Raw genomic sequence first — 54,218 nt, 5'->3', positions numbered from 1 at the left:
GGGGGCCCGCGCGCCCCCCCCGCCGGGGGGGGGTCTGTCTCCCCCCGCCCCCCCCCCCCCCCCCCCCCCACCCTTGCGTGGGGTCACGTCGCGGGTGGGTTGTGGGTTGCTCGCCGCTGGGTGCCTGGGTTGGCTTGGTGGTCACCTTGCGGTTTGTGGTCTGGCTGCCGCGCTGTGGTTGCTCGGGGTTGGTCTGTCGGGCAGGCCCGGGTGGGTGGGGGTCAGGCGGACGTACCGCGCCGGTTGCGGTCGGGCGTCTTTGCCACATTGCGGATCATGGCGGCGACTGCGTCCGGGTCGACGAGTTGGTGCAGGTGGGAGCCGCTCATGTGGTCGACTCGCCAGCCGCGCTCCCGTGCGTCCGTTGCCTTGTCGTCGTCTGCTTCTGCTCCGAACATCAGGTAGCTGCAGGGGCGGTCGTCCCAGCCGGGCGCTACCGGGATCTGCTGCTCGAAGAAGGAGAGCGGTAGGCGTGGCTGCTCGTCGCAGACCGCTCGCATAGTGGCAGGGTTCGGGAAGAGTTTGGCGACTTCGGCCTCGTCCCACCATTGCCACCAGGGCGGGAGTCGGCCGGCCTCCGCCTTTCGGCGAACCAGCTCGAGCAGTGCGGGTTTGACTGCCTCTGTGGGTCCTTGGCGGGCGGGTAGGGAGGCGTCGATGAAGACGCAGGCGTGTACCGGGCGGTTGACTGCGTCCACGACGACCGGCATGAAGCGGCCGGCGTTGCTGTGGGCGACCAGTACCAGGTTGGTGTCGGGCGGTAGGGGGGCGATTGCGGCGGCCACGGTGTCGGCGATCAGCGGCCAGAACGGTGGGTTCGCGTCGGCGAGGTGCAGGAACGACGGGACCAGCGCGTTCGGGAGGCGTTGAGCTACCGGTGCCCAGGTTGACGGCCCCACCAGGGGGCTGTGCATGAGGACATAGGCGATCGTCACCGCCCCATCCTCTCAGCGTCTGGAGGGGGCTGCGAAGATCGGGATCGGGACAGTAGCCTGACGCGGTTTGTTACCCCCCAGCACCGAGGTGAGTTTCGTCGTGTCCTACCCCCAGCAGCCCGGTCCGCCGCCCGCGGAGCTTCCCTACGGGGCGCCGTCGTCGTTCGGCGCGCCGCCGCAGGCCGAGGCGTCCTATGGTGCGCCGGCTCAGTCGCCGTCCGCAGCGCCCTATTCCGTTCCGGCGCAGCCGTTCCACGCCGCGGGGGGTCAGGCCGGGCAGTTCGCGGTGGTGTCGTGCCGGATGTGTGGGAGTGTTCCCGCCGCTGCGGCGACGTTTCGGGGGCATCAGGGGTTTGTGATCGTCATGCGGTTCCTCAGCGTGCCGGGGCCGTTCTGCCGCGACTGCGGGCTGGGCACGTTCCGTGCCATGACCTCTCGCACCCTTGTGCAGGGGTGGTACGGGTGGGCGTCGTTCCTCATCACGCCGATCACGGTGCTGCTGAACCTGTTCCGGCGGGGGAAGGTCGCGAACCTGTCCACGCCGCAGCCCAACCCGTTCGGGCCGAGCCGGCCGCCGATGGATCCGGGGCCGCGGCTGCTTCAGCGGCCCATGACGATCATCGGGCTGGCGATTCCCCTCGCCCTGATCGTCCTGATCGTGTTCCTGGCCGGCCAGGGCTCCTGAGCCGGCAGCGGGGCGGCGGTTCACGTCCGCCGCCCCGGCCCGGCAGGGTCAGGCGCCGATCAGCGTGCGAATGCGGTCCGCGCCCACCGCCAGCAGCAGCGTGGGCAGGCGCGGGCCGGTCTCCTTGCCGATCAGCAGCCGGTACAGCAGGACGAAGAACGAGCGCTGCGCGACCTTCAGCTCCGCCGTCGGCTTGGTGTCCGGCGGGAGGCCGGCCATGACCTTGGGTACGCCGTACACGAGCGTCGTCAGCCCGTCCAGCGACCAGTTCTCGTCCAGGCCCGCCGCCAGCAGGCGCAGGGACTCGCGCTGGTCGTCGTCGAGGGACGCCAGGAGTTCCTTGTCCGGTTCGGTGAGGACCTGGGTGCGGGCCTCGGCGGACAGTTGCGTGGTGACCCAGGCCTGCGCCCGGTCCAGGCGGGGGCGTACCTGGGCCAGGTCGGTGACCGGGCGCCGCGGATCGAGGTCGCGCAGGATGCGCAGGGTCTGCTCGTCGTGGCCGGTGGTGATGTCGACGATCGAGGCGAGCGTGCGGTACGCGACCGGCACCGGTGTGCGGGGCAGCGTGACCGAGGCCGTCCGCACCGCGCGGTCGTGGGCGGAGTCGTCGGCGGGTGCCGCCGTACCGGCCTCGATCTTGGCCTCGAGCGCGTCCCACTCGTCGTAGAGGCGCTGGATCTCGGCGTCGAAGGCGACCTTGAACGACTGGTTCGGGCGGCGACGGGCGTACATCCAGCGCAGCAGCGGCGCCTCCATGATGGCGAGGGCGTCCGCCGGGGTCGGGACCGCGCCGCGGGAGCTGGACATCTTGGCCATGCCGCTGATGCCGACGAATGCGTACATGGGGCCGATCGGCTGCTCGCCGCCGAAGACCTCCTGGACGATCTGGCCGCCGACCACGAACGAGGAGCCGGGCGAGGAGTGGTCCACGCCCGAGGGCTCGAAGTGCACGCCCTCGTACGCCCACCGCATCGGCCAGTCGACCTTCCACACGAGCTTGCCGCGGTTGAACTCGCTCAGCAGCACGGTCTCGGTGAACCCGCAGGCGCACTCGTACGTCATCGCGGTCGTCGCGTCGTCGTACCCGGTGACCGTCGTGGTGTCCTTGCCGCACCCGCCGCAGTAAGGCTTGTACGGGTAGTAGCCGGTGCTCGCCGTGCCGTCGTCCTCGTCGGCGGCCCCGGATCCCTGGACCGCCTCGGCGGCCGCGGCGGCGTCGGCCTCGTCGAGCTTGGCGTTCGCCTTCGGCGCGGCGGTGCGGCCCTTGGTGCGGTAGCGGTCGAGGATCGCGTCGATCCGGCCGCGCTCGCGCATGGCCAGCAGGATCTGCTCCCTGTACGCCCCCGAGGTGTACATCTCGGTCTGGGAGATGCCCCGGTACTCGACGCCCAGCTCGGCCAGCGAGTCGATCATGGCGGCCTTGAAGTGCTCCGCCCAGTTGGGGAAGCGGCTGCCGGGCGGGGCGGGCACGGCCGTCAGCGGCTTGCCGATGTGGTCGGCCCACGACGCGTCGACGCCGGCCGGGACCTTGCGGAACCGGTCGTAGTCGTCCCACGAGATGACGTGCCGCACCTCGTGCCCCCGCCGCCGGATCTCGTCCGCCACCAGGTGCGGGGTCATCACCTCGCGCAGGTTGCCGAGGTGGATCGGCCCGGACGGGCTGAGCCCGGACGCGCACACCACGGGCTGCCCCGGCGAGCGGCGCTGCGCCTCGGCGATCACCTCGTCGGCGAACCGGCTCACCCAGTCGACGGCTCCTGCTGCTTCTGCCACGATCCCCAACTTCCGTCTTCGTACGATCGCACCCATTTTCGCGGATCGGCTCGGCGCCCCTGAGCCCGGGTCAGCGCACTCCGCTCATGAGCCGGCCGATCGGCTTGGCCGCCAGCCACAGCGCGACGCCGGCGACGATGGCGACCAGGCCGAGGATGCCGAAGTAGGCCGTCTCGTGCGCCTCGCTGTAGTAGTTCGCCAGCGTGCCCGACGCGGCGGTGCCCAGGGCGACCGAGAGGAAGAAGAGCGCGACCATCTGGGTGTGGAAGGCCGTGGGGGCCAGCTTGGTGGCCAGCGACAGGCCGACCGGCGACAGCAGCAGCTCGGCGACGGTGAAGACCAGCAGGATGCCGGCGAGGGCGAGCAACGGCGTGCTGTTCGGGCCGCCGCCGGCCAGGGGCAGGAAGAGCAGGAAGGCCACGCCCATGATCACAGTGCCGAGGGCGAACTTGACGGGGGTGGCCGGCTGGCGCGGGCCCAGCCGGGTCCAGAGGGCGGCGAACACCCCGGACAGGATGATGATGAAGACGGGGTTGATCGACTGTACCCACGAGACCGGCATCTCCCAGCCGAACAGGTCGCGGTCCAGGCGCTGGTCCGAGTAGATCGTGACGACCGTGAACTGCTGCTGGTACAGCGACCAGAACACGGCGCTGGTGATGAACAGGGGGATGAACGCGTACACCCGGCGGCGCTCCACCGGCGTGATCTTGCGGCTGCTCAGGATCACCACGAAGTAGGCGACGGCCGCGAGGGCGCTCAGCACGATCACCACCGTCGACAGGGACTCGGCGCGCAGCACACCCGTCACGGCCAGGACGACCACCAGCAGGATCGCCGCGGCGACGATCAGGCCGACCGGCAGCAGGCGCCGCCGGGGGAGCGGGTTCGGCACGACGCGGGCCTCCCCGGTGAGCCGTTTGCGGCCCAGCGCGTACTGGACGAGGCCGGCGGCCATGCCGAGGGCGGCCAGGCCGAAGCCCCAGTGGAAGCCCCAGTTCTTCTGCAGCAGGCCGGTGAGCAGGGGTCCGACCAGCGCGCCCAGGTTGATGCCCAGGTAGAACAGCGAGAAGCCGGCGTCGCGGCGCTCGTCGTGCTCGTCGTAGAGGGAGCCGACCAGCGACGTCGCGTTGGCCTTGACGCCGCCGCTGCCGACCGCGATGAGGATCAGGCCCACCGTGACCCCGGTCAGGCCCGGCAGCACCGCGAGGCTGACGTGCCCGGCCATCACCAGGATCGCGCTGAGGAACAGCACCCGTTCGGGGCCGAGCAGCCGGTCCGCCACCCAGGCGCCGAGGATGGTCGAGAGGTAGACCGCTCCGCCGTACGCGCCGACGATGCTGGTCGCGGTCGCTTCGGGCAGCCCGAGGCCGCCCTGGTCGGCGCCGTAGTAGAGGTAGATCAGCAGGATGCCCTGCATGCCGTAGAAGGAGAACCGCTCCCACAGTTCGACACCGAAGAGGTTGGCCAGGACCGGCGGCTGGCCGAAGAACGTCTTCTCCCGGTATGGGGCCTGCTGCGTCGTCATGCCCCGGGACTACCGCAACGCCGGAATCGATAAACGACTATTTTCTTAAGCGACCTGCGTCACGGTCGATGGTCCTGCGTGATGAACAGGCGTGAGCTCGGGGACCGGGTGGCCGACGCGGCCGTCGCCGGCAGCGGGGTGCTGCTGGCGGCGTTCCTCGTGTGGTACGTCGGCGGCTGGGGCGGCGAAACGCTCCGGGCGTACGTCACCGACGGCATCTATCCGCCGCTCGCGCTCCTCTTCACGGCGCTGGGCGTGCGGGTCGTCCGCCGCGGCGGGCTCGACGCCCGGACACGGCGGGCCTGGCGCTTCATCACCGCCGCGTTCTTCTGCCAGTTCGTCGCGCACACCTCGTGGTTCGTCGAGGATGCGGTACTGCACTCCGACACGTACCCGTCCTTCGCCGACTATTGGTTCCTGGCCTTCGTGCCCTTCCTGTTCATCGGCCTGCTGCTGCTCCCCGGCGTGCACCGGCACCGGCGCGACAAGATCAAGCTGGCGCTCGACTCGCTGATCGTGGGGGCCAGCACCTTCATGGTGCTGTGGTACCTGGTGCTCGGCCCGATGGTGTGCCACGAGGGTGCCTCGTTCGAGGAGGTCTTCTACTCGGCCGCCCTGCCGGTCGGGGACCTGGTGCTGATCGTGGCCCTGGCGACGGTCCTGCTCCGCCGGTCGGCGGCGACGCGCGCGCCGATCCGGCTGCTGGCCGGCGGGGTCGCCGTCTACGTCGTCGCGGACCTCTACTACAGCTGGACCCAGCTGCACGCGGGCTTCGTCGGCGGCACCTGGCCCGACCTGTTCTGGCTGGCCGGCTGCTACCTCTTCACGCTTTCCGCCCACCGGCAGTCCCGCACCGCGCGGCCCGCCGGCGCCCGGGATGCCCGGCCGCGGACGACGATCAACTGGCTGCCGTACGGTGCCATCGGGCTGGCCTACGGCCTGTTCGGCATCCTCGCCCGGGAGCAGGGGATGTACCCGTTCGGCGGCATGATCGCCGGCGCCGTGCTGCTCACCACGCTGGTCGTCGCCCGGCAGATGTACGTGCTGCGGGAGAACCGGCAGCTCGCGGTCACCGACCCGCTCACCGGGCTGGCCAACCGGACCCTGGTCGCCGAGCGCCTGGCGGAACTCTCCGCCCAGCCGCTGCACGAGGGCCGGCACGCCGCCGTGATGGTCATCGACCTGGACCGCTTCAAGCCGATCAACGACCGGTACGGCCACAACGCCGGCGACGCGGTGCTCTCCGCCGTGGCCGCCGCCCTGCGCACGGTGCTGCGCGCCGGGGACACCGCCGGGCGCCTCGGCGGCGACGAGTTCGCCGTCATCCTGCACAACCTGCCCGACCGCGCCGCGGCCGCCCGGATCGCCGAGCGCCTCGTCGACGCCCTGCACACTCCGGTGATCTTCGGCGATTACCTGCTCGAGACCGGTGCGAGCATCGGCGTCGCCGTCCGCGACGAGCTCACGCCCGAGGGCGAACTGCTCATGCAGCACGCCGACGCCGCCATGTACGCGGCCAAGCGCGCCGGCCGCGACCGCTACGAGCTGTTCACCCCGGAGCTCGACACCCGTGCCCGCGACACCGAGCTGCGCCAGGCGATCGACGACGGCGACCTGGTCGTCCTCTTCCAGCCCGCCGTCGACCTGGCCACCGGCGCCGTCGTCGCCGTGGAGGCGCTGGTCCGCTGGCGTCACGCGCAGCGGGGCCTGCTCATGCCCGCGGACTTCATCGACCTCGCGGAGGAGACCGGCGCGATCGTGCCGCTCGGCGAGTGGGTGCTGCGGGAAGCCTGCCACGAGGCCGCCCGCTGGCGTGCCACCGTGCCGGGCAGCGAGCACATGCGCCTCAGCGTCAACCTGTCGCCGGCGCAGGTGCACCAGCCCGCCCTGGTCGACACGATCCGCAACATCCTCACGGAGACCGGCTTCCCGGCGAACCGCCTGGTCCTCGAGCTCACCGAGGGCGTCATCCTCGAACCTGACTCGCAGGTCGTCGCCCGCCTCGAGAGCCTGCGCCGGCTGGGCATCAGCATCGCCGTCGACGACTTCGGTACCGGCTACTCGGCGCTGAGCTACCTGCGCCGCCTCCCGGTGGACATCCTGAAGATCGACCGCTCGTTCGTCACCGGCATCGCGGACGACCCGCAAGCCCGTACGGTCGCGGAGGCCGTCGTGCGGCTGGGCATGGCGTTCCGGATGAGCGTCGTGGCCGAGGGCATCGAGACCGCCGACCAGGCCCGCATCCTGGCCGCCATGGGCTGTGGTTTCGGGCAGGGCTTCCACTTCTGCAAGCCGCTGCACGGCAAGACCGCGGCCCAGGTGCTGCGCCGGACGTACCGGGACGTCGGAGCCGCCGAGTAGTGACCGCCCGCTCGCTGGCGGCCGCGGAGAACGACGTCACCCTGCCGCAGTTCCGGGCGCTCGTGGTGCTGGCCGCGCGGGGGCGCAGCGCAGCATCGACATCGCCGAGGAGCTGGGGGTGAACCCGTCCACCGGCACGCGGATGCTGGACCGCCTGATCCGCAAGGGGCCGGTCCGCCGGATGCGGTCGGCGTCCGATCGCCGGGTGGTCCGGGTACGGCGGTCATCGAGGCGTTGAGCGCGTTCGCCGACGCCGCCGGCGAGGCCTCCGAGCCGGACTGGTGGCTGGGCTGGGCGGCGCACCGGGAGGAAGACTCCGGCGACCCGGGCTCCGGCGAGCCGGTCCCGGCCTGACGGCCCCGCCCGGGTGGGAAAGGGCGACCATAGGGTGGGCGGACATGAGCCTGTCCGCCCTCAGCCACCTCGAGTGCTCCCGCACCGGCGAGCGGTACGACGCCGACGCCGTGCAGGGCGTCAGCGCGGCGGGAATGCCGCTGCTGGCCCGCTACGACATCGAACGCGCCGCCCGCACGCTGACCCGGGAGGCACTCGTCGCCCGGCCCGCGACCCTCTGGCGCTATCGGGAGATGCTGCCCGTACGCGACCCCACGGCCGTCGTCTCGCTCGGTGAGGGGATGACGCCGCTGCTGCCGTTGCCGCGGTACGGCGCGCGTATCGGCGTACCCGATCTGCTCATGAAGGACGAGGGCCTGACGCCGACCGGGACGTTCAAGGCGCGCGGCGCCGCCGTCGGCGTCTCCCGGGCGGCGGAGCTGGGGGTCGAGGGCGTCGCGATGCCGACCAACGGCAACGCCGGCGCGGCCTGGGCGGTCTATGCGGCCCGCGCCGGGCTGACGTGCCTCATCGCCATGCCGGTCGCGGCACCCGCTATCACGCGCACCGAGTGCGTCGCGGCCGGCGCTGAGCTGTACCTGGTGGACGGCCTGATCGGCGACGCGGGCCGGCTGATCGCCGCGGCGGTGCGGGAGCGGACCGGCTACCAGGAGGTGTCGACGCTCCGGGAGCCGTACCGGCTCGAGGGCAAGAAGACGATGGGGTACGAGATCGTCGAACAGCTCGGATGGCAGGTGCCGGACGTCATCCTGTACCCGGCCGGCGGCGGCGTCGGGCTCATCGGCATCCACAAGGCGCTGCGGGAGATGCAGGAGCTGGGCTGGATCGGCGAGCGCCTGCCCCGCCTGGTGGCCGTGCAGGCGGCCGGCTGCGCGCCGATCGTGCGGGCCTTCGAGGCCGGCGCCGAGGTCAGCGAGCCCTTCCCGGACCCGGCCACCGCGGCGTTCGGCATCACCGTGCCCAAGGCGCTGGGCGACTTCCTGGTGCTGCGCGCGGTCCGCGAGACCGGCGGCACGGCCGTCGCCGTCACCGACGAGGCCCTGCTCGCCGAGCAGCGCACACTGGCCCGCGACGAGGGGACGTTCATCTGCCCGGAGGGCGCGGCCTGCCTGGCCGCGGCCCGCGACCTGCGCGAGTCGGGGTTCATCGGCGCCGGTGAGCGGGTGGTCGTGCTCAACACGGGTACGGGCCTGAAGTACCCGGAGACGATCCCGGTCGACGTGCCGACCCTGGCGCCCGGTCAGAACGTGCGCTGGTAGAGAGAGCACCCGCGGCAGACCTCCGGCGGGTCGTCGCCCGCGAGACGGCGCCGGAAGTCCCGGTACGCCGGCCCGTGCCAGATCTCCGGGAACGTCTGCTCGGCGAGGTCGCCCAGCGACACGCGGTCGTCGCCCATGACCATGCAGCACGGCTGGACCACGCCGGCGCTCGTCACGTACGCGGCCTCCCAGGGCCAGGAGCAGCCGCGCCGGTCCGGTCCGGGGCCGTCGGCGGGGGCGCCGGGGGTGGGCAGCCGCACCTTCAGCCCACGTTCCCGGGCCGCCTCGGAGGCGGCCGCGAAGACCTGCCGGGCCCGCTCCTCGTCGGCTCCGGTCCAGAGGGCCTGGTCCGCGGTGAACCGGCGGATGTCCTCGTACCGCCCGGCAGGGTCGGTGTCGGAGAAGCTGTGAGAGAGGTTCTGCACGTGCAGCTCGTCGACACCGATGTCACCGAGGAGCCGGACGAGGGCGGGCAGCTCGCCGACGGTGTCGCGCATCGCCACGAAGACGACCCGGATCCACGGCGTCGCGCTGCCCGCGGCGCGCTTCGCCGCCACGAGCCCGGCCAGGTTCGCCACCACGGTCTCGAAGTCGGCGCCGTCCCGGACCTTCTCGTACGCCGAAGCCTGCGCGCCGTCGAGGGAGACGTGCAACCAGTCCACCCGGCTCGCGACCAGCTCGGCGGCGCGGCGCGGCGTGAGCAGGGTGGCGTTGGTGTTGAAGCCGACCGTGATCCGCCGCTCGACGGCCGTCCGGATCATCTCCGGCAGGTACGGCGACAGCAACGGCTCGCCGAGCCCCTGCAGGGTCAGCCGCCGCAGCCCGGGCACCTCGGCGACCAACCGGTGGAACAACTCCGGCCGCATCGCCCCGGCCAGCTTGTTGACCGGTGGGCGGTAGCGCACCAGGCGCATCAGGCAGCGCAGGTTGCACGCCGAGGTGATCTCGAGCTGCAGGTGCCCGGGGAGCGGCGGGTCATCGAGAACGGTGGACATGGGCCGGGAGTGCCCCGCCCTGCCGGTCACAAACGGGGGCCGTTTCGACCGGCCCGGTACGGGAAGATACAGAAACATGTTCCCCGCTGAGAACCTGCGCGACTGGCGTGGCGAGAAGGTTATCGACCCGGCCGGCGACAAGATCGGCGAGCTCGAGGCCGTCTACGTCGACACCGCCACCGACGAGCCCGCCTTCGTGACCGTCAAGGTGGGCTTCATCGGGCGGCACAAGCTGGTATTCGTGCCGGTGGGCGGCGCGACCGTCAGCCCCTCCGCGGTCCGGGTCCGCTTCGACAAGAAGCTGGCCTCCGAGGCCCCCTCGATCGACCTCGACGGCGAGCTCACCGCCGCCGACGAGCCGGCCCTGTACGCCCACTACGGCCTCGGCTACCAGCCGGGCGCGTCGGGTGAGCGCCGGCTCGGACGCCGCTGAGGCAGCGGTCATGGCGCGCCCGATCTGGACCGGCTCCATCAGCTTCGGCCTGGTCTCCGTGCCGGTCGGGCTCTACTCGGCCACCCACGAGCACGAGGTGTCCTTCCACCAGTTCGCGAAGGGCACCGCGGACCGGATCCGGTACAAGCGGGTCAACGAGCGCACCGGCAGAGAGGTCGAGTTCGACGACATCGTCAAGGGCACCGACGTCGGCGGCGGCAAGCTGGTGATGCTCGACCAGGACGAGCTCGACTCGGTGGCGCCCGGCCGGTCCCGCAGCCTCGAGATCCACCGGTTCGTCGCTCTGGACGAGATCGACCCGATCTTCTACCAGAAGACCTACTACCTGGCCCCCGGCAGCGACGAGACCATGAAGACGTACGCGCTGCTGCGGGACGCGATGAGCGACGCCGGCCGCGCGGCGATCGGCACGCTGGTGATGCGGGGCAAGGAGTACCTGGCGGCGATCCGGCCGGACGGCGACCTGCTCGTGCTGCAGACGATGTACTTCGCCGACGAGGTGCGAGACACAGCGGAGCTCGACGGGATCCCCGGCAAGTCGAAGGCCAAGCCCGCCGAGCTGAGCATGGCGGGCCAGCTGATCGACTCGATGTCGGGCCCGTGGAAGCCGGCGGAGTACCGCGACACCTACACCGACCGGGTCAACGAGCTGATCAACGCCAAGAAGAAGGGCAAGGAGATCACCGTCGCGGCCGAGGCGCCGGAGCCGACCAACGTGACGGACCTGCTCGAGGTGCTGCGTCGCAGCGTTGAGGCCGCCCAGAAGTCCACCAAGGCCCCCGCCAAGGCCGCGAAGAAGGCCGCCCCCAAGAAGAAGGCGACGGCGAAGAAGACGACCGCGAAGAAGACGACCGCGAAGAAGACCACCGCGAAGAAGACCACCGCGAAGAAGACCACCGCGAGGAAGCGCGCTTCCTGACCATGGACCGGCGGTTCGTGGTGCAGCGGCACCGGGCCACGCGGCTGCACTACGACTTCCGGCTGGAGATCGACGGCGTACTGGTCAGCTGGGCGGTGCCCAAGGGGCCCACGCTCGATCCGGCGGTCCGCCGGGCCGCGTTCCACGTCGAGGACCATCCGCTGGAGTACTTCGACTTCGAGGGCGTCATCCCGGCCGGCCAGTACGGCGGCGGCGACGTCATCGTCTGGGACGCGGGCACGTGGGAACCGCACGCCCGCCGGGCCGGCCGGACCGTGGACGCGGCCGGCGAGGTGGCCGCCGGTGAGCTGCACTTCGACCTCGACGGCGAGAAGCTGCACGGCCGGTTCGTCCTGGTCCGCACCCGGACCGCGGCGTCGGGCAAGGAGGAGTGGCTGCTGTTGCACAAGCGCGACGCGTACGCGGTCAGCGGCTGGGACGCCGAGGACCACCCCTGCTCGGTGCTCAGCGGCCGGACGAGCGACGAGGTCAAGGCGGATCCCGACCGGCTGTGGCGCTCGGGGGAGCCGGCCGCGCGCGCCTCCGTGACCCTGAAGGCGGCACCCGTCACGGACGACGAGCTGGCCGAACTGGACGGGTTCCGCTCGGCCGGCACCTGGACGGTGTTCGGCCGCCGGCTGCGGGTGACCAACCTGGACAAGGTCCTGTTCCCCGCCCGGCCCGGCGAGGAGCCGGTCACCAAGCGGGAGTTCCTGCGCTACACGGCCACGATCGCGCCGACACTGCTGCCGTACCTGCGGCGGCGCGCCCTCAACCTGCACCGCTACCCGGACGGCGCGGGCACCAAGGGCTTCTGGCAGAAGGAGGTGCCGGGCCACGCGCCGGACTGGTTGCCGCGCTGGGACAACCCCGACGCCGACCCCGGCGAGACCCGTACCTATCTGGTGGTCGACGAGCCCGCGGCCCTCGTGTGGGCGGCGAACTTCGGCGCGCTGGAGTGGCACCCCTGGACCTCGCGCACGGAGGCGCCGCGGCTGCCGACGTACGCGCTGATCGATCTTGATCCGGGCGACACGACCGGATGGGACGAGCTGCTGGCGCTGGCCCGCCTGCACCGCACGGCGTTCGAGCACCTCGGCGTCGCCGCCCGGCCGAAGGTCACCGGGCGCCGGGGCATCCAGATCTGGGTGCCGATCGCCCCGGGGCCGGGCTTCGACGAGACCCGGGCGTGGATCGAGCAGCTGTCGCGTACGGTCGGCGCCATCCTGCCCGAGCTGGTCAGCTGGAAGTGGCAGAAGAGCGACCGGGGTGGCCTGGGGCGCCTCGACTACACGCAGAACGCGATCAACAAGACCCTCGTGGCGCCGTACAGTCCGCGCCCGGCCGCGGGTGCCCCGGTGTCGGCGCCGATCGACTGGGACGAGCTGGACGATCCCGCTCTGCGGCCGGACGGCTTCACCATCCGCAGCATCCTGCCGCGGCTGCGGGAGCGTGGTGACTTGTTCCGCGACGTGCTGGACGACGGTCAGAGGCTGCCGCCGATCCGGTAACCGGAGCGGTGGACGGTGTGGACGACGCCCGGCTCGCCCAGCTTCCTGCGCAGGTTCATGACCGTGACCCGGACGACGTGGGTGAACGGGTCGGTGTTCTCGTCCCAGGCCCGCTCGAGCAGCTCCTCGGCGCTGATCACCCGGCCGCGGGCGGCGAGCAGCACGTGCAGGACCGCGAACTCCTTGTTCGTCAGGTTCAGCACCCGCCCGTCGCGGGTGGCGGCGTGCCGCGCCACGTCGAGGACGACGCCCTCCTGCTCGAGGATCGGCGGCACCGCGGGCGTCGAGCGCCGGCCCAGCGCCTGCACCCGCGCAGCGAGCTCGGCGAAGGCGAAGGGCTTGGTCAGGTAGTCGTCCGCGCCCAGGCCGAGGCCCTCGACCCGGTCCCGCAGGCCGGCCGCGGCGGTCAGCAGCAGGACGCGGGTCTCCACGTCGTCGGCGCCGGCCACCCAGCGGCACACGTCGTCGCCCGAGCGCCCGGGCATGTCGCGGTCGAGCACGGCCACGTCGTAGCGGTTGACGCTGATCCGCTCGAACGCGGTGTCGCCGTCGTAGCAGACGTCCACCGCCATCGACAGGCGCCGGAGCCCCTGCGCCACGGTGTCCGCCAGGAGTCGCTCGTCGTCCGCCATCAGCACTCGCACGCGGGGGAGTGTGCCAGCGGAGACATAACGCGCTCGTCAAAAGATCTTTCACCGCCGCCGGACCGGCGCCCGCCCAAGATCGGCGTTTTGCCGCTCCTGGAGGAGGTTCCGACGTGCCGCAGGCATCCCCGCGCAGGCTCGCCGCCCTGGACGCCCTGCGTCTGGTCGCCGCCATCGCCGTGGCGGTCTACCACTACACGAACTTCTGGCAGCTGGACGGCGAGCACCTGCCGTCGTACTTCCTGCCGCACGCCACCAAGGTCACCGTGTACGGATTCCTCGGCGTCGAGCTGTTCTTCATGATCAGCGGCTTCGCGATCTGCATGAGCGGCTGGGGCCGCAGCCTCGGCGAGTTCTTCGTCTCCCGGGCCGCCCGGCTGTACCCGGCGTACTGGGTCTGCATCGTGATCACCGTGGCGGTGGCCGTCCTCTTCCCGATCCGCGGCTACCTGCCGATCCCCTCGGGCCACTCACTCGCCGAGATCGGGGTCAACTTCACGATGCTCCAGGAACCGCTGGGGATCCCGTCGGTGGACAACGTGTACTGGACACTCTGGAGCGAGCTGCGGTTCTACCTGCTGTTCGCCCTGTTCGTGGTCGTACCCGGGGTCACCTATCGGCGTACCGTCGTCTTCTGCGCGGTATGGATGACGGCCTCGGCCGTCGCACCGGCGATCGACAACCCGGTCTTCACCATGCTGACGGTCCGGCACTACGCGCCGTACTTCGTCGCCGGGATCACGATGTACCTGATGCGCCGGTTCGGCCCGAGCCCGCTGCTGTGGGGCATGATCGGCTTCTCCTGGCTGGTCAACCTGCACAACCTGGGCGAGCGGGTACGCCTCGACCCCGGCTGGAAGGTGGCGCTCTGGCCGGCGGTGCTGATCATGACGGTCGCGTACGCCGTCCTGCTGCTGATCGCCCTCGGCCGCACCGACCGCCTGAGCTGGCGGTGGCTCTCGATGGCGGGCGCCCTGACGTTCCCCTTCTACCTGCTGCACCAGCGCATCGGCTACGTGCTGATCCGGTACGGCTACGAGCACACGCGGCTGCCGGTCGGCGTCCTCATCGCGGGTGCGGTGGCCTTCGTGCTGCTACCCGCCTGGCTGGTGTACCGGTTCGTCGAGCGCCCCTTCGGCCCCCGCATGCGCGACGCCCTGCGGCGCGGCCTCGCCGCGGCCCGGCGGGCCGAACCGGCCCCGATCCCGGCTCCGCTCGCCGTCCCACGCCGCTGGATCACCACGGCCCTGCAACCGCGGTCCGAACGTCACCTTTCGGGTAGTTCGGCGGCTCCCGATCAACGCCGGAGTCACCTATCGTGACGGGATGGCAGGGCGAGACGGCGGCGCGTCCGCCGCAGACCGGGAGCAGCGGTGGACGAAGGAGCGCGAAGCGGCGTTGTTCCAGCGCGAGCAGCTCGTCGGCGAGCAGGAAGAACTGCTCGACGACCGGGAGACCGATCTGACCGACCGCGAGATCCTCGAGGAGCAGCGAGAGATCCTGGACAACGAGCGTCATATCCGGCGCCGCCTGGCCGCTGACGTGCGGGCCACAGCGGCGAACGAGCGGGAACGGCGGCTGGACCGGCGTGAGGCCGACCTCGACGATCGCGCGACGGAGGCGCCGCAGGAGCCGCACGAACCGGGCGACTAACGGGCCGCGGGCGGCGTCGTCCATTCGGGAGCAGTCACCGCCCAGACCTGCGTGTCGTGCCGTACACCCCCGTACGGGAAGGCGCCCCGCAGGACCCCCTCGAGGGTCAGGCCGAGCCGGCGCGCCACGTTCGAGCTCGCGGTGTTGTCGGGGCGGCAGCGCCATTCCACCCGCCACATGCCGCGCTGCGTGAGGGCCCAGTCCACCAGCCGGCCCACGGCCCGGGTGACCAGGCCCCGGCCGGTGGCGGCGGGCTCCAGCCAGCACCCGACCTCGCAGCTGCCGGTCCGGGTGTCAAAGGAGACGAACATCGTGCCGCCGACCAGCGTGCCGTCGAGCCAGATGCCGTAGATGCGGCCGGCGTCGCGGGCGGTCAGGTCGGCGTACCGCTGCAGGGTGGCCGTCGCGGACGCGAGGTCGGTGCTGCGCGCCGCCCAGGGGATCCAGGGATCGACGTGCTCCCGGGCGCGGTCCATGTGCTCCAGGAACTCGGGGGCCTGCCACGGCTCGAGGGGGCGCAGCTCGGCGCCGTCGCCGAGATCGATCACGAACATCGGAGGACCTTAGCGCTTTTCGTCCGTCAGACAGAGGACCCGGGCGCCGGCCTGAATACGTGTGTCGGCCGGTGGTCTATGGTGAATCGGTACATCCAGGGCGGCCGATGGGCGTTCGCAGCGGCCGGCCTCCGTGCGCCGCGATCGGAGGCGGGATGAACGACAGCGGACCGGTCGACGACATGGCGGCGCTGGTGGGCAAGGCGGCGGGCGGGGACCAGGCGGCCTGGGACGAGATCGTGCGCCGGTACAGCGGCCGGGTGTGGGCGGTGTGCCGTGTCCACCGGCTCGCTCCGGCCGACGCGGCGGACGTCTTCCAGCAGACCTGGCTGCGCGTGCTGGAAAACCTCGACTCCCTGCGAGACCCGGCGAAGTTCGGCGCCTGGATCGGCACCACCTGCCGCAACGAGGCGCTCGGCGCCATCCGGCGGGCCCGCCGCGCTCTGCCCGTCGACGACTCGTGGCTGGCGGACCGGCCCGGTGATCCGGACGACGACGACCCGGAGCTGCCGTTCCTGGTCGCCGACCGGGACGCCGAGCTGTGGCGGGCCTTCCGGCAGCTCAGCCGCCGGTGCCGCGACGTCCTGCGGGTGCTCGTCGTCGAGGCGGAGGGCCGGCCCTCGTACGAGCTGGCCGCGGCCGCGCTGGGCATGCCGATCGGCAGCCTCGGGCCGACCCGGGGCCGGTGCCTGTCACAGCTCCGGCGATTCCTGACGGACAGCTCCGCCGATTCCTGACAGAAGGTATCGGGGATGCCGCCGGCGATTCATGACAGTGATGAACGCGCCACGCAACTCAATTCCCACCCGGCCTGAGGAGACACCGTGAACGACGCGCACGACGACCGCCTCCTCGCCCGGCTCGGCCAGCTCTTCCAGGAGTCCGATCCGCCCCCGGCCGACGCCGTCGAGCTCGCTCGGCAGAGTTTCGTGCTGCGCGGTCTCGACGCCGAGCTCGCGGCGCTGGTCGAGGACTCCGAGGCGGCCACCGGCGACGCGGGGGTGCACCGCCAGGCCGTCGCCGTACGGGACCCCGGCACCGCGCCCCAGCCCCGGCAGCTGACCTTCCAGGTCGTCGGCCCGCACGGCGGCGACGAGGTGATCATCGCGGTGCAGGTGGAGTCCGTGGGTGCCCACCGCCGGCTCACCGGTCACCTCGCGCCGCAGGGCCCCGCCCGGATCGAGGTACGCCAGCCCGCGGCCCCGGAGGCCCGCCGTGTCGACGCGGACGGCCGGGGCCTGTTCGTGATCGACGGCGTGCTTCCGGGGCCGATGAGCCTGACCTGCCGGCGGGCCGGTGCGCCCGCCGTGGCGACGCAGTGGACCCTGGTGTGATGCCCTCACCTGCTCAGACGGGGGTTCCGGGGAGCAGGTGCACCGCCTTGCCGTAGCCGGGCCGGTCGGGCCGGTTCGTGAGGAGCTTGTCGAAGGCGTCCCGCGGGGTCAGCGCCGCATCCTCCCCGCACAGGGCGGCGACGGCGGCACTGATCTGCGGCGCCGTGAACGAGGTGCCGCTCCAGGTCGCCCACGCGTTCTGCCCGAAGGTGATGTCGGCGCCGATGTTCGGCTCCGGCGGCAGCAGCCCCTGCACGAAGGTGGAGACGATGCCGACGCCCACCGCGGAGCAGTGCAGCCAGGACCCGTGGTTGGAGAACGCCGCCGGGGTCAGGTCGCTGTTGAGCGCCCCCACCGCCTTGACGTCCGGGAACGCCGCCGGGTAGTGGGGCACGTCCTGGCCGTCGTTGCCCGCGCTCGCCACGATCAACGCCTTCGGGTACGTGGCGTGGATGTAGGCCACGGCCTCCTGCATCGCCAGGGGCGCGATGCCGTCCACGGCGGGTGCGCCGAACGAGGCGTTGATGATCAGCCGTTGGCCCGCGGCGTCGTCGGCGGCCTGGATGAGCATGTCGGCCGCCGCCTCGTCGGTGCCGAGGCCGTCGGGGCCGGTGAAGCGGTAGACCCAGACCTCGCAGTCCGGCGCGAGCTGGCGGACGATGCCGGTGGCGAAGGTGCCGTGCCCGCCGAACCAGTCGATGCGCGGCGACGGCGGCACCTCGTCCAGCGGGTCCGTGCCTCGGTTCTGCACCTGCTGGGTCCAGGTGTCGGTGCGGGACTGTCCGGTCAGGCCGGTGTCCACGATCGCCACCCGTACCGGTGCGGTCGCGCCGTTGGTTGCGAACGGCCGCGGGGCCACGGTGACGCCCGGGTACGACGAGCCCTTGATCACGTACCCGAGCGGGACGATCATGTTGACGTTGGCCGAGACGCCCTGTGCGCGCAGCCGCTTGGCATCGGCGCGCAGGTCGGCGAGGGGCCGGGCAGTCCGGCTGGTGAAGACGCGGGTCCGGCGGCGCCGGCTGCGTCCGTCGCGGTCGCCCGCCTGGTAGCCGGCCAGCAGGTCGCCCAGGCGGCCCTGCTGCTGCGGCGTGGGGTCGACGACGAGCTGGTTCTCGGCCAGCAGGATCCGGCGGTCGCCGCCGTCCGGCGCGAAACTGACGATGGGCCTGCCCACGGAGAGCCGGCGAGCACGGATCCGTTCCACGACGTCGTGCTGCGCCGTCAGGAGCACGTCGACCTGGCGGCGGACGTCCCCCTTGTCGTGCGCCAGCTGCGCGGCGGAACGCGTGTCCCGCAGCGGCCATTGTGAGGCGATGGTCATGGATATCTCTCCCTTTCCGTTCGGTACGCTGACGACGACCTTCCCCGCCACGCCCTCGGATGGTGCCAGGTGGACACAGAGGTGGGCCTTCGGGAGGAGGCCGACGCCGCTTACAGGAGAGTCACGCTCGATCCGGTCAGATACGCGGGTGCGGCAGAAGTAACTCTCCGGAGGGCCCGGTCCGGCACGGACGTCGAGGCTCTCGTGGCCGCCCTGCGCGCCGCGGCCTGGGCCCGGCACGCCGCCCTGGACAACGAGGGAGCGCGCACGCTGCTGGACCAGGCCGTCCGCCTGGCCCGCCGGCACGGCCTCGGGCGCCGGCTCGGCGAGGTGCTCGTCACCCGGGCGGTCGCCCTGCACGAGCTGGGCCGCTACGACGCCGCCGCCCGCGACCTGCGGCTGGCCGAGCCGCTGATCGATCCCGCCGACCGGCCGGACCTGCGCCTGCAGCTCGCCGTCCTGGACCACAACCGGGGCCGGATCGTCGCCGCCGCGCAGGCCTACCGCGAGCTGCTCGAGGACCCGGACTGCCCGCCGATCGTCCTGGTCAAGGCGGCCAACAACCTGGCCAACGCGCAGACCCTGCTGGGCCGCCCGCACGAGGCGCTGGTGCACCTCGACCGGGCCGCGGTCCTCGCCGACGACCTCGGCCCGCAGCTGCCGGCGGTCATCGCGAACAGCCGAGCCTGGTCGAGCTTCCACGCCGGACGGCTGGCCGAGAGCGTACGCCGCTTCGAGGAGGCGGGCCGCCTGCACGCCGCCGCCGGCCTGCCGCTGGGCGAGCACCATCTGGAGTACGCCGACGTCCTGCGGGACCTGCGCCTGCTCGACGAGGCCATGGCCGCGGCCCGCTCGGCGGCGGCCGACTTCGAGCGGCACGGCGCCCGGCTGATGGCGGCCGAGGCCCGGCTCCGGGTCGCACACATCGCGCTCGAGCTCGGCGACGCGGGGACGGCCCTCGACGAGGCCGCGGCGGCGGTGCGGGACTTCCGGCGGCAGCGGCGCCCGGCGTGGGTGGCCCGGGCGACGGTCGCGGAGGCCGAGGCCCTGGCGGCGGGCGACGGCTATTCCCCGGAGGTGCTGCGCCGCCTCCGCAAGGCCGCGGCGACTCTGGAGGGGTTGGGGCTGCGGGCCGAGGCGGCGTACGCGCACCTGGCCGCCGGCCGGGCCGCGCTGGCCCTCGACCGCCGGGTCGTCGCCCGCGCCGAGCTGACCGCGGTCGGCGGGCTCGCCGAGGGTCAGTCGCTGCTGGTACGCCTGCGGGGGCGCCTGGCCCGGGCACTGCTGGCCGAGGCCGAACAGTCCGGTGACGTGCTGCGCGAGTGCGTACGCGGCTTGCGCGACCTCGCCCGCCACCGCGCCGCCCTGCCGTCGCTGGAGCTGCGCGTGCTCGCCTCCGGGCACGGCGCCGAGCTGGGCGAGGTGGGCCTGCGCCGGCTGCTGCCCGCCGGTTCGCCGTCCAGCATCTTCGAGTGGCTCGAGCGCACGCGGGCGGCGGCTCTCCTGCGCGTGCAGCCCCCGGCGACCGGTGTGGACGACGACGTCATCGCCCTGCGCGGCATCGCGCAGGAGCTGCGCGTCGCCCGGCTGGAGCGGGGCGAGGAGCCGGCCGTCCTGCTGGCCCGGCAGAGCGCGCTCGAGGCCCGGATCCGCCGCCGCTCGTGGGCCGGCAACGATCCCGCCGGCGAGACGGACCCGGCCGGGGTCGCCGGGCTGCGGCGCGCCCTCGACAGCGAATGGCTGGTCGAGTACGCGGTGGTCGGCGACCGCGTGCTGGCCGTCGTGGTGGAGCCGAAGCGGATCCGCATCGTCGAGCTCGGCGCCCTCGATCCGATCCGGCAGGAGGCCGGGGCGCTGATGTTCGGCCTGCGACGGCTGCTGCACGGCACGAGGTTCTCGGCGGTCGCCCACGGGGCGGCGCGCGACGCCGTCGAGGCGCTGACCCGACTGCTGATCACACCGATCGGCATCCCGCCGGACGTGCCCCTCGTGGTGGTGCCGTCGGCGCAGTTCCTCGGCATGCCGTGGTCGGCCCTGCACCCCGCTCCGGTCTCCGTGTCGCCGTCCGCCGCGCTGTGGGCCCGGGCCCGGCGTACGCCGCCGAAGGGCGCACCGGACGACGCCGGGCGCACCCGGGTCGCCGTGGTCGCGGGCCCGGACCTGGCCGGCGCTCTGGCCGAGGCGCAGGCCGTGGCCGCGGCGCACCCGGGCGCTCGCACGCTGCTGCCGCCGGATAGCACGGTGGACGCGACGATCGACCTCATCAAGGACGCCGACCTGGCCCATCTCGCCTGCCACGGGCTGTTCCGCTCGGACAGTCCCCTGTTCTCGGCCCTGGAGCTCAGCGACGGCCGGCTGACCCTCTACGAGATGCTGGCCCGCGGCGTGGCACCGCACCGGATCGTGCTCGCCTCCTGCAACTCGGGGGCCCAGCGGTCGTACGGCGGCAACGAGGTCCTCGGCTTCGTGGGCGCCATGATGTCGAACGGCAGCGCGGGTATCACGGCGACCGACCTGCCGATCCCGGACGGCGCGTGCGCGGGCTGCATGGCGGTGCTGCACGAGCGGATCAGCCGAGGGGAGTCCCTGGCGTCGGCGGTGTGGCACGCACGGCAGTCGCTGGCCGACGGCGGCCCGGAGCAGTACGTCGCCTGGTGCGGGCTGACGGCCTACGGTCCCGGCTGACGAGCTGCGCTCCGCCTCAGCCGCGGCCCTTGAGGGCTAACGCCATACCGGCGAGCCAGGGGAGGACGGCCAGGAGGGCACCCGCCAACCCGCCGAACATGAGCAGGGCCAGCGCCACGGCGCAGAGGATCACTCCGATGACGAGCGGCGGACGCCCGGGTGGCCGGCGTGGTTCGTGGAAGGCGGCGGTGAAACCGGGATCGTCCTCGTGCAGGTGCGCGACGATATCGTCGAAGCGGCGGGTCTCCTCGGGATCGGCCACGTCGTCACCTCCGCGATCCGTCCACCGTACTCCGCGGCCTGTGCCGGGGGACCGCTCAGTGGCCGTCGTTGCCGAAGGCGATGCTCAGGATCGCGTGCGCCACCCAGATCGCCTGGGCCTTGTTGTCGTACGGCCCGACCCGCAGCTCCACGGCCTTGTCGCCGAACAGCGCCCGTACGGTCCAGCTGTCGGGGTGCCGGTCGTCCTCCCGGCTGTGGTTGACGATCACCTGGGTGGCGGCCCGGAGGTTGACGGCGGACCACTTCTCGTCCGCGGTGGGCCACGCGCGGAACCAGCCGGGCGCGATGGCGACGACCTCCTTGTTCGCCTCTTCGAGCGCCCATTCCAGCTCCTCCGGCACCGGGGGTTCCGGCACTGCATGCGTCATGGCGCTCATCCCGACCCTCGTTCCTGTAAGAAACGCCATGATAAGGGCATTTCGGTCCTCGGGAGTGCCGGTCGGCGAGACGCGGGCCGGTGCAACGACCATCGCCTCCCGGCGGCCGCATCCCGACCTGGCGCTCGTCGAGCCGACCTCGGTCCGGTCGCGACGCGGTGCCGGCGGCGTACGAGACGGCTCGCTCCTGTCCTGACGGAGCCGGACGCCCACCTGGTGGCGGGGCACTTGGTCCTATGTGGCCTTGCGCCTCAGCGGCGGCGGCCCGGCGGTCGCCCCGAAGAGGTCCAGGACCCCGGTGACCTGCAGGACCGTGCGCACCACGCCGCGCGCGTTGACGATGTGGGCCGCCTTGCCCGCCTCCTGCGCCCGGAGCAGCCCGCCGAGCAAGGCGCTGATCGCCTCCGAGTCGAGGAAGCGGGCCCCGTGCAGGTCGACGACCACCAGGGGCGCGGCGTTGTCGTGCACCGCGTCGTGGAGCTCCCGGCGCAGCTGGTCGCGGGCGTCGCCGTCGAGGTCGCCGAAGAGGCGTACGCAGACCTCCCGCCCGCCGTCGATCATGACGCGGGCGATCCTGAAATGCTCGAGGCGCATGGCGACCTTTGTATCAACGACGGCCGGGCGCCTCCCCCGTTCGAGCGATGCCCCGGCTCGTTGCGCCCGGGAACTACTGTCACGCACCGTGAGCTTCACTCGCGTTCGCGCCTTCATCGTGGTCGGATTCCTCGCCGTAGCGGCGATCGTCACCGTCGTCATCGCGGTCGTCCGCGACACCCAGGCCGATGCCGTGGCCGCCGGCTGCCCGGCCGGCGCGCCGATCGCCGACCTGCGGCTGCCGAAGGGTCCCAAGGAGGTGACGGTGAAGGTGCTCAACGGCACCCGGACGCAGGGCCGGGGGAGGGACGTCAGCGCCGAGTTCGCCAACCGTGAGTTCAAGGTGGAGAAGCCGGCCGAGAACAAGAAGCGGTTCGACGAGGTCGCCCTGCTGCGCTACGGCCCGGAGGCGGTCGGTGACGCCCAGCTCGTCCAGGCCTACTTCCTGGGCGACGCCACCCGCGCGTACGACCCCAAGCGCAAGGGCGCGGTGGTCGACGTCGTGATCGGGGCGCGGTACCGCCAACTCGGCACCACCACCGAGGTCAAGCAGTCGCTGGGCATCCTCGGCGAGGCCGTGCTGCCGCCGGGGGCCTGCGCCGCCAAGGCCTGAAAAGCGCCGATCGGCGAGCGGGCATCTGCCTGATTGCCCGATCCGCCCCTTTGCCGCAGCCCGGTACACATGCTGCGTGCGAATCGGTCGTTGGGTGATGGCGGGCCTGCTCAGCCTGGGTGCCGCCGCCGCGGTGATCAACCCCGCGGCGGCCTTCCGGCCGGTGACGATCATGCCCCTGGGCGCGTCGATCACGTACGGCTACGGCTCCTCGGACGGCAATGGCTACCGGGGCGTGCTGCACGACCGGCTCACCCGCGACGCCGGGATGGCCGTGGACTTCGTCGGCTCGCAGCGCTCCGGCTCCCTGGCCGACAGCGATCACGAGGGCCATCCGGGCTGGCGCATCGACCAGATCGCCGCGTGCGCCGACGGCTGGATGCGCGCGTACCGGCCGCAGATCGTGGTCATGCACCTCGGCACCAATGACATGATCCAGGATTTCGGTACGCCCACCGCCCCGGAGCGCCTCGCCGCGCTGGCCGACCGCCTCGCCGCCACCGGCGCGACCGTCTACGTCTCCTCGCTCGTCGCCTCCGCCGACCCCGACATCGACGCCCGTATCGACGCCTTCAACGCACGGCTGCCCGCCCTGCTCGCCGGCCACCGCGGCGTCGTCTACGTCGACCAGAGCCGCGCCCTCGGCCCCGGCGACCTCACCGACAAGGTGCACCCGGGCGACGCGGGATACGCCAGGATCGCCGACATCTGGTACGCCGCGCTCACATAGGTCTGCGGTGCGTCACCTCAGCCTTTCGTTCCGTAGCGCACAAGGTCAGGTGCGGGGCACAATCATCGTCGGTGTCGTCCGCGGCCCGAGGGGGTGGCATGCCACGCTCGATCGCCCTGCTCATCGGCGTGTCCCGGGTCCGGGGCCTGCCGGTGCTGACGGGCGTGGCGAGCGGCCTCGACCAGTTCGCGGAGTGGGCGGAACGGCAGGATTTCGCCGTTCAGCGCTTCGATGATCTGGGCGGCGACCCCCTTGAGATCAAGCCCGTGACCGCCGCCGTGCGCGAGGCCGTGGACGCGGGCGACGTCGAGCGCCTGTTCGTGTACTTCTCCGGCCACGGCGTCATCCGCGGGCTGGACGAGGAGTACTGGTTGCTGTCCGAGGTGGCCGACCAGGACACCGAGGCCGTCAACGTGGTGAAGAGCGCGATGATGGCGTACCACTGCGGGATCGCCCACGTCGCCCTCTTCGCGGACGCCTGCCGTACCCCCGCCTCCAACGACCTCGTCCACGTCAGCGGGACGTCGCTGTTCCCGCGGCGTGCGATCGCGGCGGACGTGGAGGTCGACCAGTTCTTCGCCACCCAGTTCGGAGATCCGGCCTACGAGGTCGTCGAGGACGCCGAGGGCCTGTTCACGCGCTACCTCATCCGTGGGCTGAACGGACGGGACCCGGACGCCGTACGCACGGTGCTGCCACCGCCGGAGCGACCCGCCATCCTGTCGAACACCCTCAAACCGGTGCTGGCCCGCAACGTGGAGTTCGCGGCGGCCAAGCTGCGGCGGGTGCAGCGCCCCTCCTGTCGGCCGGGTTCGTACTGGGACCCGAACCGGCACGTCCTGGCCTGGGTCACCGCACCACCGGCGGCGGACGGCGTCCTCGTCGGCGGTCCGGCGGGCGACCTCGACCTCAGGCTGCGCGGTGTCCCCTCGAGCGACTCCGCGCACAAGAGACTCGCCGGCATCACCCGCAGGTACGCCACCGCCATCGGCGACGGGCCGGCCGCGCCGGCGGTCGGCGGACTGCTGACGCTGGTGCGCGGAGATCGGAAAGCAACGGTGGTGTTGCCCCGTTTTCCCGGTCACCGGACTGTCGTCGTGCCGGCGGAACGAGGTGCTCCGGGCGCCGAACTGATCGCCGTCCTGCCCGTCGAGCCGCTCACGGGCGGACCGCCCGCCGCGACACCGGAGGTCATCGGCTCCGTCGCCGCCCGGCTGATGACGAATACGCTGGACCTCGACACGCTGGGCGACCGGGTCCACGCGGCACTGTGGACGGAACTCAACCCGACGCTGGCCGTGCTGCTCGGCGGTGAGCTGGCCCGCCACGGCCGCCGGAAGGACGTCCGCCGGCTCGTCGCAAAGTTCGTGGAACGGCAGCGCAGCATTCCCTACGACCTGACGCTCTTCGCCGAGCTCGATGAGCGGCTGCCCGACGTCCGGCCCTCGTTCCCGCTGCTCACCAGCTCGTGGAGCTTGCTGGACGACCCGGCACCCCTTGCCCGGCTGCGCAGGTCGCTGTCCGCCGCGGTGTGGACGACTTTCCGCATACCGCCGCCCGAACTCTTTTCCCTCACCGACCGGGAGGATCGATGAAACTGCTGCTCATCCACGGCCGCGCGCAGGGTGGCAAGGACCCGGACACGCTGCGGACGACGTGGACCGATGCCCTCGCCGCCGGCCTTGAGAAGGCGGGCGTGGCACCTTTGGCCGGCGATGTGGAGATCGTGCTGCCGTTCTACGGCGACCTGCTCGACGAGCTGACCGTGGGGGAGCCGGACCTCGCGACCCGCGCCCGCGGAACCGACGATCCCGGGGACCGCTTCGCGGCCAGCTTCATTCTCGAGATGGCGGAACGCGCCGGCGTCACCGAGGCGGAGATCCTCGCCGAGATGGACGGGGAGACTGTCGAGATGGGACCGCAGAACTGGCCGTGGGTGCTCGCCGCCGGCCGGGCCCTGAGCCGCCGGCTGCCGGACGGACTCGCCTCCTTCGTCGTCCGGCGGCTCACGCCCGACGTGTCGGCGTACCTCACCCGGATCGACGTGCGGGAGAGCCTGGACGGGCTCGTGACGCCGCATCTCGCCGCCGACGAGCCCTGCGTCGTGGTCAGCCACTCGCTGGGGACCGTGGTCGCGTACTGCAGTCTCATCCGGCACGAGAGCGTCGCGAAGGTGCCGCTGCTGGTGACGCTCGGCTCCCCGCTCGGCATCGACATCGTCAAGGCCCACCTTCCCCGGCCGTTGCGCCGTCCGGCGCCGGTGGCGCACTGGCTGAACGCGACGGACGTACGGGACCCGGTGGCGCTGTATCCCCGGCTGGACCGCGACAGCTTCCCGGCCGAGATCGAGAACATCTCCGACGTGCACAACGCGCAGGACGACCCGCACGGCATCACGGGCTATCTGTCCGATGCCGCCGTCGCCCGCAGGATCGCCGAGGCGTTGACGGGCTGACTCAACCGCGGTACTTGCGCAGGAGCTCCGCGGCCGCCGCCCGTACCTGGTCGTCCGGGCAGGACATCAGCCCCTGCCAGGCCGCGCGGGCGTCGGCGATCCGGCCGAGGTTCTTGAGGGTGACGCCCAGGTTCAGGGTCGCCTTCGGTGCCGTGGGGGTGTCGGGAGCGGCAGCCCGGCGGAACGCCGCGAGCGCGCCCTCGACGTCACCGGCGGCACCCAGTGCCAGGCCCTTCTCGTTCAAGGACCAGGCGGCGAGGGCGGGAGGTCCTGCCGTGGCGGCCCGGTCGTACGCCGCGCATGCTCCGGTGGTGTCGCCCAGGTCCCGGAGCATGTTGCCGAGATTGATGCCCGCCTTCGCCACGACCTCCGGATCGCCGGCCCCCATCGCGGCGACGAACGACGCCTGCGCACCGGCCAGGTCCCCGCGATCGCGCTGGGCGTTGGCCTTGTTGAAGAGGGCCACCTCGTATCCGCCGCGGGCGGCGGCGTCGAAGAGGGCGACGGCCTCGTCGTACCGGCCGCGGTTCTGATGCAGGACGGCCGCCTGGTTCTGTGCGGCGGCGGCGAAGGGACGCTGACCGGAGGAGATGACCGTCCCGTAGTCGGCCAGGGCCTTCGCGTCGGCGCCGTGCGCGGCGTGCAGGTTGCCGCGGTTGGTCAGCGCTTCCAGGCGGAGCCTCGGATCACCCAGCTGGATCGCCATCTCGTAGAGCTGCTCGGCAAGCCCGGGGTCCTGCTCCCCGGCGTACGAGTTGGCCAGATTGAACGCGGCGGCGGGCGTCGCCGTGGTGGGTGGCGACTGCACGGCGGTGAACCACGCATCACGCGCGCCCTGCTCGTTGCCGAGCGCCGAGAGCACGTTGCCGAGGTTGTAGGCGGCCACACCTGTCACGTGCGCGTCACCGGCGCGCACCGCGCTGAGGTAGGCCTCCGCGGCGGCCGGCGCCTTCCCGGCCCGCTCGAAGGCGACACCGCGTTCGAAATGAGCCGTTGCCTGCGACCGCATCATGGCGCCACTCCTGCCCGGCCGCTTCCTCGGCACGGCCGATGCTGTCATCATGCTCCTCATGCGGGGTACTCCGCGCCTGCCCAGGGCGGATTCCGCCGGATCGGACCCCTCGGTCCCGCTGGACGCCTTCTGCACCGCGCGTGACTGGGCAAAGGCGGCCGACGTCATACGCGACTCCGGCGGTGTCCTGCTCGGCGACGCCGCGGGCCGGCTGGCCCGGGAGCGGCTCGAGCGCTACCGGGACCGGATGTTCGAAACCGTGCCCCATCGGCTCACCGTGCTTTTGCGCTGCCGGGAGAAGCCGTACGCGGAGGTGCTGCTGCCCCTGGTGGCAACGGAGGTGCTCGGCCCGTACGCGCAGATCGTGCTGCCGGCACCGGGCCGCCGGCCGGACCCGGACGAGCACGACGCCGCCTGCACGGCCGCGCTCGCCCTGCCGGCGGCCGACCGGCCGGATGTTCGCGCGCTCGTGCTCTTCTACCGGGCGATCGGCCGGGTGCAGCGCGGGACACGGCAACGCGACCTGCCCGGCCTCGTGGCGGACCTGGCGGCCGCACAGCAGGTCCTGACCGCCGCCGAGTACCCCGGGCTGTGGGTGGACGTGACCCAGGCGCTGGGCGAGTGCCTGCGCCGGATGGAGGTGGGCGACCGGGCGGCCAACCTGGAACGCGCCATCGCCGAGCTCGAGGTGCTGAGTGACCACCTGCGCGGCACCGGCGGGATTCCCGAGGCCAACGCGCTCAACAGCCTCGGGGACGCGTACGCGCGCCGGGTCGCCGGCGGCGACCGGAAACGGGCGGCGGCGGCGCTGGAGGAGTCGTTCCGCATCTTCGGGGCGGCCGGCGGCGTCCACTACCAGGGCTCGGTGGCCCGGAACCTGGCGACGCTCGCGGTCACCGACGACGACCGGGCACCGCACGAGCGCATCGCCGGGGCGTTCCGGTGGTCGCAGACGGCCGAGGAGTGCTTCGCCGCCCGGGGGATGACGCTGGAGGTGGCCCGTACCCGGGCGGACCTCGGCGGCGCCTGTGCGCTGTACGCCGAACGCGAGGACGTCCCCGCGTTCCACCGGCACGCCATCGACCTCATTCAGGCGTCGTACGAGGTGGACTGGAGCGGGCTGGACCGCCGGGACTATGCCATGAGCCGGACCAACCTGGCGGCCTGCCTCCTGCAGGAGGCGCGCACCGCGGCGGACCAGGAGGAGGCGATCGGGCACTTCACCGTCGCGCTGGACTACCTCGACCCGTCCGACGCGTCGGGCCGCGCGATCGTCCTCAACAACCGCGGATTCACGCTGCTCGAGCAGGACCGCCTCGAGGAGGCCGCGGCCGACCTCCTGCAGGCCGCCGCCATGGTGGCCATGGAACTCGACCAGGCCGTACGGGCCGAGCAGGAGCTCGCCGTCGTGGGCCGGCTCGACGAGCTGCACGGGGGTGCGGCGCTGGTGCTGACCCGGCTGGGCCGGTACCAGGAGGCGCTGGACGTCGCCGAGTGGGGGAGGGGCCGGCTGCTCGCCCGTACCCTGGGCCTCTCCGCCACCGGCGCGGCCCCGGTGGCGGCAATCGACGGCGTCACCCTGGTCGTACCGATCATCACCCGTACCGGTTCCGTCGTCCTCGTGGTGCCGCCGGGCACCACGGAGCTCACCGAGCGCAACGCCGTACCGATCCAAGGCTTCGGCAGCGGTGCCCTGCGCCGGATCACGGTCGGTAGCAGGAACGGCGAAGCCGGCTGGCTGATGCGCCGCTTCGCGGTCGATGCCGCCGAGACACCGGAGGAGCACCGCGCCGCGCTCGGCGAGTTCATCCAGGCCGTCGCGGCATCGATGCCCCTGATCGGCGCGAGCCTGGGCGCGCCCATCGTCGCCGCCCTGACCGCGCTGGACGTCCCGCACGGCACGACGGTCGCGCTGCTCGCCGACGGCGAACTCGCGGTCACCCCGCTGCACGCCGCCACCCTGCCCGACGGTACGACGCTGGCGAGCCGCTGGGACATCGTCTACGCGCCCAGCGTCGCGGTGCTGCGCCTGAGCGCCCGCCGTGGCGCGGACGTTCCCGCTCCCGGCTCGGCCCTGCTGGTCGGCGACCCCACGGACACCCTGCAGTACGCCGAGGTCGAGCTCGAGGACCTGCGCCGCCGGCTGCCCGGAGCGACCCGGACGCTGGACGAGGACCTCGCCTCGGAGTACGCGGGCGAGCACCTGCTGCACATCGCCTGCCACGGCGTCCACGACTGGCGGGCGGCCGGCGGCTCCTACCTCGAGATGTACCCGGGCCGGACCACGACGTCCGCCGAGATCGCGCGCTACCGCCTCGACGGCTGCCGGCTCGCCACGCTGTCCGCCTGCGAGACGGGCCTGCACGCCTTCCTCCAGGCCAGGGACGAATTCCTCGGCCTGCCCGCGGCATTCCTGCAGGCCGGCGCCGCGGCCGCACTGTGCACCCTGTGGCGGGTGGACGACCTCGCCACCTCCCTGTTCATGCACCGGTTCTACGACGGGCTGCTGAGCCGCGGGCTCACGCCGGCCCGGGCCCTGCGCGAGGCCGCCGCCTGGCTGCGCGACCACGGGGACACGTACCGCGAGCCGTTCTTCTGGGCCGGCTTCGTCCTCGTGGGAGTCTGACGATGCCGAGCCTCACCGACAGCGTCCGCGTGACCTGCGAGCGCTGCTCCCACGTCCAGGACCACGAGATGGTGTACGTGCTCGACGCGTCCGAGCGTCCCGACCTCGTACGCCGTTGCCTCGCCGGCCGCATCCGGACGGTCGTGTGCGAGGCGTGCCGCGAGCCGGCGTCCTACGATCTTCCGCTGCTCGTCTACCGCCCGGACGACGGCGGCCTCAGCGCCCTGCTGTCGGTCGCGGCGTCGGACGACGACCACTCCCGCCTCATCGGGTGGCTCTACTCCCAGCTCGGCCGCGCCTTCGACGACGAACCGGCGGGGGTGCTGCCGACCGACGAGCAGGGGCTCATCGCGATCCTCTGCCGCAGCGTGGCGACCGACCTCGCCGCCCCCTACCTCGACGACTTCCCGGACGTCGCCAAATACCGCGACCTGCTGGAGGCGCTGCGGCTATCGGGGTCCCATGGCGTTGCCCACCACGCCGGCGGCGACGAGCATCGCGGCGAGCAGAAAGCCTAGTACTCCAGCAGGACATCCGCCGACCAGCTCACCCCCGAGATGGAGGCGGCCCGCTACGGTGACGGCGTGTCAACATCTGCGGGAGCCGATGAGCGGCCGACGTCGACGGGGTTCCTCCTGGCCGGTCGATACCGCCTGGAACGGCGGATCGGCAGAGGGGGCATGGGCGTCGTCTGGTCGGCCCGGGACGAGGTGCTGCGCCGTACGGTGGCCGTCAAGGAGCTGCACCACGACTACGGCAGCTCGGACCAGACGGTCGCCGCCGGCCGGGAGCGCAGCCTGCGGGAGGCCCGGGCGGCCGCCGCGCTGCACCACCCCAACATCGTGGCCGTGTACGACGTCGTCGTGCAGGACGACCGACCGTGGATCGTGATGGAGCAGGTGCCGGGACGGTCGCTGAAGGACCTGATCGGCGAGCACGGCCCGATGGCCGTCGACCGGGTCCTCGGCATCGCGGACCAGCTGTTGTCGGCCCTGCACGCCGCCCACCTGGCCGGCATCACGCACCGCGACGTCAAGCCGGCGAACGTGCTGATCTGCCCGGACGACGTGGTGCGGCTCACGGACTTCGGGCTGGCCAGCATGCAGGACGTCGAACCGCTGACGGAAACCGGCGCCGTGCTCGGCACCCCGGGCTACCTGGCGCCGGAGCAGGCCAAGGGGCTGCCTCCCGGCCCGGCAGCCGACGTCTTCGGCGCCGGCGCCACCGTCTACTACGCGATCGAAGGGGTTGGGCCGTTCCAGCGGGACGGCTACCTGCCCATGCTCGCGGCCTACGCCCGGCAAGACATCCGGGCGCCGCGGCTGGCCGGTGCGCTCGGCCCCGTCCTGGTGCGACTGTTGGCCGCCGATCCCGCCCGGCGGCCGAATGCTCAACAGGCGGCCGCGCTGCTGCGCGGCGCCCGCGCCGGCAAGCCGGGCGTGGCCCGCCGGCAGGTCCTGCTCGGCGCCGCGCTGGCCGGCTCGGCCGCGGTGGGCACGGGCGGATGGTGGGCCCTGCGGCACGGGCGACCGGCCGCGCCGCACACCGCCGCCGCTGCGTCCACGCCGCCGCGACCGCGGCCCGGTCCCCCGGTGGGACTTGCCGGCCCGGCGTGGAGCAGCGACAACCTGCGCGGTGCCGTGCCCGCCGGTACGCTGCTCGTCGGCGTCCGTACCGGTGTCGTGACCGCCGTCGAGACACAGAGCGGGCAGGCACGGTGGCGCGGTACGGCCGACGGGGTGGCGCGGGCTCTGTCCGTCGGCGCCGGTCTGGTGCTCGCCTACCGGGAGACGGGCGTTTCCAAGGTGCTCGATGCCGCCACCGGCGCGGTGCACGCGACGTACGACCACGGCGACCCGATCGGCGCGGCCGACGGGGTCACCTTCGTGGGGGCGGGCGGCGCGTTGTACGCCACGGACCTGCGCACCGGCCGACGGCGCTGGGAGCTGGCCACCGAGTACCTGTACGCCTCGGTGGTCGCCTGCGCCGGCGGCCTGCTGGGCGTCAGCGCGAACCCGCTGACCGACGACGAGGTCACCGCGTGGTGGCTGTACGGGGTCCAGGCGCATACCGGCGCCGTGCGGTGGCGGACCGAGGTCGCCCGCGCCACCGTTCCCGCCGGGGTGTGGAGTGCCGGCGGGGCGCTGCATGCCGCGATGGCGGACCTCGATGGACGGGTGCGCCTCGCCGCGCACGACAGCGCGACCGGCGCGCACCGGTGGACCGCGGCGATCTCGAACACCAAGCAGTCGGACTCCAAGGTCACGGTCACCGGCGTGGTGTCCGTCGGCACGCTCACGGTGGTCGCCGTGTCGGACACCGCGCTGAATCCGGAGCACTGCGGCGTACACGGCATCGCGTCGGGTTCGGTCCGCTGGCACCGTCCGCTGCTCAATCCCGCGGTCGCCGTGACCACCGGCGGCCGGCTCTTCGCCGGCTCCGCCGACTCCCGGCTGCACGAACTCGATCCGGCGAGCGGCGCGACGCGCTGGTCGACGGCCACGCCGGGACCCGTCGACACCCTCATTGCCAGCGGCACCATGCTCGTCGCCGGCATCGGCCAGCGCGTCGCCGCGTACCGGCTGCAGACCGGCTGATCCCGGGGGCGGACCACCGGGTGGCCGAGGCACTTCCTGGATCAGGGTCGGCAATTTCAGGGCGTTAAGGGCGTACGGGATGGAAGCCGTAGGGAAGCTCCAGCCGGTGCGCGCGCAGCAGCTCCTCGTCCGCGAGGATGTCCAGGGTCGGCCCGTCCGCCGCGATGCGGCCGCCGTCGAGGATCACCGAGCGGGGGCAGAGCTGCATCGCGTACGGGAGGTCGTGGGTGACCATCAGCACCGTCACCGGCAGGCTCTCGAGGATCTCGGCGAGCTCGCGCCTGCTGGCCGGGTCGAGGTTGGACGACGGCTCGTCCAGCACCAGCAGCTGCGGGCGCATCGCCAGCACCGTGGCCACCGCGACGCGCCGCCGCTGGCCGAACGACAGGTGGTGCGGCACCTGGTCGCGGTGCTCGCCCATGCCGACCGCGGCCAGCGCCTCGTCGACCCGCGCGGCCAGCGCGGCGCCGCGCAGGCCCAGGTTGGCCGGCCCGAACGCCACGTCCTCGGCGACCGTCGGCATGAACAGCTGGTCGTCGGGGTCCTGGAAGACGATGCCCACCCGGCGGCGGATCTCGGCCAGCCGCGACCGGTCGCCGGCGTCCACCCGCAGGCCGCCGACCTCGACCGTGCCCGCCCCGCCGTGCAGCACACCGTTGAGGTGCAGCACCAAGGTCGTCTTGCCGGCGCCGTTGGGCCCGAGCAGGGCGACGCGCTCACCCTCGGCGACACCCAGGTCAACGCCCCGAAGAGCGACACTGCCGTCCGGGTACGCGAAAGTCAGGCCCGCGATCCGCAGGCTCATCCGAGCACCGCCGCCAGCGCGATGGCGGCCGCCGACGCGGGCAGCACCGCTGACTGGGCCCACTGCGCGGCGGTCGCGCCACCCGTCTCCGGCCGGGGCAGGCGCCCGTCGTAACCGCGCGACACCATCGCCAGGTACACCCTCTCCCCCCGCTCGTACGCCCGCAGGAACAGCGAGCCGACGCTGACCGCGAACGCCTTGACCTGCCACAGGAACCTCGGATCGTACCCGCGGGAGAGCCGGGCGATCCGCATCCGCCGGGCGTCGTCGGCCAGGATGTCCAGGTAGCGCAGCATGAACGTGGCGATCTGGGTGAACACCGCCGGGCAGCGCAGCCGGTCCAGCCCCACGATCAGGTCGCGCATCGTGGTGGACGCGGCCAGCAGCAGCGAGGCCAGGACCCCGAGCGTGCCCTTGGCGAAGATGTTCCACGCGCCGTGCAGGCCGTCGACCGACAGCGACAGGCCCAGCCAGTCCACCCGCTCGCCGTGCCCGGCGAACGGCAGCGCGACGGCCAGCAGCACGAACGGCAGCTCGATGGTGGCTCGCTTGGCCAGCCACGACGCCGGCACCCGAGCCGCGGCGGCGACCCCGGCGAGCAGGACGGCGTAACCGGCGAAGGCCCAGAACTCCTCCCGGGGAGTCACCACGACCACGACGGTGAAGAGCAGCGTCGCGAGGATCTTCACCTCGGGGGCCAGGCGGTGCACGGGGCTCGGGCGGTCGAGGTGCAACGGGTGCGCGTGACCGGCCCCCACTAGACCCCGGCTTCCGACCGCTCGCGCGCGCCCGCGGGCCGGCGCCGGGCCACCCAGAACACGCCGCCGCCCAGGGCGAAGGTGATCAGCACGCCGAGCACGCCGGCCAGGCCCGTCGACAGGGGACCGTCGCCCAGGGCACGGATGCCGTAGCCGGCCATCGGAGTGCCGGCGAGCTGGTGCTGCCGCTCCCGCTGGGCCATGCAGGTCCCACCGATGATCTCACCGGCGGCGTCCAAGCTGCAGCCCTGACGCGCGGTGGCGTCCAGACCGTCGGGACTGCCGGACGCGAAATTGCTCACCACGCCGGCCAGGAGCAGCGCGACGAGGAGTCCTCCGGCCAGGAACCAGCCGAGCCGCTTCGTCATGCCACACCTCCGGAGACGGGCGCCGGCTCGGCCACCGGCGGCTTGCGGAACCGGCGCAGGGCGTACACCAGGTCCGGGCGTACGCGGGCGACGGTCGCGACCGTGGTGGCGGCGATCAGGCCCTCACCGATGCCGATCAGGATGTGCACGCCGGCCATCGTCCCGGAGACCCAGGCCAGGGAGAGTTGGGTGGTGCCGCCGAGCCAGTACTCGACCACGAAGCCCTGCGAGGCGACCACCACGCCGACGACCGAGCCGATGAAGGCCGTCGCGCCGACCCCGGCGGGCGTCTTCGGCAGGATCCGCATCAGGCCGGCGACGAGCAGATAACCGGCCGCGGTGCCGAGCAGCGCCATGTTGGTGACGTTGAGGCCCAGGGCGGTGAGGCCGCCGTCGGCGAAGAGCAGGCACTGCACGATCAGCACCGTCGAGACGCACAGCGCACCGACCCACGGTCCGACGAGGACGACGGCGAGGGTGCCGCCGAGCAGGTGACCGGAGACGCCGGGCAGCACCTGGAAGTTGAGCATCTGTACGGCGAAGATGAACGCGGCGACCAGGCCGGCCATGGGAGCCAGCCGGTCGTCGAGGTCGGCACGGGCGCGCCAGACGCAGAACGCGAGCGCGAGGGCGGCGAACACGGCGAAGAGGGCCGACACCGGACCGTTCACGATCCCGTTGGCGATGTGCATCGCCACTGTCTCCATCGTTCCTCCCCCTGCCGGCTGAGATCAGCATATTGGGGAGGTGTTGCTGTTGCATAGTTGTGGCAACTAGGTCACAGTGGCGAACCCTGTGCGCGGTGTCACGATCCGGGCATGAGCAGCATCATGCCCGCCCGGTTGACCGGACGGGCATGGACGCGCGGCGCAGGGCGGATCAGAGAGCGGCGAGGGCGCGGGCCCGCTCCGGCCAGGTACGGAAGCTGGGCGCGATACGCATACCGGCCCCGGTGATCGCGGCGCGCAGAGTCGCCTCGTCGGCGGCGGCCAGCTGTTCATAGGTGGTGATGCCGCCGGCGGCCAGGGCCATGGCCATCTTCGGCCCGATGCCGCCGATCTTCGTGAGGTCGTCGGGCTCTCGCACCGGTGCGTCGTCCGGTGCGGCCGCCTGCGCGGGAATGGTGCTCGTCGGCTCGGGCTCGGCCGTCACCACGGCGAGCGGCTCCGGCTCCGCGACCGTCACGCGCTCGGCGACCGCGACGGCGCCCAGGACCGGCTCGGGCTCAGCGACCGCGACGGGCTCTGCGACGGCAACGGGCTCGGCGGCCGCGACCGGCTCGGGGACCGCGACCGGCTCCGGCTCATTTGCGAGGGCCGGCTCGAGGCCGGCGAGCGGCGTCCGGCCGGCCGAGGTCTCCGCGACCGGCTCCGGCGCGGAGCGTGCCGGGGTGATCGGCTCCGGGGCGACCGGCTCGGTCGTGACGGCGACCGGCTCGGCGGCGACGGCGACCGGCGTCGGCTCCGGCCGGGCGGCCGCCACCGGGACCGGGGCCTCCCGCGGCTCCGCCACGGCGACCGGCTCCGGCTCGGCGGCCGGAGTCACGGGCTCGGGCTCGTCGCCCGGGGCCGGGCCGGACTCGGCGGCCTCATCGGCGCGCTGCTCGGGAGCGACGGGTTCGGGTACGGCGGGCGTGGTCGTGCTCGCCCCGCTGTGCTGGGCGGTGACTTGGCGTCCCCGCAGCAGCCAGCCGGCGAGCACACCGACCACCAGCCCGGCAACGAGGAAGAGGAACGATGCCACGACATGCCTCCGGACGGCTTCAGGTGCAGATGTAGCGCGCATCATAGGGGAGACTCCGCGCCGTCCTGCAGGCGAACCGCCGTCGATCCCATGACAGCCGTGCCGCCGGTGCTCATTTCGGGCGGGCCGGGGCGACGCTCGCCAGGAATCCGGCCTTGACCAGGGTGCGGCTCAGGGGCCGGACGAGCTCCGCCAGCCGTACGCAGCCGCCGGTCCCGAGCACCTCGTAGGCGGGTGCCGCCAGCCGGTCGGTCTCCTCCTCGATGCGGGCCCGCAGCGCCGTACCCTGGTCGCTCAGCTCGTCGCCCGTCATCAGCCCGCGGGCCCGCAACGTCTCAGTCTCCGCCGCCCACTCCTCCTTGCTCCAGCCCCGGCTGGCGCGCAGGAAACCGCCGCTGGCCTCGCCCGAGGCGGTGTGCAGGATCATCGATTGCAGGCCGGTCAGGCCCGCGACCAGCAGCGCCGCCACGTGGCCGTCGCCGCGGAACTCGCGCAGCAGCGTCTGGGCGTGCCACAGCACCAGGTGCGGTTCCTTGGGCCATTCGAGGTCGGCGTGGGCCGCGTACAGCGGCCGGCCCGCCATGTACGCGGTCGCGGACTCGGCGGCGCGCCGGGCCAGTGCGGCCGCCTCGGCCACCTCGTCGCCGCGCAGCGCGTCGCCCAGGCCGCGTTCCAGGGCGGCGTCCGCCGCCGCGAGCCGGGCCTCGATCACCGCTGCCGGGCTCGTGGTCTCCCAGACCGCCGGCAGGAACCGGGCCACCAGGTCCGGCCGGAAGTTGTAGAAGGTCGCCACGACCGGGCCGGGCCCGACCGGGCCGAAGACCCCGCCGCGGGCGGCGAAGTAGCCCGCCCGGGCCGGGATCCCCAGGGCCTCGAAGCGTTCGGTGGACTCGGGCACGAAGTAGACCATCGCGTGCAGCGGCTCGGCCATCCGCCAGGCTTCGCGGGCAACCGCAGGATCGAGCGTCGTCATGCCCGCATCCTGTCATTACCCGCCGGTAGGCGCGACGGTCAGTGCCGACAGGCCCGCGACGGCGTCGACGTCGACCCGGTCGGTGGTGCCGGCCCAGGACGGCGGAGTGAAGGTACGGCCGGCCGCGACGCCCCGATGCGTACGCCCGTCCAGCACGACCTGCGAAGCGCCGCTGCCGAGCCGGACCCGCACCGGGGCGGAGCCCGCGGTCCGCACATCGAAGAGGCTGACCCCGCCGGACATCCGTACGCTCAGGGTGCCGTCGGGCTCGGGCAGCGTGAGGTTGATCCGGCTGGCACCGCCGCTGAGGTCCACCCCGCCGACCCGGGCGCCGGTCAGGTCGATGGTGCTCAGCTGCGCGCCCCCGGCCACCCGGAGGTCCCACCGCACCCGGGTGTTCAGCGCGACGTCCACGGCTTCCGGCGTGCCGTCCAGGCGGACCCGTACCTTCCCGTCCCGCTCGTCGGCGCGGGGTGCGCCCGCGGGGGTGCTGATCCGGTAGAGGTCGTCGCCGAGGTCGGCGGTGCGCAGGGTCACCGTCTTGGCGCCGTCGACCAGCTCGAGGGCCGCCGCCGTGCGCCCGTCGCGCGGGCCGGTCGCGATGTGCCCCGCCGCGGGCGGCGGCGCCGAACGGCTGCCCTGTTCTTCGGCGGCGGCGGCCGGGGGTGCCCACTGGCGGCTGTCCCGGTCGCCGTCGTCGCCGCCCCTGCCGATCGTGACCACCGCGACCCCGGTGAGGATGAGCGCGGCGGCGGCGATGCCGGCGCCCACCAGCCAGCGCCGCCCGGGCTCGGCCGCCGGCCCGCCCTCGCGCCCCGCCCCGAGAAGGGCGTCCGGTGAGGCTGCAGATGGCGTCGGCGCGGTGGGGACGAGTGGTGGCGGGGACGCGGTGGGGACGGATGGCGGCGCAGACGCGGCCGAGTCCTCGCCGTCCTCGCGCCGGGTGATGACGAGGGAGAGGGCGGCGCGGGCGAGGGTGGGTCCGTTCCAGCCCGCCGGGCGTTCCCCGGTGAGAGCCGGGAGCTCAACCGTGGGCTCCTCCTCCGGCAGCGGGGTGTCGGGCGTGGGCCAGTCGGTCGGTGACGGGTCGTGGGTTCCCTGCATGGTGTTCCCTCCATGTCGGTGCCACGAATCGGTACGTACGCCGCGCCCGTGCGGATCGGCCGGGTCGTCACCTTTCGACAGGGCCTAAGGTTGCGGGGGTGGAGGATCTGGCGGAGCGGCTCGGCGCGCTGACCTTCCGGGACCTCACCCAGGAGCAGGTGACGGCGCTGATCATCGACACCGTCACGGCGTGGGGTGCGGGTCAGGGGTGGCGGGTCTACCGGCGGGCGCCCAGTGTCATGCGGCTGCCGCCGCCGATGGACCGGCAGCATTCGGTGCTGGACGTGGCCCTGGCGCGGCCCGGCGCGCCGCCGATCGTGGTGGAGGTCGATCACACCGATCGGCGGCGTACGGTCGAGAAGCTGCTGGCCGAGGCCGAGGAGGGCCGGATCCCGTTGTGGGTGCGGTGGGGCCCGGGCCGGATCGCCGAGGCGCCGCCGCCGATCCATGTCGTCGCCCTGCGGGTCGACCGTCATCAGGGGCGCTATTCGCGCAGCGATCTGCGCGCGCCCGAGCACTCCGCGCGCCCGCCCATGACGGGCGAGGCGGCGGAGCTTCCCCTGATCGAGTAGCGGTGCTCAGTCGGTCGGCGGGACCAGGTTCTTGCCGCTGGCCGGGTCGAACACCTGGAGCCTCGTCGTGTCGTACCAGAGCCGGGCGGTGCGCCCGCGCCGGACGTCGGCCGCGGCGTCCAGCCGGGCCGTGATGAGCACGCCGTCGCTGTGCAGGTCGTTGCCCGTGTCCTTGGCCAGATCGTCGAGGTCCGCGGATCGGGCCTCCTCGCCCTTCATCAAGAAGTACGCGTAGACGTCCGACCCCATCGCCTCCACGATGTCGATCGGGGCGTCGAACGTCGCGCCGGGTTTGTCGCCGACGAGCGAGGCGTCCTCGAAGTGCTCCGGGCGGATCCCGATGATGACGTCCTTGCTGGCGGTCTTCGCGCCGTCGAGGGCCTGCCGCACCCGGTCCGGCAGCTGGGCCTCGCCGAGGGCGGTCACCACCATGCCCTGGCCCTTGAGCTGCCCGGGGAGGAAGTTCATCGACGGGCTGCCGATGAATCCCGCCACGAAGAGGTTGGCCGGGCGGGCGTACAGGTGGGCGGGGGAGCCGACCTGCTGCACGACGCCGCCGCGCATGACCACGACCCGGTCGCCGAGGGTCATTGCCTCGGTCTGGTCGTGGGTGACGTAGAGGGTCGTGGTGCCCAGGGTCTTCTGGATCCGGGAGATCTGGGTGCGCATCTGCACGCGCAGCTTGGCGTCCAGGTTCGACAGCGGCTCGTCCATGAGGAAGGCCTTCGGCTGGCGGACGATGGCCCGGCCCATGGCGACCCGCTGGCGCTGGCCGCCGGACAGGTTCGACGGCTTGCGGTCCAGGTGCTGGGACAGCTCCAACATCTCGGCCGCTTCCGCCACCTTCGTACGGATGGTGGCCTTGTCCAGGCCCGCCAGCCGGAGCGGGAACCCCATGTTCTCGCCGACGGTCATGTGCGGGTAGAGCGCGTACGACTGGAACACCATGGCGATGTCCCGGTCCTTGGGTGCCTTGTCGTTGACGACCTGGCCGTCGATGATCAGCTTGCCGGCGGTGATGTCCTCCAGGCCGGCCACCATGTTGAGCGTCGTCGACTTCCCGCACCCGGACGGGCCGACCAGGATGATGAACTCGCCGTCGGCGATGTCGAGGTTGAAGTCGTCCACGGCGAGGGCGCCGTCGGGGTAGCGCTTCACGACGTGGTCCAGAACGATCTCGGCCACTTCAGCTCCTCTGCTGTGTCGAGTCTGGGTGGGTGGGTTCTGCGGCGGCCGATCAGCCCTTGACGGCGCCCGAGGTGAGGCCGGCGACGATCCGGCGCTGGAAGACCAGGACGAAGATCACGATCGGGATGGTGATGACCACGGCGGCGGCCGCGATCGGCCCGGTGGGCTTCTCGAACGTCGTCGCGCCGGTGAAGTAGCTCATCGCGGCCGGCACGGTCCGTGCCGACGAGGTGGAGGTCAGCGAGAGGGCGAACAGGAAGTCGTTCCAGCAGGAGATGAAGACGAGGATGGCCGTCGTGAACACGCCCGGCATCGCCAGCGGGGTGATGACCCGGCGGAAGGCCTGGTACGGCGTGGCGCCGTCCATCTTCGCCGCCTTCTCGAGGTCCCAGGGGATCTCGCGGAAGAACGCGGAGAGCGTGTAGATCGCCAGCGGCAGCGCGAAGGCGATGTACGGGATGATCAGACCGCCCCAGGTGTCGAACAGCCCGATCGCCGTCTCGATCTTGAACAGCGGCGTCACGAGCGCGATCTGGGGGAACATCGAGACGAGCAGCGCCGTGGCGACGATCGCCTTCTTGCCGGGGAAGTCCAGGCGGGCGATGGCGTACGCGGCCATCGTGCCGAACACGATGGCGATCAGGGTGGCGATGATGCAGATGCCGATCGAGTTCATCAGCGCCCGGAGGAAGTCGGAGTTCGAGAAGATCGCCGAGTAGCTGTCGTCGGTGGGCGACGAGGGGAAGTAGTTCCCGTCGTTGAGGGTCGCCTCGTCCTTCAGGGACAGGGAGACGATCCAGACCACGGGGACGAACGCGTACAGCAGGACGAGGATGTTGACGCCCCACCACATCAGCTTGCGGTTCGTGGTCTCCGGCTGCATGACTACCGCCTCCCTTCGGCGTCCGACCCGGGCGCTGCCGTCCCGAAGAACTTGACGAACAGGAACGCGATGATCCCGGTGGTGATGAAGATCAGGACCGACATCGCCGAGCCGATGCCGAGGTTCAGCCCCCGGATCAGGTTGCTGTAGGCCACCATCGAGACCGAGCTGGTCTTGTTGGACCCGCTGGTCAGCACGAAGATGTTGTCGAAGACCCGGAACGCGTCCAGGGTGCGGAACAGCAGCGCGACCAGGATGGCCGGCTTGATCAACGGTACGGTCACCGTCCAGAACCGCTTCCACGCGTTCGCGCCGTCCATCGAGGCGGCCTTGAGCAGGTCCTCGGGCACCAGGGCCAGGCCCGCCATCAGCAGCAGGGCCATGAACGGGACCGTCTTCCAGACCTCGGCCAGGATGATGATCCAGATCGACGGCCAGAACTGGGTGAGCGGTGCCGAGTCACCGGCGGCCAGCCAGCCCAGGCCCTGGGTCCAGGCGAAGCGCCAGGAGAACGCCGCTACCACGGTCACGATCGCGTACGGCACCAGCGCCGAGGTGCGTACCAGCCCACGCCCCACGATCGTGCGGTGCATGACGATGGCGAGCAGCATCCCCAGCACGAGTTCGAGGCTCGCGCCGACCACGGTGATCAGCATCGTGACGCCGAACGCGGTCCACCAGATCGGGCTGGACAGCACGGTGACGTAGTTGCCGAACCAGATGAACTCGTTCGCATCCGGTTGCCGCAGGTCGGCCTTGTTCAGCGACAGCCAGAACGCGTACAGGATCGGATAGGCGGCCACCGCGAGCATGATCACGACGGCCGGGGCCACGAGCATCAGGCCCAGCTTGCGTTCGGCCTTCTTCGCGTCGGTGTGGCGCTGACGGGCGATGGCGGTGGTGCCGTCGTCCATGCGGTCCTCGGCCGCTTGCGCGGCCGCCGCTGTCGGTGTGGCGGTCATGGGACGATCCCCTTGCCCTCGATCGCATCCTTGATGGAGTCCCGTAGCTCATCGGCCGCCGCCTGCGGGTCGATCTTCGACGGGGGTGACAACGTGGTCGACACGATGGTCGAGATGTTCTGGTACACCGGCGAGACCGGCCGCGGGACGGCGGTCTCGAGCTCGGCCTTCATGACGTCGGCCATCGGGTAGGCCTTCTGGAACTCGGGCAGCTCGAAGACCGTGGCGAGGGCCGGGACGTCGCCCGCGTCGAGGGCGGCGCTCAGGGCGTTCTTCTGGTCGCGCAGGCACATCGCCGCCTCGAAGGCCTCGGCCGGGTGCTTGCTGTAGCTGCTGATCGCGTAGTTCATGCCGCCCAGCGTCACCTTCGGCGCGCTGCCGTCGATCGACGGATACGGGGCGTAGCCGAGATCGTCGACGAGCTTGGGGTTCGCGTCGCGCATGGCGCTGAGCACGTACGGCCAGTTGAGCGAGAACGCCGAGCGGCCGGCCTGGAGGTCGGCGAACACCTCGGGCTCCTGCGCGTTCGACAGCGACGCGCTGGTGACACCGGAGGTGGCGAGCCGCTTGAGCAGGGTCAGGGCCTGCACGGTCTTGTCGTCGATCGTCGGCGCCGAGCTGTCCTCGTTGACGAGGGTGCCGCCGCTGGCGGTGATCAGGTTGTTGACGTTGACCACGTAGCCCTCGTACTGGGCGGCGGTGAGGCCGATCTCATAGGGCTTGCCCGCGGCCTTGAGCTGCTGGGCCATCGTGATCATCTCGTCGAACGTCTTGGGCGGCGTGGGTACGAGCGACTTGCGGTACCACAGGAGCTGGACGTTGGTCGTCCGTGGGACGCCGTACAGCTTGTCCTTCCAGGTCGCCGTGTCGATCGGCGGCTGGAGCGTGTCCTTGGTGGCCTGTGCCTTCTGCTCGCCGGTCAGTTCCCTGATCCATTTCGCCTCGGCGAACTCGGCCGTCCACGTGACGTCCATGCCGAGCAGGTCCATGCCGCCGTCGTGGGCGGCGAGCCGCCGGACGAACTGGTCGCGCTGGCCGTCGGCGTCACTGGGCAGGAGGTTGCCGACGATGGTGTACCGGCCGGCCGCCCGCTGGTTGCAGTCTTGGATGACCTTGTCGAAGCCGGTGCCGCTGGCGCCGCCGTAGAGGTTGACCACCGTGCCCTTCGGCCCGCTGGAGCAGGCCGCGATCGGGGCCAGCAGCGCCGCGACGCCGATCGCCGCCGCCCATCGTGACGGCCGCCGAGCCGCCCCCGTCCGCCGTGGAATCATCAGCGATCCTCCGTCCGGAAACAGTCGCTAGATATGGCGCAGATCACAGCTACTCATCGAGACTGTCAGATAACGCAGTGATCCGCGAGGCGGGAATCGGCTCCGAAGAAAAAATCCTTTCGGGGCGCGTCCGAGGCGCCGGTTTTGCGGCGCAAAACCCATTTAGGACGACGGGCGGGTGCGGCCTTTCAGATGCCGGCCGAGGGCGCGGGCGATCTCGCGGTCGGCGTCGCGCCGGGCGATCGCCTGGCGCTTGTCGTACTCCCGCTTGCCGCGGGCGAGGGCGAGCTCGACCTTGGCCCAGCCGTCGTTGAAGTACAGCGACAGCGGCACCAGGGCGATGCCCGGCTCGCGCAGTTTGTCGAGGATGCGGGCGATCTCGACCCGGTGCAGCAACAGCTTGCGGGTCCGCCGCGGCGCGTGGTTGGTCCACGAGCCGAACCCGTACTCGGCGATGTGCAGGTTGTAGAGCATGATCTCGCCCTCATGCTCCTGGGCGAAGGCGTCGACGATCGACGCGTACCCGGCGCGCAGCGACTTCACCTCGGTGCCCGCCAGCACGAGCCCGGCCTCGTACGTCTTGAGGATCTCGTAGTCGTGCCGCGCCTTGCGGTTGGACGCGATGACCTTGCGACCGGTCTCCCTGGGCGTGGCCGTCTCCTCACCTCGGCCCGTTCCCGCCGGGCGCTGCATCTGCCAGGGTGCGAGCCTACGTGCCGCTACCGTCGGTCAGCAGGCCGACGGCAGGCAGCGCCAGGCCCGCGTGGGTCAGGTCGCGCAGCAGCCGGCTCAGCTCGGCCGGGCGCAGGCCCGCGTGCGCGGGCGGTGCGGTGGCCGGTACGCCCAGCGCCCGCGCCGCCTGGACGGCCAGGTCGGTGATCGCCGCCTCGAGGGCGCGCAGGCGAACCTGGCGCAGGCCGGGCTCGGTGCTGGTGCGCAGGTCGTCGTGCAGGCGCAGCAGCCGCCGCAGGTCCGTGGCGAGCTGCTCGATCGGTGCGGAGTGCGGGCACAGCGGATCGGGACGCCGGCCGGCCGCGTGCCACACGGCCCGGGCGAGGCGCGGGGCGTAGATCGCCGCGCCCACGGCCAGCGTGGGCGAGAGCATGATCGCAACGATCTGGGCGGCTCTGGCGAGGTCCATGGCGGGGACTTCCGGCTGACTGTTCGTAGCTTCCGCGCCCCGCTCGCCGCTTGTCAACGCCGCGTCGTCAGCATCTGAGCGCGTACGCCTTCTCATCGGCAAGATGGAACGAGGTGCCACCGATCGCACGAGAGGACGAAGAGATGATCTTCATTACCGCCAAGTTCCTCATCAGGCCGGAGTCCGCGGACCGGTGGCCGGAGATCGCGGGTCCCTTCACCCGGGCGACCCGCGCGGAACCGGGCTGCCTGTGGTTCGACTGGTCGCGCAGTCTCGACGACCCGGACGAGTACGTCCTGGTGGAGGCGTTCCGGGACGCGGACGCCGGTGCGGCGCACGTCAGCTCGGCCCACTTCAAGCAGGCCCAGCAGGAGCTGCCGCCGCATCTGCGATCCACGCCGCGGATCATCAGCCAGACGGTGGACCAGGACGACTGGTCCGAGCTGGGCGAGCTGGCCGTCGACTGACCGGCCGGGAACAGCGTCGATGCTCAGCCGGATGTGCGCTGCAGCAGCGGGGCCGTGCCCAGGCCCCGCAGCGACGCGTCCAGCACCGCGGCCGTGTGCGCCAGGGCGATCTCCCCGCCGAGGCGCCGGACCGAGGCGGCCACCTGCATCAGGCAGCCCGGGTTCGCCGTGACCAGCAGCTCCGCGCCGGTGGCCAGCACCGTGCGGGCCTTGCGCTCGCCGAGCTCGGCCGCGGGCTCCGGATTGAGGACGTTCCATACCCCGGCCGAACCGCAGCAGATCTCCGGGTCGGCGATCTCCTTCACCGTGAGCCCGGGTATGCCTGCCAGCAGCGCGCGCGGCTGAGCGCGGACACCTTGGGCGTGCCCGAGGTGGCACGCGTCGTGGTACGCGACCGTGATCGGCAGCGGGTGCCGCTCGGCGGCCGGCCCCAGCTCCACCAGGATCTCCGACAGATCGCGGACCTTGGCGGCGAAGGCGGCCGCGCGGGCGGCGTACGCGGGATCGTCGCGCAGCAGTTCCGCGTACTCCTTCATCGACGAGCCGCAGCCGGCGGCATTGACCACCACGTGGTCGACGCCCGCCCGGTCGAACGTGTCGATGAGCCTCCGCGCGAAACGCTGCGCCTCCGCCTCGCGGCCGTTGTGGACGCTCAGCGCGCCGCAGCAGCCCTGGGACGGCGGGACGACCACGTCGCACCCCTCGGCGGCGAGGACCCGGATCGTCGCCGAGTTGACGTCGGGGAAGAATGCGCTTTGCACGCAGCCGGTCAGCACGCCGACCACCGCACGGCGGGTCCCGGCGGCGGGCACGAGTCGCGGCGGGCGGGGAACCGTACGCAGCCGGGGGGTCAGCGACTCCAGCGTGCCCAGCGTCGGGCCGAGCCGCGCCATCAGCCCGCTGCGGGCCACGAGACCCTGCAACCCGCTCGCCTGGTACGCCCGCAGCGGCCCGCGCAGCAGCCGCAGCCGCCGCGGATACGGGAACAGCGCGAAGATGGCCGCCCGCAGGGCCCGCTGCCGGGGCGGCCGGTCGTGGCGCCGCTCGACCTGGGCCCGGGTGTCCTCGATGAGCCGGTCGTAGCGCACGCCGGACGGGCAGGCGGTCACGCAGGCCATGCAGCCGAGGCAGCGGTCGTAGTGCCGGACCATCGAGTCGCTCATCGGCTCGCCGTCCAGCCCGGCCTTCATCAGGTAGATCCGGCCCCGGGGCGAGTCCATCTCCTCGCCCCAGAGCACGTACGTCGGGCAGGTGGTGAGGCAGAACCCGCAGTGCACGCAGTCGGCGATGAGCTCCGCGGCCGGCGGCCGGTGGTCGTCGAACGCGGGGGGCCCGGCCACCGGGCCGAGCACGTCGCGCGGGGCCTCGTGCGTACCCCAGGTGGCGTCGACCATCAGATGCCTCCCACGAAACGGCCGGGCGCGAAGCGGTGCCCCGGATCGAACCGGTCCTTGACCCGGCGCATGAGGGCGAGGCCGGGCACCGGTCCCCACATGTCGACGGCGTGCCGGACCTCCTCCGGCGCGGTCAGGACGACGGTGTGCCCGCCCGCGCGGACGGCCGTGGCCCGCAGCAGCTCGATCGTGCGGGGAACGTCGCCGGTGACGTGGGCGTAGAGGACTCCGGTGCCCGCCGAACCGCGGATGGTGGTGCCCGGCGCGGCTCCCAGCAGCTCCGGCACCCGGGACAGCGGCGCGGTGAGCTTGACGCCCACGCCGCCCGCGGGCCACGGAAGGGCGCCCCACCAGGCGGGGAGGTCGCCCGTTGCGCCGCCCAGGACCTTCTCGAGCCGGGCCGCCCGGTCGCGGACACCCTCGGCGGTCCCCTCCACGAGCACCGCGATCGTCACCGGCCCCGACCCGTCGTGGTCGATCTCCACTGCGGTGGGCACCACCTGCTCACCACGGACGGCGGCGAGCAGGGGGCCCACCTCGGCCACGTCCGCCTCGCGCAGCACCACGGCCCGCGCCGGGGGCACCGGGTGCAGGCGGAACGCGCACTCGGTGATCAGCCCGAGGGTGCCGTACGAGCCGGTGAAGAGCTTGCCCAGGTCGTACCCGGCGACGTTCTTGACGACCTTGCCGCCCGAGCGGGTGACCGTGCCGTCGGGCCGGACCACCGTCATGCCGATGACCAGGTCGCGGGCGGTCCCGTAGAGCAGCCGGCGCGGCCCGCTGGTGTTCGTCGCGAGCGCGCCGCCCACGGTGGCGCCCGGCAGCGGCGAGTCCAGGGCAAGCTGCTGGGCGCCGAAGTCGAGCTCGGACAGCACGGTGCCGGCCCGGACGACGGTGATGAGGTCGCCCGCCGCGTGCTCGACGACGCCGGTGAGCCGATGGGTGTCGAGGATGAGGTCGAGCCGGCGCGGCGGCAGCCCCCAGTCCAGCTTGGTGCCTGCGCCGCGGACGACCACGGCGAGGCCGTCGGCATCGGCCGCGCGCAGGATGTCCGCGGCCTCCTCCGTGTCGGCGGGCGCGGCGACGAACCGCGCCGGGACGCCGCCGACCTGGTCGTCGCTGCCTGCCGGGCGCCGGCGCATCAGAAGATCTCCGCCGCGGCCGGGGCGTCCGAGGCCGAGTGCCGCCGCGGGACCTCGCCGCACAGCCGGGGCGTGGGGAAGACCTTGCCGGGGTTCGCCAGGCCGGCCGGGTCGAACGCGCAACGCAGCAGGTGCATGGTCTCCAGGTCGTCGCCGGTGAACATGCGCGGCATGTACTTCGCCTTGTCCATGCCGACGCCGTGCTCGCCGGTGATCGAGCCGCCGTACTCGATGCAGAGGTCGATGATCGCCCCGGACACCGTCTCCGCGCGCTCCGCCTCGCCCTCGACCGCCGCGTCGAAGAGCACGAGCGGATGCAGGTTGCCGTCGCCGGCGTGGAAGACGTTGGCCACGCGGACGCCGTGCGCCGCGGCGACCTCGCCGATGCGGTGCAGCACCTCGGGCAGCGCGGTCCGCGGGATCACACCGTCCTGCACGATGTAGTCGGGGCTGATCCGGCCGACCGCCGCGAACGCCGACTTGCGGCCCTTCCAGAACAGCGCCCGCTCGGCGTCGTCCGCGGCGATCCGCAGCTCGAAGGCGCCGTTCTCCTCACACAGGGCCGTGACCTGCTCGAACTGCGCGGCGACCTCGGCGGCGGGCCCGTCCAGCTCGACGATCAGCACCGCGCCGGCGCCCTCGGGATAGCCGCACGCCACGGCCGCCTCGGCGGCCTCGATCGCGAGGGCGTCCATCATCTCGATCGCCGCCGGGACCACCCCGGCGGCGATGATCGCCGAGGTGGCGGCGCCGGCCTCGTCGGTGGTCGCGAAGGCGGCGAGGAGGGTACGCACGGACTCCGGCAGCCGCGTCAGGCGTACGGTGACCCGCGTGGCGATGCCCAGCGTGCCCTCGGACCCGACGAAGGCGCCGAGCAGGTCGTAGCCCGGGGTGTCGGGGGCCGGCCCGCCCAGCTCGACGAGGTCGCCGTCCGGGGTGACGATCTGGGCCCCGACCACGTGGTTGGTGGTGAAGCCGTACTTCAGGCAGTGCGCGCCGCCCGAGTTCTCGGCGACGTTGCCACCGATCGAGCAGATCTGCTGGCTGGACGGGTCGGGCGCGTAGTAGTAGCCGTGCGGGGTGGCGGCCTTCGTGACGTGCAGGTTGATCACGCCGGGCTCGAGGACGGCCCGCTCGTCGGCGGGCGCGATCTCGACGATCTCGCGCATCCGCGAGGTCACCACCAGCACGCCCTCGGCGTGGGGCAGCGCCCCTCCGGACAGCCCGGTGCCCGAGCCCCGGGCGACGAAGGGCACCCCGGCCGCAGTGCAGGCCCGCACGGTCAGCGCGCACTCGTCCGCGTCGCGGGGCAGGACCACCAGCCCCGGGGTGACCTTGTAGTGGGCCAGGCCGTCACACTCGTACGTCCGCAGCTCCTGACGGTCGTCGACGATCCGGTCGGCACCCAGCGCGGCCCGCAGCGTGCCGGCCAGTTCCTGCAGCGGAGTCATCGGCGACCTCCCTGTCGTCAACTTAGCGCCGGCCGCCGCCCGCGTCGAGCCGCATCGATCATCGTCATTGTTGATATCGAAAGTTCATCTACGACCGTCTATGGTCACGTAATGTCTCGGTCGTCTGGAGAGACCCTCCAGGACGATCTCAGGAGGCATGCGTGCGCATACGCAGACGGTCCGCCGTGGCCGGAATCCTTGCCGCTACCACCCTCATCGCGAGCGCGCCCATCGGTGCGAGCGCGTCGCCCGCCGACCCTGCGCCCGCCGCGGCCACGCCGCTGACGGGCGAGCACCTCGCCGACGACTACGCGTTCGTCGACAACCGCGGTGGCTCCGCCGCGCCGTCCTCCGCCCAGCGCTCGCTGGTCCGCGCCGACGACCTCGTCACCCGCTGGAACAAGCTCGGCACGCCCGCCTCCGTCACGCCCGTGCGGGGCCGGCTCGCGTCCGGGCTCAAGGGTGACGCCGAGGCCGTCGCGAGGGCGTACCTGAGAAACAGCGTCCGCCTCTTCGCCATGCGCTCGGCGGCGGTCGACGATCTCGAGACCGTCGCGCAGACCAAGGTCGGCGCGGGCACCGTCGTGCTGATGCGCCAGCGGTACGGCGGCCTGCCCGCCGCCCACGACGGCCTGGTGGCAGTCGCGGTCAAGGGCGGCGACGTCCTGCGCGTCACCTCCTCGCTGAGCCCGCGGAACGCGAAGCCCGCCGCCGCCCGCCTCCAGGCGGACGAGGCGCTCGCCGCCGCCCTCACCGACGCCGGCATCGCCCGCGGCGAGCTCGCCGACTCGCGCGTCCGGCTCGTGGCCGTGCCCATGCCCGGTGCCGAGCCGCGCGCCGCGTACCAGGTCGTGGTCATGTCGAAGGACGCCGACCACCCGCTGGGTTACACGACGTACGTCGACGCGGCCGACGGCAAGGTGCTGCTGCGCGAGAACCTGGTCACCTTCGCGGAGGACGACCCGCACTGGAAGGTCTTCCCCGCCACGCCGCCGCCCAACGGCGCGGACACCCGGCAGACGTGGTGCGCCTCGACCGCCACGGGCTGCTCCCGGCAGGTGCTCGACCCGGCGACCGGCAAGCCGTGGGACGTCGACGCCACCACCGGCACCCCGACGTTCACGACCACCGGGAACTCGGCGGAGTCCGTACGGCTGTGGGGCAACGGCACCCCGTCGGTGCCGGCCACGGCGAAGCCCGACCGGGAGTACGTCTACCCGTTCACCAACCAGTGGAACGCCGGCAAGTGCGACCCGGCCACGCTGACCTCGCCCGAGCAGGCGGACGTCGACGCGGCCACCGCCAACCTGTTCGCCATGCACAACCGGATGCACGACTGGTCGTACAAGCTGGGCTTCACCGAGGCGACCTGGAACCTGCAGAAGGTCAACACGCTGCCGTACGGCAAGGGCGGCGACGCCGAGCACGGCAACGCTCAGCAGGGCGCGGCCACGGCGACGACGCGCAACAACGCCAACCAGAACACCCCGCCGGACGGCATGCAGCCGGTCACCAACATGTACATGTGGCAGCCGTTCGCCGGGGCCGCGTACCCGCCGTGCGTCGACGGTGACTTCGACATGACGGTCATCGGCCACGAGTACAGCCACGCCATCAGCAACCGAATGATCGCCGGCCCGGACAGCGGCATCAGCTCCACCCAGGGCGGCGCGATGGGGGAGAGCTGGTCCGACCTCATCGCGATGGAGTACCTGTTCGAGAGCGGCTACACCCCGCGGGGGAACACCCCGTACGTCACCGGCGGCTACGTGACCGGGGACCTCGCGACCGGCATCCGCAACTACGACATGAGCAACAGCCCGCTCAACTACTCCGACTACGGGTACGACCGGGGCTCGGCCGTGCACTCCGACGGCGAGATCTGGAGCGCGACGAACTTCGACGTCCGCCGTGCCTTCATCGCCCGGTACGGCTCCGGCACCCGCGCCCAGCAGGAGAGCTGCGCGGCGGGCACCACCCCGGCGACCGGGTGCCCCGGCAACCGGCGCTGGGCGCAGCTGGTCTTCGACTCGTTCCTGCTGGCGGCCACCGGCTCGATCAGCATGCTCGACATGCGCGACAACATGATCACGGCCGACGCCCTGCGCTTCGACGGGGCGAACGCCGACCTGCTGTGGAACGCCTTCGCCGCCCGCGGCATGGGTGCCGGCGCGTCCAGCGGACCGTCGGACGCCGACCCGGTGGCGAGCTTCGCCTCCCCGTACGCGGAGAACGCCGAGGTGACGTTCAAGGCGCTCGGTGAGGCCGCCGGCAAGCCGGTCCGCCTCTACGTCGGCGACTACGACTACGGCGCGGCGCCGATCGCGGACACCGACCCGGCCACCGCGCTGCCGGAGACGGTGACGCTGGCCCCGGGCACCTACCGGTTCCTGGCGATCGGCGCGGGATTCGGCCACAAGCGGTTCACCCAGACCGTGTACCCGGGCGTCACCGGCCAGATCGGCGTGGTCATGCCCACCAACCTCGCGTCCGCCGCGGCGGGCGCCACCATCACCGGCGACGGCACCAACCCGGGCCGCCTCACCGACGATGCCGAGGGCACGACGTGGACGGCGAGCGGCGGCGCGGCCGGCCGTCAGGTCACCGTCGACCTGCCTGCGGACACCGCCAAGCTCGTCTCCCGGGTGCAGCTCAGCGCCTTCCCGGGGGCCGGCGCGTCGACGTCGACGATGTACAGCACAGTGCGCCAGTTCGAGGTCCTCACCTGCAACGCGACGGCGGGCGCGGACTGCGCGAGCGACGCCGGGTTCAAGGTGGCCTACACCAGCCCGGCGAACGCCTTCGACACCGGCCAGTTCCGGCCCAAGGTGCCCAACCTCGTGCTGAAGTCCTTCGCCGTGCGACCGACCCTGGCCACCCACGTCCGGCTGCGGGTGCTCAGCAACCAGTGCACGGGCAACCCGCTGTACGCCGGTGAGCAGGAGAACGACCCGCGCTCCAGCACCGACTGCGCGACGAACTCGCCGGCCGCGACGTCGGCGGTCGCGGCGGAGTTCCAGGTGTTCAGCAGCTGACCGTCCAGGGGTACGCGGCCCGTGCGGGCCGCGTACCCCTGCACATCGCCTCCTTACGCCCGGCCGGCGAGCCAGGCGGCTGCCCGCCGCGCCGATGCCCGGGACAGCCACGCGTCCTGGATCACCTCGGCGAGTTCCGTACGCGTCAGCTCGCCGATCCGGCTCGCCCGCAGCAACACCGACGGATGGCCGTCGAAGTGGGCGGTCGTGAAGAACGGCGACGTCTCGTCCTGCACGAGGGCCTGCTTGTCCATCTCCGACTCGACCCAGAAGACGATCACGTCCGGATAGCGTTCGCCGGTGGCGGGGTCGACCGCGTCCGGCCGGGGATTGCGGAAGAAGACGAAGGACTTCCGGCCCACCTGGTAGACCGGGTTTTCGCCGTTGCCGTACTCGACGGTCACGTGCGGCATGGCCGATGCCAGCTCATGGACGTCCTCGACCCGGGCCGGCCGCTCCTCATCGTCAGACACGTCTCACCGTAACCGACGCCCGGCCGGACCAACTGCTCAACAGCGGGGCCGGCCACCGGTGCGAGCTTGGTCGTCGGCCCGGACCACTGTGGATGATCACGGTACGTCATGATCTGAGCGCCGAGGGACACTTCACCGGGGTCTGACACGGTGCGGACCACGATGTCGGACCATGTCGATCTTGCGTGCGGTCCCGGTGGTGACGATGGCCCTCGTGCTGGCGGGGTGTTCCGCCGGTCACGAGTCGGAGCGCAAGGCCGCTACCGGTGCGTCCGCTGCGGCCCCGTCCGCCTCGGCGCCCTCCGGTGGCCGCCCCGACAAGCAGCACGCGGGCTGGCGGGATTCGGACGTCCCCGTGTTCGGGCCGGCCCCGGCGCCCGAGAAGATCGCGTTGCCGTCCGGCGGCAGTGTGCCGTACCTGCTGCGGGTCCCGACGACGCGGAAGGTCGCGTTCCTGACCATCGACGACGGCTATCTCAAGCATCCCGAGGCGCCGAAGCTGATCGCCGCCGCCCGGGTGCCGGTGACCCTGTTCCTGACCACGGACGCCATCGCCGACGACCCGGACTACTTCCGGCCGATGATCAAGGCGGGGGCGGTCGTCGAGGCGCACACCATCACCCACGCCAACCTCCGCGGCCGGTCGTACGCGTTCCAGAAGCGGGAGATCTGCGGCTCGGCGGACCGGCTGGCCGGCTGGTACAAGCGCCGCCCGGTGCTGTTCCGGCCGCCCTTCGGCAACAAGGACGCCACCACGCTGCAGGCGGCTCACGACTGCGGGATGAAGGCGGGCTTCATGTGGAAGGAGACCGTCGACAAGGGCAAGGTCCGCTACCAGGAGGGCAAGCGGGTGCGGGCCGGCGACATCATCCTGATGCACTTCCGGAAGGCGTTCGTGAAGGACTTCCTCGGCGCGCTGCGGGCGATCAAGAAGGCCGGTCTCACCCCCGCCCTGCTCGAGGACTACGTGTAGGCCCGGGGCTACGGGATCGGCCGGCGCATGGAGTACGTGACGCCGTGCAGCCGGTGCGGTTCGTTGATGACGTGGATGGCGGCGCGGTCGTAGGACTGCCATCCCGCCGCGCCGGCCCGGTTGAGGTGGCGCAGGTCGTCGAAGCGTTCGTCGGTGCCCCAGCGCAGCACCCCGCCCGGGTGGTGGAACGTGGCCGTCCAGTCCATGAAGCGGTCGGCGCCGAACGTGCCGGCGGCGCGGTACTCGAGGCGTGCGTACTCCCAGTTGGTCACGTCCATGATTATCTCCGTACGGCGCGGGGCCGCGCACCCGTGGTGCGCGGCCCCGCCGAAGCTGGTGCGGATCAGGCGACGCTGACCGCCGACCACGCGGCCGCGGTGGCGTTGTACTCGGTGCTGCCCGCGCCGTACAGGTCGCGGGCGGCGTTCAGGGTGGCCGTACGGGCCTCGGCGTACTTGGTGCCCGAGCTCATGTACGTGGTGAGCGCCTTGTAGAAGATCGCGCCCGCCTTGTCGTTGCCGATGCCGGTGACGGTGCTCCCGTTGCAGGTCGGGCTGTTGTACGCGACGCCGTTGACGGTGTGCGCGCCGCTGCCGACGGCCAGCAGGAAGAAGGCGTGGTTGCCGACGCCGGAGGAGTAGTGCACGTTGAGGTTGCCGACCGTGCTGCTCCAGCACTTCGCCGAGTTGCCGTCCTTGGACGGGTCGTCCATGTAGCGCAGCGGCGTGTGGTCGAGCGCGATGTTCTCGCCGATCAGGTAGTCGCCGACGTCCTTGGTGTTGTTCGAGTGGAACTCCACGAGGGTGCCGAAGATGTCGCTGATGGACTCGTTGATGCCGCCGGACTCGCCGCTGTAGACCAGGCCCGCCGTGCGGGAGGTGACGCCGTGCGTCATCTCGTGGCCGCCGACGTCCAGCGAGGTGAAGGGGCCGTAGTTCGTGCCGTCACCGTCGCCGTAGACCATGCAGAAGCAGCTGTCGGACCAGCCGGCGTTGTTGTACTTGTTGCCGTAGTGAACCTTGTTGTAGCTGCCCTTGCCGTCGCCCGCGATGCCCGAGCGCCCGAACTTCTCGAGGTAGTAGTCCCAGGTCTCGGCGACGCTGTACTGCGCGTCGACGGCGACCGTCTGGTCGTTGCTCAGCGAGCCGGTGCCCCAGACGTTGTCGGCGTCGGTGAACAGGGTGCCCTGGCCGAAGCGCCGGTTGTTCATGTCGTTGGTGTACGTGCCGCCGCGCACCGGGTCCTTGAGCTGGTACGTCGA

At 72.3% G+C, this 54,218-nt stretch carries 54 protein-coding genes (1 of these 54 only partly in view); 24 read left to right on the top strand and 30 right to left on the bottom strand.

The features are described 5' to 3' along the window. Positions 1 to 221 precede the first annotated feature (221 nt). Positions 222 to 935 (bottom strand): alpha/beta hydrolase, encoded by a 714-nt coding sequence (locus tag AB0368_RS04515; RefSeq protein WP_366152362.1) that lies wholly within the window; start codon positions 933 to 935, stop codon positions 222 to 224. A gap of 100 nt (positions 936 to 1,035) precedes the next feature. On the opposite strand from AB0368_RS04515, the gene AB0368_RS04510 reads away from it, so the two are divergent. Continuing rightward, positions 1,036 to 1,620: a hypothetical protein gene (locus AB0368_RS04510; protein ID WP_366152361.1), complete on the top strand. Its 585-nt coding sequence runs from the start codon at positions 1,036 to 1,038 to the stop codon at positions 1,618 to 1,620. Between the two features lie 48 nt (positions 1,621 to 1,668). Here AB0368_RS04510 and lysS read toward each other — a convergent pair whose 3' ends face one another. Both lysS and AB0368_RS04500 read right to left on the bottom strand, forming a co-directional pair. Then, positions 1,669 to 3,393: a lysine--tRNA ligase gene (gene lysS / locus AB0368_RS04505; RefSeq protein WP_366152360.1), complete on the bottom strand. Its 1,725-nt coding sequence runs from the start codon at positions 3,391 to 3,393 to the stop codon at positions 1,669 to 1,671. A gap of 70 nt (positions 3,394 to 3,463) precedes the next feature. Then, positions 3,464 to 4,921, bottom strand: a complete 1,458-nt coding sequence (locus tag AB0368_RS04500; protein ID WP_366152359.1) for a peptide MFS transporter — start codon at positions 4,919 to 4,921, stop codon at positions 3,464 to 3,466. An 81-nt stretch (positions 4,922 to 5,002) separates the two neighbouring features. Between AB0368_RS04500 and AB0368_RS04495 the strand changes: the two genes are divergently transcribed. From AB0368_RS04495 to AB0368_RS04480, 4 genes are all read left to right on the top strand, one after another. Next, positions 5,003 to 7,282: a bifunctional diguanylate cyclase/phosphodiesterase gene (locus AB0368_RS04495; RefSeq protein WP_366152358.1), complete on the top strand. Its 2,280-nt coding sequence runs from the start codon at positions 5,003 to 5,005 to the stop codon at positions 7,280 to 7,282. Continuing rightward, on the top strand, positions 7,282 to 7,404 hold the full coding sequence (locus AB0368_RS04490; protein WP_366152357.1) for a hypothetical protein: 123 nt from the start codon (positions 7,282 to 7,284) through the stop codon (positions 7,402 to 7,404). Before AB0368_RS04495 ends, AB0368_RS04490 begins: the two co-directional genes overlap by 1 nt. Beyond that, positions 7,401 to 7,520 carry a MarR family transcriptional regulator gene (locus AB0368_RS04485; RefSeq protein ID WP_366152356.1) on the top strand — a complete coding sequence of 40 codons (120 nt, stop codon included), beginning with the start codon at positions 7,401 to 7,403 and terminating at the stop codon, positions 7,518 to 7,520. The genes AB0368_RS04490 and AB0368_RS04485 overlap by 4 nt, the downstream gene beginning before the upstream one ends. A 160-nt stretch (positions 7,521 to 7,680) precedes the next feature. Then, entirely contained in the window at positions 7,681 to 8,895 is a 1,215-nt protein-coding gene (locus AB0368_RS04480; protein WP_366152355.1) for a threonine synthase, read from the top strand. On the opposite strand, the gene AB0368_RS04475 is transcribed toward AB0368_RS04480, so the two are convergent. Continuing rightward, positions 8,877 to 9,890 (bottom strand): radical SAM protein, encoded by a 1,014-nt coding sequence (locus AB0368_RS04475; RefSeq protein ID WP_366152354.1) that lies wholly within the window; start codon positions 9,888 to 9,890, stop codon positions 8,877 to 8,879. The two genes, AB0368_RS04480 and AB0368_RS04475, sit on opposite strands and share 19 nt — an antisense overlap. Before the next feature lie 76 nt (positions 9,891 to 9,966). Between AB0368_RS04475 and AB0368_RS04470 the strand changes: the two genes are divergently transcribed. The 3 genes from AB0368_RS04470 to AB0368_RS04460 are packed head-to-tail and all read left to right on the top strand — an operon-like array spanning position 9,967 to position 12,774. After that, entirely contained in the window at positions 9,967 to 10,323 is a 357-nt protein-coding gene (locus AB0368_RS04470; RefSeq protein ID WP_366152353.1) for a PRC-barrel domain-containing protein, read from the top strand. A 10-nt stretch (positions 10,324 to 10,333) separates the two neighbouring features. Further along, positions 10,334 to 11,263: a Ku protein gene (locus AB0368_RS04465; protein WP_366152352.1), complete on the top strand. Its 930-nt coding sequence runs from the start codon at positions 10,334 to 10,336 to the stop codon at positions 11,261 to 11,263. A 2-nt stretch (positions 11,264 to 11,265) separates the two neighbouring features. Then, positions 11,266 to 12,774, top strand: a complete 1,509-nt coding sequence (locus AB0368_RS04460; protein WP_366152351.1) for a DNA polymerase ligase N-terminal domain-containing protein — start codon at positions 11,266 to 11,268, stop codon at positions 12,772 to 12,774. On the opposite strand, the gene AB0368_RS04455 is transcribed toward AB0368_RS04460, so the two are convergent. Continuing rightward, on the bottom strand, positions 12,750 to 13,418 hold the full coding sequence (locus AB0368_RS04455) for a response regulator transcription factor (protein ID WP_366152350.1): 669 nt from the start codon (positions 13,416 to 13,418) through the stop codon (positions 12,750 to 12,752). The genes AB0368_RS04460 and AB0368_RS04455 overlap by 25 nt on opposite strands. Positions 13,419 to 13,531: 113 nt before the next feature. On the opposite strand from AB0368_RS04455, the gene AB0368_RS04450 reads away from it, so the two are divergent. After that, positions 13,532 to 14,740 carry an acyltransferase gene (locus tag AB0368_RS04450; protein WP_366152349.1) on the top strand — a complete coding sequence of 403 codons (1,209 nt, stop codon included), beginning with the start codon at positions 13,532 to 13,534 and terminating at the stop codon, positions 14,738 to 14,740. A 4-nt stretch (positions 14,741 to 14,744) separates the two neighbouring features. After that, a complete protein-coding gene (locus AB0368_RS04445) occupies positions 14,745 to 15,071 on the top strand; it encodes a hypothetical protein (protein WP_366152348.1) in 327 nt (108 codons plus the stop codon). Here the strand turns inward: AB0368_RS04445 and AB0368_RS04440 are convergent. Then, positions 15,068 to 15,625: a GNAT family protein gene (locus AB0368_RS04440; protein ID WP_366152347.1), complete on the bottom strand. Its 558-nt coding sequence runs from the start codon at positions 15,623 to 15,625 to the stop codon at positions 15,068 to 15,070. The two genes, AB0368_RS04445 and AB0368_RS04440, sit on opposite strands and share 4 nt — an antisense overlap. Before the next feature lie 155 nt (positions 15,626 to 15,780). On the opposite strand from AB0368_RS04440, the gene AB0368_RS04435 reads away from it, so the two are divergent. Beyond that, entirely contained in the window at positions 15,781 to 16,362 is a 582-nt protein-coding gene (locus AB0368_RS04435; RefSeq protein ID WP_366152346.1) for a sigma-70 family RNA polymerase sigma factor, read from the top strand. Positions 16,363 to 16,449: 87 nt separating this feature from the next. Then, positions 16,450 to 16,959, top strand: coding sequence for a hypothetical protein (locus tag AB0368_RS04430; protein WP_366152345.1), 510 nt, complete (start codon positions 16,450 to 16,452; stop codon positions 16,957 to 16,959). A 13-nt stretch (positions 16,960 to 16,972) separates the two neighbouring features. On the opposite strand, the gene AB0368_RS04425 is transcribed toward AB0368_RS04430, so the two are convergent. Further along, positions 16,973 to 18,283 carry a S8/S53 family peptidase gene (locus AB0368_RS04425; RefSeq protein WP_366152344.1) on the bottom strand — a complete coding sequence of 437 codons (1,311 nt, stop codon included), beginning with the start codon at positions 18,281 to 18,283 and terminating at the stop codon, positions 16,973 to 16,975. Between the two features lie 69 nt (positions 18,284 to 18,352). On the opposite strand from AB0368_RS04425, the gene AB0368_RS04420 reads away from it, so the two are divergent. Further along, positions 18,353 to 20,968, top strand: a complete 2,616-nt coding sequence (locus tag AB0368_RS04420) for a CHAT domain-containing protein (protein WP_366152343.1) — start codon at positions 18,353 to 18,355, stop codon at positions 20,966 to 20,968. Between the two features lie 16 nt (positions 20,969 to 20,984). Here the strand turns inward: AB0368_RS04420 and AB0368_RS04415 are convergent, their stop codons facing one another. The 3 genes from AB0368_RS04415 to AB0368_RS04405 form a co-directional block, all read right to left on the bottom strand. Next, positions 20,985 to 21,230, bottom strand: a complete 246-nt coding sequence (locus tag AB0368_RS04415) for a DUF3040 domain-containing protein (protein WP_366152342.1) — start codon at positions 21,228 to 21,230, stop codon at positions 20,985 to 20,987. A 55-nt stretch (positions 21,231 to 21,285) separates the two neighbouring features. Next, positions 21,286 to 21,618, bottom strand: a complete 333-nt coding sequence (locus tag AB0368_RS04410; protein WP_366152341.1) for a hypothetical protein — start codon at positions 21,616 to 21,618, stop codon at positions 21,286 to 21,288. Positions 21,619 to 21,861: 243 nt separating this feature from the next. After that, the gene (locus AB0368_RS04405; RefSeq protein ID WP_366152340.1) at positions 21,862 to 22,221 is read right to left on the bottom strand and encodes an STAS domain-containing protein; all 360 of its coding nucleotides are present in this window, start codon (positions 22,219 to 22,221) and stop codon (positions 21,862 to 21,864) included. A gap of 88 nt (positions 22,222 to 22,309) precedes the next feature. Between AB0368_RS04405 and AB0368_RS04400 the strand changes: the two genes are divergently transcribed. From AB0368_RS04400 to AB0368_RS04385, 4 genes are all read left to right on the top strand, one after another. Beyond that, positions 22,310 to 22,834, top strand: a complete 525-nt coding sequence (locus AB0368_RS04400; RefSeq protein ID WP_366152339.1) for a LytR C-terminal domain-containing protein — start codon at positions 22,310 to 22,312, stop codon at positions 22,832 to 22,834. 76 nt (positions 22,835 to 22,910) lie between these two features. Beyond that, a complete protein-coding gene (locus tag AB0368_RS04395; protein WP_366152338.1) occupies positions 22,911 to 23,564 on the top strand; it encodes an SGNH/GDSL hydrolase family protein in 654 nt (217 codons plus the stop codon). 98 nt (positions 23,565 to 23,662) lie between these two features. Further along, positions 23,663 to 25,159, top strand: coding sequence for a caspase family protein (locus AB0368_RS04390; protein ID WP_366152337.1), 1,497 nt, complete (start codon positions 23,663 to 23,665; stop codon positions 25,157 to 25,159). After that, on the top strand, positions 25,156 to 26,019 hold the full coding sequence (locus AB0368_RS04385) for a hypothetical protein (RefSeq protein WP_366152336.1): 864 nt from the start codon (positions 25,156 to 25,158) through the stop codon (positions 26,017 to 26,019). Before AB0368_RS04390 ends, AB0368_RS04385 begins: the two co-directional genes overlap by 4 nt. Before the next feature lies 1 nt (position 26,020). Here AB0368_RS04385 and AB0368_RS04380 read toward each other — a convergent pair whose 3' ends face one another. Continuing rightward, complete coding sequence (locus tag AB0368_RS04380; RefSeq protein WP_366152335.1) at positions 26,021 to 27,031, bottom strand: tetratricopeptide repeat protein; 1,011 nt, start codon at positions 27,029 to 27,031, stop codon at positions 26,021 to 26,023. Between the two features lie 58 nt (positions 27,032 to 27,089). Between AB0368_RS04380 and AB0368_RS04375 the strand changes: the two genes are divergently transcribed. Genes AB0368_RS04375 through AB0368_RS04365 form a run of 3 tightly spaced genes read left to right on the top strand, consistent with a single transcriptional unit; the run spans position 27,090 to position 32,254 of the window. Then, positions 27,090 to 29,657 carry a CHAT domain-containing protein gene (locus AB0368_RS04375; RefSeq protein WP_366152334.1) on the top strand — a complete coding sequence of 856 codons (2,568 nt, stop codon included), beginning with the start codon at positions 27,090 to 27,092 and terminating at the stop codon, positions 29,655 to 29,657. A 2-nt stretch (positions 29,658 to 29,659) separates the two neighbouring features. Then, positions 29,660 to 30,175, top strand: coding sequence for a CpXC domain-containing protein (locus tag AB0368_RS04370; RefSeq protein ID WP_366152333.1), 516 nt, complete (start codon positions 29,660 to 29,662; stop codon positions 30,173 to 30,175). A gap of 39 nt (positions 30,176 to 30,214) precedes the next feature. After that, positions 30,215 to 32,254: a protein kinase gene (locus AB0368_RS04365; RefSeq protein WP_366152332.1), complete on the top strand. Its 2,040-nt coding sequence runs from the start codon at positions 30,215 to 30,217 to the stop codon at positions 32,252 to 32,254. Between the two features lie 64 nt (positions 32,255 to 32,318). Here AB0368_RS04365 and AB0368_RS04360 read toward each other — a convergent pair whose 3' ends face one another. From AB0368_RS04360 to AB0368_RS04330, 7 genes are all read right to left on the bottom strand, one after another. Further along, a complete protein-coding gene (locus AB0368_RS04360; RefSeq protein ID WP_366152331.1) occupies positions 32,319 to 33,059 on the bottom strand; it encodes an ABC transporter ATP-binding protein in 741 nt (246 codons plus the stop codon). Then, positions 33,056 to 33,817, bottom strand: a complete 762-nt coding sequence (gene cbiQ, locus AB0368_RS04355) for a cobalt ECF transporter T component CbiQ (protein WP_366152330.1) — start codon at positions 33,815 to 33,817, stop codon at positions 33,056 to 33,058. Before cbiQ ends, AB0368_RS04360 begins: the two co-directional genes overlap by 4 nt. Continuing rightward, the gene (locus AB0368_RS04350; protein ID WP_366152329.1) at positions 33,817 to 34,185 is read right to left on the bottom strand and encodes a PDGLE domain-containing protein; all 369 of its coding nucleotides are present in this window, start codon (positions 34,183 to 34,185) and stop codon (positions 33,817 to 33,819) included. Before AB0368_RS04350 ends, cbiQ begins: the two co-directional genes overlap by 1 nt. Beyond that, entirely contained in the window at positions 34,182 to 34,892 is a 711-nt protein-coding gene (locus AB0368_RS04345) for an energy-coupling factor ABC transporter permease (protein ID WP_366152328.1), read from the bottom strand. Before AB0368_RS04345 ends, AB0368_RS04350 begins: the two co-directional genes overlap by 4 nt. Before the next feature lie 172 nt (positions 34,893 to 35,064). Then, a complete protein-coding gene (locus AB0368_RS04340; protein WP_366152327.1) occupies positions 35,065 to 35,928 on the bottom strand; it encodes a helix-hairpin-helix domain-containing protein in 864 nt (287 codons plus the stop codon). A 112-nt stretch (positions 35,929 to 36,040) separates the two neighbouring features. Further along, positions 36,041 to 36,901 carry a hypothetical protein gene (locus AB0368_RS04335; protein WP_366152326.1) on the bottom strand — a complete coding sequence of 287 codons (861 nt, stop codon included), beginning with the start codon at positions 36,899 to 36,901 and terminating at the stop codon, positions 36,041 to 36,043. A gap of 15 nt (positions 36,902 to 36,916) precedes the next feature. Then, positions 36,917 to 38,005 (bottom strand): hypothetical protein, encoded by a 1,089-nt coding sequence (locus AB0368_RS04330; protein ID WP_366152325.1) that lies wholly within the window; start codon positions 38,003 to 38,005, stop codon positions 36,917 to 36,919. 98 nt (positions 38,006 to 38,103) lie between these two features. On the opposite strand from AB0368_RS04330, the gene AB0368_RS04325 reads away from it, so the two are divergent. Further along, entirely contained in the window at positions 38,104 to 38,577 is a 474-nt protein-coding gene (locus tag AB0368_RS04325; protein WP_366152324.1) for a hypothetical protein, read from the top strand. A gap of 6 nt (positions 38,578 to 38,583) precedes the next feature. Here the strand turns inward: AB0368_RS04325 and ugpC are convergent, their stop codons facing one another. The 6 genes from ugpC to AB0368_RS04295 form a co-directional block, all read right to left on the bottom strand. Further along, on the bottom strand, positions 38,584 to 39,762 hold the full coding sequence (gene ugpC, locus AB0368_RS04320) for a sn-glycerol-3-phosphate ABC transporter ATP-binding protein UgpC (protein ID WP_366152323.1): 1,179 nt from the start codon (positions 39,760 to 39,762) through the stop codon (positions 38,584 to 38,586). Positions 39,763 to 39,814: 52 nt separating this feature from the next. Next, a complete protein-coding gene (locus AB0368_RS04315) occupies positions 39,815 to 40,648 on the bottom strand; it encodes a carbohydrate ABC transporter permease (protein WP_366152322.1) in 834 nt (277 codons plus the stop codon). Between the two features lie 2 nt (positions 40,649 to 40,650). Further along, positions 40,651 to 41,562 carry a sugar ABC transporter permease gene (locus AB0368_RS04310; protein ID WP_366152389.1) on the bottom strand — a complete coding sequence of 304 codons (912 nt, stop codon included), beginning with the start codon at positions 41,560 to 41,562 and terminating at the stop codon, positions 40,651 to 40,653. Positions 41,563 to 41,606: 44 nt separating this feature from the next. Continuing rightward, positions 41,607 to 42,881, bottom strand: a complete 1,275-nt coding sequence (locus AB0368_RS04305; protein WP_366152321.1) for an ABC transporter substrate-binding protein — start codon at positions 42,879 to 42,881, stop codon at positions 41,607 to 41,609. A gap of 162 nt (positions 42,882 to 43,043) precedes the next feature. Beyond that, positions 43,044 to 43,574 (bottom strand): SsrA-binding protein SmpB, encoded by a 531-nt coding sequence (smpB, locus tag AB0368_RS04300; protein ID WP_366152320.1) that lies wholly within the window; start codon positions 43,572 to 43,574, stop codon positions 43,044 to 43,046. A gap of 16 nt (positions 43,575 to 43,590) precedes the next feature. Next, positions 43,591 to 44,022 (bottom strand): hypothetical protein, encoded by a 432-nt coding sequence (locus tag AB0368_RS04295; RefSeq protein WP_366152319.1) that lies wholly within the window; start codon positions 44,020 to 44,022, stop codon positions 43,591 to 43,593. Positions 44,023 to 44,165: 143 nt separating this feature from the next. Here AB0368_RS04295 and AB0368_RS04290 point away from each other — a divergent pair, with 143 nt between their 5' ends. Next, positions 44,166 to 44,489, top strand: coding sequence for a putative quinol monooxygenase (locus AB0368_RS04290; RefSeq protein WP_366152318.1), 324 nt, complete (start codon positions 44,166 to 44,168; stop codon positions 44,487 to 44,489). A 23-nt stretch (positions 44,490 to 44,512) separates the two neighbouring features. Here AB0368_RS04290 and AB0368_RS04285 read toward each other — a convergent pair whose 3' ends face one another. The 3 genes from AB0368_RS04285 to AB0368_RS04275 are packed head-to-tail and all read right to left on the bottom strand — an operon-like array spanning position 44,513 to position 48,476. Then, positions 44,513 to 45,883 carry a heterodisulfide reductase-related iron-sulfur binding cluster gene (locus AB0368_RS04285; protein WP_366152317.1) on the bottom strand — a complete coding sequence of 457 codons (1,371 nt, stop codon included), beginning with the start codon at positions 45,881 to 45,883 and terminating at the stop codon, positions 44,513 to 44,515. Further along, positions 45,883 to 47,025, bottom strand: a complete 1,143-nt coding sequence (locus AB0368_RS04280) for an FAD-binding oxidoreductase (protein WP_366152316.1) — start codon at positions 47,023 to 47,025, stop codon at positions 45,883 to 45,885. The genes AB0368_RS04285 and AB0368_RS04280 overlap by 1 nt, the downstream gene beginning before the upstream one ends. Then, on the bottom strand, positions 47,025 to 48,476 hold the full coding sequence (locus AB0368_RS04275) for an FAD-linked oxidase C-terminal domain-containing protein (RefSeq protein ID WP_366152315.1): 1,452 nt from the start codon (positions 48,474 to 48,476) through the stop codon (positions 47,025 to 47,027). Before AB0368_RS04275 ends, AB0368_RS04280 begins: the two co-directional genes overlap by 1 nt. A 161-nt stretch (positions 48,477 to 48,637) precedes the next feature. Between AB0368_RS04275 and AB0368_RS04270 the strand changes: the two genes are divergently transcribed. After that, positions 48,638 to 51,511: a M36 family metallopeptidase gene (locus AB0368_RS04270; protein WP_366152314.1), complete on the top strand. Its 2,874-nt coding sequence runs from the start codon at positions 48,638 to 48,640 to the stop codon at positions 51,509 to 51,511. Between the two features lie 53 nt (positions 51,512 to 51,564). On the opposite strand, the gene AB0368_RS04265 is transcribed toward AB0368_RS04270, so the two are convergent. Next, entirely contained in the window at positions 51,565 to 51,984 is a 420-nt protein-coding gene (locus AB0368_RS04265) for an MmcQ/YjbR family DNA-binding protein (protein ID WP_366152313.1), read from the bottom strand. Between the two features lie 172 nt (positions 51,985 to 52,156). Here AB0368_RS04265 and AB0368_RS04260 point away from each other — a divergent pair, with 172 nt between their 5' ends. Continuing rightward, entirely contained in the window at positions 52,157 to 52,957 is an 801-nt protein-coding gene (locus AB0368_RS04260) for a polysaccharide deacetylase family protein (RefSeq protein WP_366152312.1), read from the top strand. Between the two features lie 8 nt (positions 52,958 to 52,965). Here the strand turns inward: AB0368_RS04260 and AB0368_RS04255 are convergent, their stop codons facing one another. Both AB0368_RS04255 and AB0368_RS04250 read right to left on the bottom strand, forming a co-directional pair. Then, positions 52,966 to 53,235, bottom strand: a complete 270-nt coding sequence (locus AB0368_RS04255) for a hypothetical protein (protein WP_366152311.1) — start codon at positions 53,233 to 53,235, stop codon at positions 52,966 to 52,968. 65 nt (positions 53,236 to 53,300) lie between these two features. Further along, positions 53,301 to 54,218, bottom strand: partial view of a M4 family metallopeptidase gene (locus AB0368_RS04250; protein WP_366152310.1) — the 3' portion only. 642 nt of this gene lie beyond the right edge of the window; the window shows 918 of its 1,560 coding nt (coding positions 643-1,560); the start codon falls outside the window, past its right edge — the gene reads right to left on this strand; it ends in the stop codon at positions 53,301 to 53,303.

Origin of the sequence: Actinoplanes sp. NPDC051475, assembly GCF_040689425.1 — a bacterium.
Lineage (GTDB): Bacteria > Actinomycetota > Actinomycetes > Mycobacteriales > Micromonosporaceae > Actinoplanes.
The sequence above is the reverse complement of the archived record's forward strand: the minus strand, read 5'-3'. Positions and strand labels throughout refer to the sequence as shown.

What these genes read in the sequence shown, in the direction of transcription:
- AB0368_RS04445 (WP_366152348.1), top strand. Translation starts at nt 14,745, where the DNA reads ATGGCAGGGCGAGACGGCGGCGCGTCCGCCGCAGACCGGGAGCAGCGG.
- AB0368_RS04465 (WP_366152352.1), top strand. Translation starts at nt 10,334, where the DNA reads ATGGCGCGCCCGATCTGGACCGGCTCCATCAGCTTCGGCCTGGTCTCC.
- AB0368_RS04310 (WP_366152389.1), bottom strand. Translation starts at nt 41,562, where the DNA reads ATGGACGACGGCACCACCGCCATCGCCCGTCAGCGCCACACCGACGCG.
- AB0368_RS04280 (WP_366152316.1), bottom strand. Translation starts at nt 47,025, where the DNA reads ATGCGCCGGCGCCCGGCAGGCAGCGACGACCAGGTCGGCGGCGTCCCG.
- AB0368_RS04475 (WP_366152354.1), bottom strand. Translation starts at nt 9,890, where the DNA reads ATGTCCACCGTTCTCGATGACCCGCCGCTCCCCGGGCACCTGCAGCTC.
- AB0368_RS04290 (WP_366152318.1), top strand. Translation starts at nt 44,166, where the DNA reads ATGATCTTCATTACCGCCAAGTTCCTCATCAGGCCGGAGTCCGCGGAC.
- AB0368_RS04305 (WP_366152321.1), bottom strand. Translation starts at nt 42,881, where the DNA reads ATGATTCCACGGCGGACGGGGGCGGCTCGGCGGCCGTCACGATGGGCG.
- AB0368_RS04495 (WP_366152358.1), top strand. Translation starts at nt 5,003, where the DNA reads ATGAACAGGCGTGAGCTCGGGGACCGGGTGGCCGACGCGGCCGTCGCC.
- AB0368_RS04390 (WP_366152337.1), top strand. Translation starts at nt 23,663, where the DNA reads ATGCCACGCTCGATCGCCCTGCTCATCGGCGTGTCCCGGGTCCGGGGC.
- AB0368_RS04350 (WP_366152329.1), bottom strand. Translation starts at nt 34,185, where the DNA reads ATGACGAAGCGGCTCGGCTGGTTCCTGGCCGGAGGACTCCTCGTCGCG.
- AB0368_RS04365 (WP_366152332.1), top strand. Translation starts at nt 30,215, where the DNA reads ATGGAGGCGGCCCGCTACGGTGACGGCGTGTCAACATCTGCGGGAGCC.
- AB0368_RS04460 (WP_366152351.1), top strand. Translation starts at nt 11,266, where the DNA reads ATGGACCGGCGGTTCGTGGTGCAGCGGCACCGGGCCACGCGGCTGCAC.
- AB0368_RS04315 (WP_366152322.1), bottom strand. Translation starts at nt 40,648, where the DNA reads ATGCAGCCGGAGACCACGAACCGCAAGCTGATGTGGTGGGGCGTCAAC.
- AB0368_RS04335 (WP_366152326.1), bottom strand. Translation starts at nt 36,901, where the DNA reads ATGACGACGCTCGATCCTGCGGTTGCCCGCGAAGCCTGGCGGATGGCC.
- AB0368_RS04405 (WP_366152340.1), bottom strand. Translation starts at nt 22,221, where the DNA reads ATGCGCCTCGAGCATTTCAGGATCGCCCGCGTCATGATCGACGGCGGG.
- AB0368_RS04425 (WP_366152344.1), bottom strand. Translation starts at nt 18,283, where the DNA reads ATGACCATCGCCTCACAATGGCCGCTGCGGGACACGCGTTCCGCCGCG.
- AB0368_RS04345 (WP_366152328.1), bottom strand. Translation starts at nt 34,892, where the DNA reads ATGGAGACAGTGGCGATGCACATCGCCAACGGGATCGTGAACGGTCCG.
- AB0368_RS04275 (WP_366152315.1), bottom strand. Translation starts at nt 48,476, where the DNA reads ATGACTCCGCTGCAGGAACTGGCCGGCACGCTGCGGGCCGCGCTGGGT.
- AB0368_RS04260 (WP_366152312.1), top strand. Translation starts at nt 52,157, where the DNA reads ATGTCGATCTTGCGTGCGGTCCCGGTGGTGACGATGGCCCTCGTGCTG.
- AB0368_RS04285 (WP_366152317.1), bottom strand. Translation starts at nt 45,883, where the DNA reads ATGGTCGACGCCACCTGGGGTACGCACGAGGCCCCGCGCGACGTGCTC.
- smpB (WP_366152320.1), bottom strand. Translation starts at nt 43,574, where the DNA reads ATGCAGCGCCCGGCGGGAACGGGCCGAGGTGAGGAGACGGCCACGCCC.
- AB0368_RS04500 (WP_366152359.1), bottom strand. Translation starts at nt 4,921, where the DNA reads ATGACGACGCAGCAGGCCCCATACCGGGAGAAGACGTTCTTCGGCCAG.
- AB0368_RS04255 (WP_366152311.1), bottom strand. Translation starts at nt 53,235, where the DNA reads ATGGACGTGACCAACTGGGAGTACGCACGCCTCGAGTACCGCGCCGCC.
- AB0368_RS04440 (WP_366152347.1), bottom strand. Translation starts at nt 15,625, where the DNA reads ATGTTCGTGATCGATCTCGGCGACGGCGCCGAGCTGCGCCCCCTCGAG.
- AB0368_RS04375 (WP_366152334.1), top strand. Translation starts at nt 27,090, where the DNA reads ATGCGGGGTACTCCGCGCCTGCCCAGGGCGGATTCCGCCGGATCGGAC.
- AB0368_RS04480 (WP_366152355.1), top strand. Translation starts at nt 7,681, where the DNA reads ATGAGCCTGTCCGCCCTCAGCCACCTCGAGTGCTCCCGCACCGGCGAG.
- AB0368_RS04295 (WP_366152319.1), bottom strand. Translation starts at nt 44,022, where the DNA reads ATGGACCTCGCCAGAGCCGCCCAGATCGTTGCGATCATGCTCTCGCCC.
- AB0368_RS04370 (WP_366152333.1), top strand. Translation starts at nt 29,660, where the DNA reads ATGCCGAGCCTCACCGACAGCGTCCGCGTGACCTGCGAGCGCTGCTCC.
- AB0368_RS04330 (WP_366152325.1), bottom strand. Translation starts at nt 38,005, where the DNA reads ATGCAGGGAACCCACGACCCGTCACCGACCGACTGGCCCACGCCCGAC.
- AB0368_RS04360 (WP_366152331.1), bottom strand. Translation starts at nt 33,059, where the DNA reads ATGAGCCTGCGGATCGCGGGCCTGACTTTCGCGTACCCGGACGGCAGT.
- AB0368_RS04435 (WP_366152346.1), top strand. Translation starts at nt 15,781, where the DNA reads ATGAACGACAGCGGACCGGTCGACGACATGGCGGCGCTGGTGGGCAAG.
- AB0368_RS04410 (WP_366152341.1), bottom strand. Translation starts at nt 21,618, where the DNA reads ATGACGCATGCAGTGCCGGAACCCCCGGTGCCGGAGGAGCTGGAATGG.
- AB0368_RS04385 (WP_366152336.1), top strand. Translation starts at nt 25,156, where the DNA reads ATGAAACTGCTGCTCATCCACGGCCGCGCGCAGGGTGGCAAGGACCCG.
- AB0368_RS04470 (WP_366152353.1), top strand. Translation starts at nt 9,967, where the DNA reads ATGTTCCCCGCTGAGAACCTGCGCGACTGGCGTGGCGAGAAGGTTATC.
- AB0368_RS04380 (WP_366152335.1), bottom strand. Translation starts at nt 27,031, where the DNA reads ATGATGCGGTCGCAGGCAACGGCTCATTTCGAACGCGGTGTCGCCTTC.